General features: G+C 41.9%; 51 protein-coding genes, 1 tRNA gene, 1 rRNA gene and 2 other annotated features (1 of these 55 cut by a window edge). Of the genes, 18 read left to right on the top strand and 35 right to left on the bottom strand.

All coding sequences use genetic code 11. The features are described from left to right. A 16S ribosomal RNA gene (locus tag ABD006_RS13795) occupies positions 1-97 on the bottom strand; the annotation flags it as partial. Positions 98-781: 684 nt separating this feature from the next. After that, on the bottom strand, positions 782-1,642 hold the full coding sequence (locus tag ABD006_RS13790) for a nucleotidyltransferase-like protein (RefSeq protein WP_343842187.1): 861 nt from the start codon (positions 1,640-1,642) through the stop codon (positions 782-784). Positions 1,643-1,768: 126 nt separating this feature from the next. Between ABD006_RS13790 and ABD006_RS13785 the strand changes: the two genes are divergently transcribed. Then, positions 1,769-2,152 carry a YgzB family protein gene (locus tag ABD006_RS13785; protein WP_343842184.1) on the top strand — a complete coding sequence of 128 codons (384 nt, stop codon included), beginning with the start codon at positions 1,769-1,771 and terminating at the stop codon, positions 2,150-2,152. Positions 2,153-2,349: 197 nt separating this feature from the next. Here ABD006_RS13785 and perR read toward each other — a convergent pair whose 3' ends face one another. The 3 genes from perR to ABD006_RS13770 form a co-directional block, all read right to left on the bottom strand. Continuing rightward, the gene (perR, locus tag ABD006_RS13780) at positions 2,350-2,796 is read right to left on the bottom strand and encodes a peroxide-responsive transcriptional repressor PerR (protein ID WP_044163788.1); all 447 of its coding nucleotides are present in this window, start codon (positions 2,794-2,796) and stop codon (positions 2,350-2,352) included. Between the two features lie 296 nt (positions 2,797-3,092). Further along, positions 3,093-3,647 carry a cob(I)yrinic acid a,c-diamide adenosyltransferase gene (locus ABD006_RS13775; RefSeq protein ID WP_343842180.1) on the bottom strand — a complete coding sequence of 185 codons (555 nt, stop codon included), beginning with the start codon at positions 3,645-3,647 and terminating at the stop codon, positions 3,093-3,095. A gap of 2 nt (positions 3,648-3,649) precedes the next feature. Then, positions 3,650-4,600 (bottom strand): D-2-hydroxyacid dehydrogenase, encoded by a 951-nt coding sequence (locus ABD006_RS13770; RefSeq protein ID WP_343842221.1) that lies wholly within the window; start codon positions 4,598-4,600, stop codon positions 3,650-3,652. 215 nt (positions 4,601-4,815) lie between these two features. Between ABD006_RS13770 and ABD006_RS13765 the strand changes: the two genes are divergently transcribed. Together ABD006_RS13765 and ABD006_RS13760 are read left to right on the top strand one after the other, a co-directional pair. Then, the gene (locus ABD006_RS13765; RefSeq protein ID WP_343842178.1) at positions 4,816-5,451 is read left to right on the top strand and encodes an ArsR/SmtB family transcription factor; all 636 of its coding nucleotides are present in this window, start codon (positions 4,816-4,818) and stop codon (positions 5,449-5,451) included. 81 nt (positions 5,452-5,532) lie between these two features. Further along, positions 5,533-6,819 carry an MFS transporter gene (locus ABD006_RS13760; RefSeq protein ID WP_343842175.1) on the top strand — a complete coding sequence of 429 codons (1,287 nt, stop codon included), beginning with the start codon at positions 5,533-5,535 and terminating at the stop codon, positions 6,817-6,819. Positions 6,820-6,838: 19 nt separating this feature from the next. Here ABD006_RS13760 and ABD006_RS13755 read toward each other — a convergent pair whose 3' ends face one another. After that, positions 6,839-7,330 carry a hypothetical protein gene (locus ABD006_RS13755; protein ID WP_343842172.1) on the bottom strand — a complete coding sequence of 164 codons (492 nt, stop codon included), beginning with the start codon at positions 7,328-7,330 and terminating at the stop codon, positions 6,839-6,841. A 190-nt stretch (positions 7,331-7,520) separates the two neighbouring features. Between ABD006_RS13755 and ABD006_RS13750 the strand changes: the two genes are divergently transcribed. After that, positions 7,521-8,486 (top strand): AEC family transporter, encoded by a 966-nt coding sequence (locus ABD006_RS13750; RefSeq protein WP_343842169.1) that lies wholly within the window; start codon positions 7,521-7,523, stop codon positions 8,484-8,486. A gap of 71 nt (positions 8,487-8,557) precedes the next feature. Here ABD006_RS13750 and bcp read toward each other — a convergent pair whose 3' ends face one another. Together bcp and ABD006_RS13740 are read right to left on the bottom strand one after the other, a co-directional pair. After that, entirely contained in the window at positions 8,558-9,025 is a 468-nt protein-coding gene (gene bcp, locus ABD006_RS13745; RefSeq protein ID WP_343842167.1) for a thioredoxin-dependent thiol peroxidase, read from the bottom strand. A 61-nt stretch (positions 9,026-9,086) separates the two neighbouring features. Beyond that, positions 9,087-9,488 carry an ion channel gene (locus ABD006_RS13740; protein ID WP_343842164.1) on the bottom strand — a complete coding sequence of 134 codons (402 nt, stop codon included), beginning with the start codon at positions 9,486-9,488 and terminating at the stop codon, positions 9,087-9,089. 303 nt (positions 9,489-9,791) lie between these two features. Between ABD006_RS13740 and ABD006_RS13735 the strand changes: the two genes are divergently transcribed. After that, positions 9,792-11,633, top strand: coding sequence for a monovalent cation:proton antiporter family protein (locus ABD006_RS13735; protein ID WP_343842161.1), 1,842 nt, complete (start codon positions 9,792-9,794; stop codon positions 11,631-11,633). 41 nt (positions 11,634-11,674) lie between these two features. On the opposite strand, the gene trpA is transcribed toward ABD006_RS13735, so the two are convergent. The 9 genes from trpA to ABD006_RS13690 form a co-directional block, all read right to left on the bottom strand. Further along, positions 11,675-12,463: a tryptophan synthase subunit alpha gene (gene trpA, locus ABD006_RS13730; protein WP_343842158.1), complete on the bottom strand. Its 789-nt coding sequence runs from the start codon at positions 12,461-12,463 to the stop codon at positions 11,675-11,677. After that, positions 12,456-13,661 carry a tryptophan synthase subunit beta gene (gene trpB / locus ABD006_RS13725; RefSeq protein WP_343842155.1) on the bottom strand — a complete coding sequence of 402 codons (1,206 nt, stop codon included), beginning with the start codon at positions 13,659-13,661 and terminating at the stop codon, positions 12,456-12,458. Before trpB ends, trpA begins: the two co-directional genes overlap by 8 nt. After that, positions 13,658-14,272: a phosphoribosylanthranilate isomerase gene (locus ABD006_RS13720; RefSeq protein WP_343842152.1), complete on the bottom strand. Its 615-nt coding sequence runs from the start codon at positions 14,270-14,272 to the stop codon at positions 13,658-13,660. Before ABD006_RS13720 ends, trpB begins: the two co-directional genes overlap by 4 nt. After that, positions 14,269-15,057 carry an indole-3-glycerol phosphate synthase TrpC gene (gene trpC, locus ABD006_RS13715; protein ID WP_343842149.1) on the bottom strand — a complete coding sequence of 263 codons (789 nt, stop codon included), beginning with the start codon at positions 15,055-15,057 and terminating at the stop codon, positions 14,269-14,271. The genes ABD006_RS13720 and trpC overlap by 4 nt, the downstream gene beginning before the upstream one ends. Continuing rightward, entirely contained in the window at positions 15,054-16,085 is a 1,032-nt protein-coding gene (gene trpD / locus ABD006_RS13710) for an anthranilate phosphoribosyltransferase (RefSeq protein ID WP_343842146.1), read from the bottom strand. The genes trpC and trpD overlap by 4 nt, the downstream gene beginning before the upstream one ends. Before the next feature lie 29 nt (positions 16,086-16,114). Continuing rightward, entirely contained in the window at positions 16,115-16,696 is a 582-nt protein-coding gene (locus ABD006_RS13705; RefSeq protein WP_343842143.1) for an anthranilate synthase component II, read from the bottom strand. Next, on the bottom strand, positions 16,693-18,114 hold the full coding sequence (gene trpE, locus ABD006_RS13700; RefSeq protein ID WP_343842141.1) for an anthranilate synthase component I: 1,422 nt from the start codon (positions 18,112-18,114) through the stop codon (positions 16,693-16,695). The genes ABD006_RS13705 and trpE overlap by 4 nt, the downstream gene beginning before the upstream one ends. 92 nt (positions 18,115-18,206) lie before the next feature. Beyond that, positions 18,207-18,466 (bottom strand) — a binding site (T-box leader). A gap of 62 nt (positions 18,467-18,528) precedes the next feature. After that, positions 18,529-18,786: a binding site (T-box leader), on the bottom strand. A 112-nt stretch (positions 18,787-18,898) separates the two neighbouring features. Then, complete coding sequence (locus tag ABD006_RS13695; protein ID WP_343842138.1) at positions 18,899-19,924, bottom strand: hypothetical protein; 1,026 nt, start codon at positions 19,922-19,924, stop codon at positions 18,899-18,901. Beyond that, complete coding sequence (locus ABD006_RS13690; protein ID WP_343842135.1) at positions 19,917-20,447, bottom strand: sigma-70 family RNA polymerase sigma factor; 531 nt, start codon at positions 20,445-20,447, stop codon at positions 19,917-19,919. The genes ABD006_RS13695 and ABD006_RS13690 overlap by 8 nt, the downstream gene beginning before the upstream one ends. Before the next feature lie 341 nt (positions 20,448-20,788). On the opposite strand from ABD006_RS13690, the gene ABD006_RS13685 reads away from it, so the two are divergent. Further along, complete coding sequence (locus ABD006_RS13685) at positions 20,789-22,081, top strand: glutamate-1-semialdehyde 2,1-aminomutase (protein WP_343842132.1); 1,293 nt, start codon at positions 20,789-20,791, stop codon at positions 22,079-22,081. A gap of 130 nt (positions 22,082-22,211) precedes the next feature. Here ABD006_RS13685 and ABD006_RS13680 read toward each other — a convergent pair whose 3' ends face one another. After that, positions 22,212-22,763, bottom strand: a complete 552-nt coding sequence (locus tag ABD006_RS13680; protein WP_343842218.1) for a DUF2711 family protein — start codon at positions 22,761-22,763, stop codon at positions 22,212-22,214. Positions 22,764-23,532: 769 nt separating this feature from the next. Here ABD006_RS13680 and ABD006_RS13675 point away from each other — a divergent pair. Continuing rightward, complete coding sequence (locus tag ABD006_RS13675) at positions 23,533-24,069, top strand: DUF5412 family protein (protein WP_343842129.1); 537 nt, start codon at positions 23,533-23,535, stop codon at positions 24,067-24,069. Between the two features lie 264 nt (positions 24,070-24,333). Here the strand turns inward: ABD006_RS13675 and ABD006_RS13670 are convergent, their stop codons facing one another. Both ABD006_RS13670 and ABD006_RS13665 read right to left on the bottom strand, forming a co-directional pair. Further along, entirely contained in the window at positions 24,334-24,861 is a 528-nt protein-coding gene (locus tag ABD006_RS13670) for a YceI family protein (protein WP_343842127.1), read from the bottom strand. A gap of 454 nt (positions 24,862-25,315) precedes the next feature. Next, positions 25,316-29,521, bottom strand: a complete 4,206-nt coding sequence (locus tag ABD006_RS13665; protein WP_343842124.1) for a 5'-nucleotidase C-terminal domain-containing protein — start codon at positions 29,519-29,521, stop codon at positions 25,316-25,318. Between the two features lie 283 nt (positions 29,522-29,804). Between ABD006_RS13665 and ABD006_RS13660 the strand changes: the two genes are divergently transcribed. Next, positions 29,805-30,872, top strand: a complete 1,068-nt coding sequence (locus ABD006_RS13660) for an FUSC family protein (RefSeq protein ID WP_343842122.1) — start codon at positions 29,805-29,807, stop codon at positions 30,870-30,872. 290 nt (positions 30,873-31,162) lie between these two features. Here ABD006_RS13660 and ABD006_RS13655 read toward each other — a convergent pair whose 3' ends face one another. The 4 genes from ABD006_RS13655 to mutY all read right to left on the bottom strand — a co-directional run bounded on the left by ABD006_RS13655 (position 31,163) and on the right by mutY (position 35,153). After that, entirely contained in the window at positions 31,163-32,929 is a 1,767-nt protein-coding gene (locus ABD006_RS13655) for an ABC transporter ATP-binding protein (protein ID WP_343842119.1), read from the bottom strand. A 142-nt stretch (positions 32,930-33,071) separates the two neighbouring features. Then, the gene (gene ntdP, locus ABD006_RS13650) at positions 33,072-33,602 is read right to left on the bottom strand and encodes a nucleoside tri-diphosphate phosphatase (RefSeq protein ID WP_343842118.1); all 531 of its coding nucleotides are present in this window, start codon (positions 33,600-33,602) and stop codon (positions 33,072-33,074) included. Positions 33,603-33,752: 150 nt separating this feature from the next. Continuing rightward, on the bottom strand, positions 33,753-33,935 hold the full coding sequence (locus ABD006_RS13645; protein ID WP_044163831.1) for a gamma-type small acid-soluble spore protein: 183 nt from the start codon (positions 33,933-33,935) through the stop codon (positions 33,753-33,755). A 144-nt stretch (positions 33,936-34,079) separates the two neighbouring features. After that, positions 34,080-35,153: an A/G-specific adenine glycosylase gene (gene mutY / locus ABD006_RS13640; protein ID WP_343842112.1), complete on the bottom strand. Its 1,074-nt coding sequence runs from the start codon at positions 35,151-35,153 to the stop codon at positions 34,080-34,082. A gap of 52 nt (positions 35,154-35,205) precedes the next feature. Between mutY and ABD006_RS13635 the strand changes: the two genes are divergently transcribed. The 3 genes from ABD006_RS13635 to ABD006_RS13625 all read left to right on the top strand — a co-directional run bounded on the left by ABD006_RS13635 (position 35,206) and on the right by ABD006_RS13625 (position 36,635). After that, positions 35,206-36,189 carry a metal-dependent hydrolase gene (locus ABD006_RS13635; protein ID WP_343842109.1) on the top strand — a complete coding sequence of 328 codons (984 nt, stop codon included), beginning with the start codon at positions 35,206-35,208 and terminating at the stop codon, positions 36,187-36,189. Positions 36,190-36,321: 132 nt separating this feature from the next. Further along, positions 36,322-36,483 (top strand): small, acid-soluble spore protein K, encoded by a 162-nt coding sequence (locus tag ABD006_RS13630; RefSeq protein ID WP_063826227.1) that lies wholly within the window; start codon positions 36,322-36,324, stop codon positions 36,481-36,483. A gap of 2 nt (positions 36,484-36,485) precedes the next feature. Beyond that, positions 36,486-36,635 (top strand): YpzG family protein, encoded by a 150-nt coding sequence (locus tag ABD006_RS13625; RefSeq protein WP_343842104.1) that lies wholly within the window; start codon positions 36,486-36,488, stop codon positions 36,633-36,635. Positions 36,636-36,754: 119 nt separating this feature from the next. Here ABD006_RS13625 and ABD006_RS13620 read toward each other — a convergent pair whose 3' ends face one another. Both ABD006_RS13620 and recX read right to left on the bottom strand, forming a co-directional pair. Next, on the bottom strand, positions 36,755-37,105 hold the full coding sequence (locus tag ABD006_RS13620) for a YfhH family protein (RefSeq protein WP_044163837.1): 351 nt from the start codon (positions 37,103-37,105) through the stop codon (positions 36,755-36,757). 20 nt (positions 37,106-37,125) lie between these two features. Continuing rightward, on the bottom strand, positions 37,126-37,947 hold the full coding sequence (gene recX, locus ABD006_RS13615) for a recombination regulator RecX (protein ID WP_343842101.1): 822 nt from the start codon (positions 37,945-37,947) through the stop codon (positions 37,126-37,128). Between the two features lie 152 nt (positions 37,948-38,099). Between recX and ABD006_RS13610 the strand changes: the two genes are divergently transcribed. Together ABD006_RS13610 and ABD006_RS13605 are read left to right on the top strand one after the other, a co-directional pair. Beyond that, positions 38,100-38,225: a YfhE family protein gene (locus tag ABD006_RS13610; protein WP_162038925.1), complete on the top strand. Its 126-nt coding sequence runs from the start codon at positions 38,100-38,102 to the stop codon at positions 38,223-38,225. Positions 38,226-38,600: 375 nt separating this feature from the next. Beyond that, a tRNA-Ala gene (locus tag ABD006_RS13605) sits at positions 38,601-38,673 on the top strand. Between the two features lies 1 nt (position 38,674). Here the strand turns inward: ABD006_RS13605 and ABD006_RS13600 are convergent. Then, entirely contained in the window at positions 38,675-38,920 is a 246-nt protein-coding gene (locus ABD006_RS13600) for a hypothetical protein (RefSeq protein WP_343842097.1), read from the bottom strand. Positions 38,921-38,943: 23 nt separating this feature from the next. Between ABD006_RS13600 and ABD006_RS13595 the strand changes: the two genes are divergently transcribed. From ABD006_RS13595 to ABD006_RS13580, 4 genes are all read left to right on the top strand, one after another. Beyond that, on the top strand, positions 38,944-40,884 hold the full coding sequence (locus ABD006_RS13595) for a LysM peptidoglycan-binding domain-containing protein (protein ID WP_343842094.1): 1,941 nt from the start codon (positions 38,944-38,946) through the stop codon (positions 40,882-40,884). Between the two features lie 105 nt (positions 40,885-40,989). Continuing rightward, on the top strand, positions 40,990-41,178 hold the full coding sequence (locus tag ABD006_RS13590; protein WP_343842092.1) for a PLD nuclease N-terminal domain-containing protein: 189 nt from the start codon (positions 40,990-40,992) through the stop codon (positions 41,176-41,178). Positions 41,179-41,180: 2 nt separating this feature from the next. Continuing rightward, complete coding sequence (locus ABD006_RS13585) at positions 41,181-42,089, top strand: ABC transporter ATP-binding protein (protein WP_343842090.1); 909 nt, start codon at positions 41,181-41,183, stop codon at positions 42,087-42,089. After that, positions 42,089-42,859 (top strand): ABC transporter permease, encoded by a 771-nt coding sequence (locus ABD006_RS13580; RefSeq protein ID WP_343842088.1) that lies wholly within the window; start codon positions 42,089-42,091, stop codon positions 42,857-42,859. Before ABD006_RS13585 ends, ABD006_RS13580 begins: the two co-directional genes overlap by 1 nt. A gap of 152 nt (positions 42,860-43,011) precedes the next feature. On the opposite strand, the gene ABD006_RS13575 is transcribed toward ABD006_RS13580, so the two are convergent. The 6 genes from ABD006_RS13575 to ABD006_RS13550 form a co-directional block, all read right to left on the bottom strand. After that, positions 43,012-43,596 carry a class D sortase gene (locus ABD006_RS13575; protein ID WP_343842086.1) on the bottom strand — a complete coding sequence of 195 codons (585 nt, stop codon included), beginning with the start codon at positions 43,594-43,596 and terminating at the stop codon, positions 43,012-43,014. Positions 43,597-43,613: 17 nt separating this feature from the next. After that, positions 43,614-45,278, bottom strand: coding sequence for a hypothetical protein (locus ABD006_RS13570; RefSeq protein ID WP_343842083.1), 1,665 nt, complete (start codon positions 45,276-45,278; stop codon positions 43,614-43,616). A gap of 63 nt (positions 45,279-45,341) precedes the next feature. Next, entirely contained in the window at positions 45,342-46,832 is a 1,491-nt protein-coding gene (locus tag ABD006_RS13565; protein ID WP_343842080.1) for an adhesive domain-containing protein, read from the bottom strand. A 413-nt stretch (positions 46,833-47,245) separates the two neighbouring features. Continuing rightward, positions 47,246-47,431, bottom strand: a complete 186-nt coding sequence (locus ABD006_RS13560; RefSeq protein ID WP_343842077.1) for a hypothetical protein — start codon at positions 47,429-47,431, stop codon at positions 47,246-47,248. A gap of 56 nt (positions 47,432-47,487) precedes the next feature. Continuing rightward, on the bottom strand, positions 47,488-48,471 hold the full coding sequence (locus tag ABD006_RS13555) for an aldo/keto reductase (protein WP_343842074.1): 984 nt from the start codon (positions 48,469-48,471) through the stop codon (positions 47,488-47,490). A 29-nt stretch (positions 48,472-48,500) separates the two neighbouring features. Next, the gene (locus ABD006_RS13550) at positions 48,501-49,475 is read right to left on the bottom strand and encodes a Gfo/Idh/MocA family protein (protein ID WP_343842071.1); all 975 of its coding nucleotides are present in this window, start codon (positions 49,473-49,475) and stop codon (positions 48,501-48,503) included. Positions 49,476-49,620: 145 nt separating this feature from the next. Between ABD006_RS13550 and ABD006_RS13545 the strand changes: the two genes are divergently transcribed. Beyond that, positions 49,621-50,010, top strand: a complete 390-nt coding sequence (locus ABD006_RS13545; RefSeq protein WP_343842069.1) for a YhfM domain-containing protein — start codon at positions 49,621-49,623, stop codon at positions 50,008-50,010. Between the two features lie 41 nt (positions 50,011-50,051). On the opposite strand, the gene mbcS is transcribed toward ABD006_RS13545, so the two are convergent. Both mbcS and ABD006_RS13535 read right to left on the bottom strand, forming a co-directional pair. After that, positions 50,052-51,626, bottom strand: coding sequence for an acyl-CoA synthetase MbcS (mbcS, locus tag ABD006_RS13540; protein ID WP_343842067.1), 1,575 nt, complete (start codon positions 51,624-51,626; stop codon positions 50,052-50,054). A 130-nt stretch (positions 51,627-51,756) separates the two neighbouring features. Further along, positions 51,757-51,796 carry the final stretch of an ABC transporter permease gene (locus ABD006_RS13535; RefSeq protein WP_343842065.1) on the bottom strand. Its footprint extends 1,040 nt past the window's final position, so 40 of the gene's 1,080 nt are visible here — the last part of the coding sequence; its start codon lies off the right edge, out of view; its stop codon occupies positions 51,757-51,759.

The following is a 51,796-nucleotide window of genomic DNA, read 5'->3' as shown; positions in this document are numbered from 1 at the left end:
TCATCCCGAAGGAATCAACTTGTTTCACGCGCTCGACTTGCATGTATTAGGCACGCCGCCAGCGTTCGTCCTGAGCCAGGATCAAACTCTCCAATAAATGTTGTCATCGCACATAAAGTGCTCAACTATTACTGAGAAACAAGTTTTCCTGTCACTCATAAATCAATGCTATTTAAATAGCGAATTGACGTACTGGTTGTTTTGTTCAGTTTTCAAGGTTCGAAGTCCGTCGCCTTAAAGCGACTTACTTATTATATCAAGTCACCAACTGAATGTCAATAACTTTTTATTTGTTATGTGCGCTGTTCAAAGCGACAATTAATAATATAACATGGTGATTAATCAATTTCAACAATGAATTTATTTAGTAAATGTTGAAATGTTCTGTTGCCTGTGAGCAACGATATATAATGTAACATGAACAGCTACATCATTTCAAGAACAAATTATTGGCAAATCATTCACGTTTTTTATTGTCGCCTCAAGCGACGAATAATAATATACCATGGCACGAAAACATGGTCAATATGTTTTCGTGATTTTTTCGTTGAAATTTCATTCTAATTTAGATTACCTCCATCACTCCCCCTTTATCTGTAACAAGAATAACAAATAGATGGAAGTAATCATCTTGTGGCAGTCATATCATTTATATGTTCTGCTTTTTTTCAGTATAGGCAACGGTATTTAAAAAAACATTCTATTAATGGTATTTCCCGCAACAGTTATAATCTATGCATTTGTGTAGAAAAAGTGACTCCCTTTTAAAAGTCATTTACATTTATACTCGGTATTTACGATGGTAGATATTTTTCCCCTTGGTTTCTGTTTTGACAACCTGCACAATATCTCTTTCCACCAGGTAAGCCAGCAAGGCACTTAAATCCAGAGCATACGGTTTTACATCAGGATGATTTTTCAGCTCTCCTATGGACCAGGTATCCTGAGTAACCATGACATCCAATAAGTACTTGGAACAATTTTTCGCTCTGGAGTTAATCATAAACTCACTTGCCAGCAGCATAAGCTCCACCCGTTTTTCCATCGGTTCATTACTTTCTATTAACTCCTCATACAGTTTATAGATTTCCGGTTCAATCTGCTTCACCTGTTTCCAGACAGTTACCTCAGGATGAAGTCCCTTTTCAATGACAGCCAATCTCGCTAAATAATGAAGGGATCGAACCATTTGACTGAATGAATCAAGGTATTGCTTTGTTTCATATAAAGAGCGGCATTCACGATAAGAGCGGATTAACTTTGCAAACTCAATCACTTTTCTAAGATTGCGCTTTTCATCAGGAAATTCACGGAGGATTTCCTTTAAATTAGCGATATACTCATTTCGGTCATAGACAATTTTTCCAGCTAAGAGCCATTCAAGAACCTTTCGATAACCACTTGTGTCAATCCAGTCCTGTAACTGGTTTTCTTCTACAATATGCATCGCAGCGCGCCGATCCTCAAATTCATAATGTTTGACGAACCAGGATGTTTCCGATTCCCGCACTACAATAAGTAATATGATATCAAAATTATCGGTTATTGGACTGACCGGTTTTTCCTTCTCAACCATAACAATTCCCAATGTATTCGGCTGACTTGCCCTTTCCTGATATATAGGTCTCAAAAAATCTTCCATAGACGAACTCCTCCAAAATAAATGTACATAAAATATTTCGATAAAATAAAGGAAAATCCTTTTTTCAATTTCATGACTTCACGTATAATTATGCTATAGTGGAATGTGAGAAAAGGAGGAAGCTTAATGGCAGAACTTAAATATAAAAGTAAAATTAATAAAATCCGCGGATTCGCCCTTGGATTAATTTTTGCCGGAATGATTTTAATGTACATAGGTCTTTATTTTAAGGAGACCGAGTGGGTTATGGTTACCTTTATGATCCTGGGTGTCATCGGCATTGTTTTAAGTACAGTTGTTTACTTCTGGATAGGCATGCTGTCAACAAGAGCCGTCCCTGTTACCTGTCCATCCTGTGAGAAACAGACGAAAATGCTCGGGCGGGTTGATGCCTGTATGTTCTGTAAGCAGCCTTTAACATTGGACAAGAATCTTGAAGGAAAAGAATTTGATGAGCGCTACAACTCAAAAAAATACCAAAAGGAAGTCACACATAGCGAAGGCGAATGATGGGTCATAAGGAAATGCGCTGAAACTGAAGGAAAAACTTAATGATGAACACAGAAGCCATTCCGTACTGAGGAATGGCTTTATTTTGTGGATAAAGAGCAGAATTCTTTCATATATGTAAAGAAGGCGGTTTTCTTACGGTAATTCTTAAATAAAAAAAGCCGGAACCTCTGCTCAGGCCCAGCTTATTGAACACCTTAGTTACTGGCTTTGGCGACATGCTTACATTCATCGCAGGTTCCGTACACTTCCATCCGATGATGACTAATATCAAAACCCGTAATTTGTTCAGCAATGGATTCTACTTCATCTAAACGCGGATAATGAAAATCCACAATTTTTCCACACTGGTCACAAATAATGTGATAGTGATCTGAGGTGTTACAATCAAAACGACTCGAGGAATCCCCGTACGTCAGCTCACGGACCAGACCGATTTCACGGAACACACGCAGGTTGTTATAAACCGTAGCCACGCTCATATTCGGAAATTTACTTTCCAGTGCCTTATAAATGTCATCAGCTGTCGGATGTATCTCCGCTTGAATCAGGAATTCCAACACTGCATGACGTTGTGGGGTAATCCGAACGCCAGAATCTCTTAAAATATCCAGTGCCTCTTGGAGTTGATCTGACACCGTCATGCACCTCGCTTTCAACCTTAAATTTAATAGAGCCGTTATCTTTAAACATTTTATAAAGTGAAATTTCCATCAGTGGGGTTTTTCTCCATCCCCCACTGATGGTTAGTTGAACTTATCAGGTATTTACTGGCCGTTTATCCCCCATTTACTCTTGTTAGGTTACCCTCAAAACTTGAAGTGGAGGTATTATGGCCAGTTAATACGTGATAAATCGATTTATTATTACCTTATAATTCTTATAATTAGTGTACAGCCTGAAATTCAGGTTTGTCAATAAATCCGGCCCGAACAATCCATCATACGTCGGTTTTTAATGGGATTTCGGTTCCTCCGCACTTCTCATTTACATATCGGGCTGCCACAAACAGAAAATCAGATAGACGATTTAAGTAGGATATAGCCAGTCTGTGCTGATCTGAATCAATGGCTACTGCCTTTCGTTCTGCTCTTCTGGTTACAGTTCTTGCTACATGTAAGGTCGCTGATGCCTGGTGTCCGGACGGCAGAATGAAATTTTTAAGAGGCGCTAAATGCTGATCGAGTATATCGATTTCCTTTTCCAATTCATCTATATGCTCCTGCTTTAATTTCCAGGTTACTTCTTTCCCTTCCGGAGTCGCCAATTCAGCGCCTACATGAAACAGAATCGTTTGCACCCGCTGCATGAAGGACATAAATTCCTCCTGTCCTTCCCAGTTTTCCCCGTTCAAATAGCTTAATGCAAGACCAATCATGGAATTGGCTTCATCACAAGTACCATAGGCCTCCACCCGGGCGTGATTTTTTTCGACTCTTTTACCATATATGAGTGATGTGGTTCCTTTATCCCCAGATCTTGTATAAATTCTCAATGTTAATACCCCCGTTCAGGATCAATGACGTTTATATAGTCGTTTTGATCATTTAAGTATTTTTCAAGGTTTGCTTCAAAAATTTCAAAGGATCTTGGCTGATAATACCGGGAAAGCCCTGAAATGTGCGGTGTAATCGTTACATTTTCCATATACCAAAATGGATGATTCTCCGGCAGCGGTTCCTGCTCAAACACATCCAGTACGGCGTGACGAAGCTCATTCTGATTTAATGCCTCCACTAAATCATCTTCTTTAACCGCATCCCCGCGCCCCATATTTAAAAAAATCGCTTCCTTTTTCATCGCCTGAAAGTGAGGGGTCTGATAAATATGCTTCGTTCCTTCTGTGCTTGGAAGAACGGAAACAATGTAGTCAGCTGCAGACACCTTATCCAGGAGCTGATCCATAGTTCCGGTTTCATCAAAATACTCTGATGACCGGCCGCTTTTGGACAGGCCAATGGTTTTCATTCGAAAGGCTTTTGCCAGGCGTGCTACCTCCTGGCCGATCGCTCCTGTTCCAGCCACAAGCATGGTCTTCCCATACATTTCTGTCATATGTACCGTACGATCCCATTGATGTTTCTGTTCATTCTCATACAGAACCTTCGCCTGCCTTGAGACCTGCAGAAGCATGGAAAAAGCATATTCAGACATCGGAATACCATGAATCCCTTTGACATTGGTTACGAGAATAGACTTTTCTTTAATGGCATTAAACGGCATTTTATCAACGCCGGCGGATATAACCATAATCCATTTCAAATTTTTCGCCTTATAAATATGGTCATCGGTTAAGTCCTCACCATATGTAATTAAAATTTCTGCCTGGGGCAAATAGCTCTCTGCTTCTTTTATATCATCACAAAACCGAAATGTAAGAGATGGGTATGAATGCAATAACCTGTCTTGTATGCTGCGTTTTATCCGACATGTTGTCAGGATCTCCATCACGTTTTCCCCTCCTTATACTGTCTATTTTCTTCTATATATAAGCATACCCGATTTTAACTTGTATTGCATTCCCTCTACTATATATAAACGAAAAATGACCAAATTATTAAATTTTTTAATTAAAGGGCCTTGTTTTTTAAGCCATTCAAGTCTATAATTCAGTTAAGTTAATTTTACCGAGTAAAAAAATAATACGATCAAGGTGATGACCCATGGAGCAATTTAAAATCATCAACGAATACGAACAACTGAAAATCTTAGGAGATCCGTTTCGCTCGAAATTAATTATGCGTCTTATTGAAAAGCCCTACACCGGACAGCAGTTATCTGAGATCTTTGATTTGAGCCGGGCAAGAGTCCACTACCATTTGCGGGAATTGGAGAAAAACGGTTTTATTAAAATCATTAAAAAAGAAGAAAAGAACGGCATCATCCAGAAGTTTTACCAATCTGTTGCTAAAGGATTTGTATTAAGCAATGAGCTCCTCCCTCATTCCAAGGAAATCAGTGATGCTACCCGCCAGATTATGTTTGAAACGCTGGATCGTACGAAAACACGAATCTTAGCTGCGCCGGATGATGCCTTTAAGAATGAGACGGGGGAAACCAATCCTGCCAATTGGAAGTTTATGTCCACTCAATGGGAATTAAAAACAACCGAGGAGAAGTTTAAAAAGTGGGCTAAAAAGTATCGGGAAATCATGTATGAATTAGATGAAATGTCTAAGGAAGATGAAAATAATCCTGACGCCAAGCCCTATTACTTTTTGAGCATGGCCTTTCAGCTGGAGGAAGGATTTTTCAAACAATCGGGCCACCAGCAGGAACAGGATGAGGATGAAAAATAGGCCTGTTATGGCAGGTCTTCTTTTTCACCCATACGGTAAAATTATTTTTACTGAATAAATATATTTTAAGGAGTGAGAGCTATGATGTCGGTTTTACAGAATAAAAATTTTTTCAAGCTGTTCAGCGGACGAATGGCAACCAATGCCGGTGATAGTATTTATTATGTGGCAGCGATGTGGCTTGTATATGAATTAGGAGGATCTGCTTTTTATACTGGGCTTGCTGGATTTCTGACACTCATCCCACAGGTACTGCAGTTTTTGACCGGTCCTGTTATTGATCGAATCTCCATTCGGAAAGTGCTGACATTTTCACAGGGACTGCAGGCCTTTATGATTCTTTCCATTCCCATTGCCCATAGCCTTGGGGTTTTAAATGTAACGATTGTATTAATCGTTATGCCTGTCATTTCCTTATTAAATCAAATCGCTTATCCAGCCACCTCAGCATTAATTCCTGTGATTCTGCCAAAAGAACAGCTGACAAAGGGAAATTCTCTAATGTCCTTTGCTTATCAGGGGGTTGATATGGTTTTTAACGCTGTCACAGGCCTGCTGATTACCTTTTTTGGTGCGATCACCCTCTTTTGGACGGATTCTGTTATCTTTTTCATAGCGGCGCTTCTCTATTGGAGGATGACAATCGGGAAGGAGGCAACCGAAGCGAAGGAACCGGCAAAAGAGTTCTCGCTCAAACGCGAAACCCGTCAATATATGAAAGATTTAAAAGCAGGATTTCAGCTGGTTCTGGGTTCAGCCATTGTAAAATTATTCGGGGAAAATATTGTAGCCAATTTTGCACTGGGAGCAATGATGGCCATCCTTCCAGCCTATGCTGATTTTCGTGGAGGTTCCGAAGTATACGGAGCTCTGTTAGCAGCATTTTCCGCGGGAGTTCTTATCGGGTCGCTATGTGCCCCTTTATTTGAAAAAATACCCGTCGGAAAAATTACGATGATCAGCTTTCTCATTGGAGCAGGATTCTGGATCAGCTCGGTTTTCATGCCGATAAATTGGATAAGTATTGTCCTCTTTGGTATATGTTCCATTCCTATAGGGTTAACGAACGTCCTGTTTTATACCATTTTACAGGGCTGTGTTCCCCGAAAGTTTCTGGCACGTGTGTTTTCCGTTATCGCCAGCATCAGCACGTCCGCAATGCCCCTTGGTTCATTAGCAGGCGGTGCACTGGGAAGTATTTTCCCGAGCTCAGTGGTATTTTTAGGAGCTGGATTCAGTTTTCTTTTTATCTCCCTGTATATTGCAATGGTTCCTGTGCTGAGAAACCTGCCGTCGGTTAAAAAAGCCACGATAGAGGATTTTAAATTTAATCAGGAGATTCTTAATGGGGAAACGGTCTCTTCATAGAGGAGGCCGTATCGTATCACTAAGATTCTGATTGTTTCCCCTGTCCTTTTAACGAATAATTTTTATCAAACAAATACTGAAGTCCATATAGTATAAAGGCCTTATAAAAATAGTAGAAGAAAAATTGAACATGATTGATTCGTTCTAATTTGTAATACCTTAATCTCTTCGCAAAGGATGCTATCGGGAATGCAAAGATAAAATTAAAAAGGGCATTAAGAGATACAAACCATTTTAAGTTGCCATACGTCCATTTTAACACCCAGATTGAGCAAGCCAGAAATGGTCCTGCATAAAAAGGATATTCCCCGAACAAATCTGATTTCGGTTTGTTATAAAAGCGCCACCAGCCTAGTTTTTTACCATACATCCCATTGATCGTTTCAAAAAGTACAATAAGGATGGTTGCAGGAAGAAATCTTTTCAGTTGACGCTTTTCCATAAAGAGAAGCGTCATCCATGCAACGATTATCATGGCTGCATTTACAATCCGCTGCACTTTTACAGTCATCATTATTCATCCTCTACTAAAAACTTTTTTCTCTCATTAAATTTCCCCTTCCTTCTTATATATATGTAAATGTATTTTAACAATCAGGCTATAACTATTGACGTATGAAATAATGAAAACACTAGAAAATTCTGATAATATAAAACCATTGCGTATCTATCCGAACATCGATAGAAAGTGAGGTTATACTGTGAATATTATCATTAATGCAGTGATTCCGATTTTTGCTATTATCTTTTGCGGTTATCTTGCCGGTCGTTTTCGCTTAGTGTCTGTTTCAGGGGCTCAGGCCTTAAATGATTTTGTCTATTATTTTGCCTTACCCGCCCTTTTATTTTATTCTCTATCAACCACTCCCATTGAGCAGATCACCAATTGGCCGTTTATTAGTCTGAACGTCATGGTAGCGATTATTTGCTTTTTTACGGCAGCGATTTTGGCCCGGGTGTTTTTTCAGCGAAAGCTTCCCGATATATCCATATACGGAATGGCAGCATCTTACGGCAATACCGGCTTCATGGGGATCCCATTTGTAGTAGCTGCTTTTGGTCAGGAAGCAGCTGTGCCGGCCGCAATCGCAACATTTACATTCGATATCATCATTATTACCTTTGTCGTTATGTCCTTTGAAATCAGTGCTTCGATGAGAAATAGAAAGAATTCGTATATATCCTTGCCCTTTAACATTGCTAAGGCAGTTTTCCAAAATCCAATTAACGCATCCTTGTTATTAGGGATTGCTGCCTCTCTTCTACAGCTCCCGATTCCGGCTTTCATCCATGTATTCACAGATACGTTAGGGGCTGCAGCAGGGCCAACCGCACTATTTGCATTAGGTTTAGGGTTATTAAGTGAGAGGCAGGATGTCAAAGTGGAGCCGTCCACCAAAAAGGAAATGGGCGTTCTTATAGGTCTAAAATTACTATATATGCCACTCGTAATGGGTATCCTCGTTCTGTTTGTTTTCTCCATTGAAAATGAACTCTGGGCTACAGTAGCAATTCTTTTATCCGCCTTACCGATTGGAGCCCTGTTGAATGTTTTTGCGGATAAATACCGGGTCATGTCAGATTGGGCACCGATTATGATTCTTCTTTCTACCTTAATTTCTATACTTACGTTGTCAGGGGTACTCATTGTTATGGAAAATGTATAGCCCACCATGAAATATGGAATTCCGAATAAATCCAAATGAAAGGGCTGGTCCCTTTAAGACCAGCCCTTTTCTTACATTTCTTCTCTAATAAACTTCAGTGCTTCTTCCACATGGCCATCTACTTTAACTTTTCGCCATTCCTTCGCCAGATTCCCTTCTTTATCAATGACGAAGGTTGAGCGTTCAATACCCATGGATTCTTTTCCGAATGCTTTTTTCAATTTCCAAACCCCGTACTCTTCAGCAACTTTATGGTCTTCATCCGCAAGTAGCTGGAATGGGAGATCATGCTTGTCAATAAACTTTTCGTGACGGTCAACCGGATCAGGACTGATACCGAGGATCACTGCGTCCAACTCGGCAAAGCTTTCATGGTGATCACGGAAATCACACGCTTCCGTCGTACACCCGGGTGTCATGTCTTTTGGATAAAAATAAAGAACGACATTTTTTCCTCGATAGTCTGAGAGCTTTACTGTTTCCCCATTACTTGACGGCAATGCAAAATCTGGTGCTTTTTCGCCTGTATGTACAGTCATGGAAATTCCCTCCTTTTTGATTAAGGGTAACGAAAATAACGGGCGAATTCAACTTACAGGCTTATTTACGATAATCCTGAAGAACCTGGACAAAAAATGCAGCCGGCAGAACATAGCCAATCATAGATTCAAAGAGGGCTATAAACTTCCCTATCCCAATAGGGGTAATATCTCCGTATCCAATCGTCATTAACGTAACCCCACTGAAGTAGATGGCATGTCCCAGACGATCCCATTGAGAGGTCCCTCTTAAATGTCCTTCATCCAATAAAGGGATTCCCTGCTGTGACAATAAAAAATAAAAGATTCCAAACCCTGTCATGACGGTTAAATAAATCGTCACAAGGATATAAAACTGATCAAAGGAGAATCTACCCCTGATTTCATCCTTCCGTTTAAAGAAAGTATAGATGCTCGTGAACATAATATAAAAGATTAAAAATGTCGACAACCAAAATACCATAGGCATCACCTAATAAAATTTATGCATGCATATTGGGAAACATACAGCATATTTTATATCCATCTGACCCTGTTTTTTTATTGTCAGGTGGAATCCCATCTTCAGCCGCACATAATTTCGTAAAAGAAACAAAATCTAAGAGGGAAACCTACATAAAATGCCTTTAGCGCTTTAAAGGATGTGGGGACAGTCCCGGCATCCTTTTTGCTTTATTTTTCATTCGTTATATTGTATATTTAACCTTTGAAATCATAGGGAGGCTGTGCTTAACACCCTAAATTCCAATATAGAAAGGAAGGTCGTATGGAAGGACACACTTCAGTTACATCATTAATTATTGTATTAATTGCTGCATTTATAACGCCTATAATCCTGAAAAGGTTAAAATTAAATATAATCCCGGTAGTTGTTGCCGAAATTATTGTTGGTTTAATTATCGGGAAAAGTGGTTTCGACATTGTTGAACCTGACCCCTGGATTACGATTTTATCCACGTTAGGCTTTATTTTCCTAATGTTTTTAAGTGGTGTCGAAATCGACTTTTCTGTTTTTAAATCCAATAATAAGAAGAAACAGATGAACGGACAAAAACAGCCGAATTCATTTTTTGTAGCTTCTATCGTTTTCGGACTCATTTTACTGGTTTCCTACCTTATCTCTTTTGGACTGGAACTGGCAGGATTAGTGGATAATGTATTCTTTATGACACTGGTGATTTCGACCATATCTCTCGGTGTCGTTGTCCCCACTCTGAAAGAAGCCGAAATCATGAAAACCGGCATTGGCCAGATCATCCTTATCGTAGCCGTACTCGCTGACTTAGTAACGATGATTCTGTTAGCAGTATTTGTTTCCTTCCACGAAGAAGGAGGAAATACGTGGCTGCTCCTCTTATTATTTGCTGCGGGTGTACTGCTTTACTTTGGCGGAAAGTTCTTCAGAAATCGTCCATTCTTTGAATCATTATCAACTGGAACTGTCCAGATTGAGACAAGGGCCATTTTCGCATTACTAATGGTGCTGGTCGGTTTATCTGAATCACTTGGCGCAGAAAATATTTTAGGAGCGTTCCTGGCAGGTGTGCTGGTCTCCTTACTTTCTCCAAAGAAGGAAATCGTTGAGCAGCTGGATTCCTTTGGATATGGATTCCTCATTCCGATTTTCTTTGTAATGGTTGGGGTTGACCTTGATATATGGGCCTTATTCCAGGATAAAACTGTCATATTACTCATTCCGCTATTGTTAATCGGGTTATTAGCGTCCAAATTACTGCCGGCTTTAGTCCTGAAACGCTGGTATGACTGGAAAACGGTTCTTGGTTCCGGCTTTATTTTAACGTCAACTTTATCCCTGGTTGTAGCGGCAGCTGAAATCGGTCAGCGTATTGGTGTGATTAACAATACGATGGCATCTGCGCTAATTCTGCTTGCAGTCATTGCCTGCATCATTACACCGATCTTGTTTAAAAAGGTCTTTCCATTCAAAGAGGTCAAAAGTACCAGAAAAACGGTCAAAGTTGTTGGAGCCAATCAACTGACACTGCCATTAACGAATGAATTGGACAAAAATGAATTTGAAGTATGCCTGTTCCATACAAAGAAAAGTGAAAACATAGATTCAGAAGTGGATCGATCCAGATTCAGAGTTATTGGTATAAATGATTTTTCCCTTGAAGAGATGGAAAAGAACGACATTTTCAATACGGACGTTTTAGTTATTTCAACAAATAATGATGAGCGAAACTATGAAATAGCCAAGCACGCTCAGGAGCTGGGAAATGATCATATTGTTACCCGAATTGAATCCCCGGCGCTGAGTAAGCAACTGAAAGAATATAATATAAACGTCTTTTCATCCTTCTTCTCTACTAAAGCAATGATGAAGGCGATGGTCCAATCCCCTCACGTAGCCGATATCTTTACAACGGCAGAGGAAGGACTCATCGAAATCGAAATGCATAACCGGGACTATCATCAGGTGGAATTACGCCGCTTCCCATTCTTGGGTGATGCGATTATTGTACGAATTTATCGTGATAATGAATCCATCATCCCGCATGGGGATACCGAGGTTAAGTTTGGTGACCGCTTAATCGTAACCGGAAGTGACGAAAGCATACAAGAACTCCGGGATATGCTCGGGTAAATATAAAGGATGTGGGGACTGTCCCCACATCCTTTAAAGCATTAAAGGGCCGTTTTTGATTTTCCTGATTCCACCAGCTCTTGAATTTCCTCGTATTTTCCTTCTTCCCATAATGAGATGATTTTACTTCCCACAACGACTCCATCACATTTTCCTCCAATATCCCTGACCTGTTCAGGTGTGGAAATGCCAAAGCCTGCTAATACAGGGGTGTCGCTGTATTTTTTAATTCGATTCAGATAGCTTTCCAAATAATCACTCACATTGGACCTGGCGCCCGTTATGCCATTAACCGTAACTGCATAAACAAATCCCTCGGATGCTTCCACAATTTTTTGCATACGTTCCGCTGGACTAGTAAGGGTCACTAACTGAATGAGGGCAAGATTCTCCTGTTTCAGATAAGGTTTGATCACACCAGCCTGCTCGATCGGTAAATCAGGAATTATCAACCCGCTTACCCCTGCTTCTTTTGCATCCTTACTGAACGTTTCCACACCATATTTATAGACTGGATTTAAATAAGTCATCAAAATGAGAGGAACATGTACCTGATTCCGAATCCCCGATAAATGGTCCAAAATAGCGCGGAGAGAGGTTCCTTCTTTTAATGCCCGTGAACCAGCCTGCTGAATGGTGGGACCATCAGCCACAGGATCCGAAAAGGGAATCCCAATTTCAATAGCCGTAACCCCGGCCTTTTCCAAAAAAGCAATTTTTTCTCCCAGAGAATGTAATCCGCCATCTCCGGCCATAATATAGGGAACAAAGGCCTTATCGCCACGCTTGTGCACCACCTGAAAAGCCTCGTTTAAATCGGTTTTAGTCATGCTCTCCACCTCCTAATGCAGCTTTTACGGTTTCCACATCTTTATCTCCACGTCCGGATAAACAAATGACCAGCGATTCTTCCGGCGTCATATCGGAAGCAAGCTTTTTTGCGCAGGCAATCGCATGGGAGCTTTCCAGCGCGGGAATGATTCCTTCTGTACTGCAGAGCAACTGAAAGCCTTCCAGCGCTTCTTCATCGGTAACAGATGTATACGTGACTCTCTTCTCATCCCTTAGAAAACTGTGTTCAGGACCGACACCCGGATAATCCAGTCCGGCCGAAATCGAATGGGCCTCCTGAATTTGCCCGTTTTCATCCTGGAGCAAATACATCATGGCCCCATGCAGAGAACCAACAGATCCTTTCGTAAGGGTTGCCGCATGCTTATCTGTTTCAAGACCACTGCCGGCTGCTTCTACTCCATACAGCTTCACCTTTTCATCCTCAACAAAGGGATAAAACATCCCCATTGCATTGCTTCCTCCGCCTACACAAGCAACAATCGCCTCTGGAAGACGATTTTCCAGCTCATAAAACTGCTCCTTCGTTTCCTTCCCAATCACACTTTGAAAATCCCGTACCATTTTCGGAAATGGATGAGGCCCCAATACGGACCCGATAATATAGTGGGTATCCTCTACGTTAGTGACCCAGTACCGAAGCGCCTCATTAACCGCATCCTTCAAGGTAGCACTGCCTTGATCCACGCCGACGACTTTTGCACCAAGTAATTCCATCCGAAAAACATTAAGCTTCTGCCTGCGAATGTCTTCCTGTCCCATAAAAATGACACAATCTAAATTTAATAACGCACAGACCGTAGCTGTAGCCACACCATGCTGGCCGGCACCTGTTTCAGCTACAATTTTTTCCTTCCCCATGCGGACCGCTAAAAGCGCCTGGCCAATCGTGTTGTTTATTTTATGGGCACCCGTATGATTGAGATCTTCTCTTTTTAGGTAAATCTTCGGCCCTCTTAGCTCTTTGGTAAGATTTTCCGCAAAATAGAGCGGATTTTTCCGGCCAATATATTGTTCTAAGTAAAAGGTTAGCTGACGATGAAATTCCGGATCCTTCTGCGCTTCATCATAAGCCTCCTCAAGTTCAATCACTGCCTGCATTAATGTTTCCGGGATATATCGTCCGCCGTAAGGACCAAATTGGCCCAGCTGATCAGGCTGCTGATAGGTAGTCATACAAGCTCCTCCTTTTTTGCCTTTTCTATAAACCTCTGAATTTTTTCCGCATCCTTTTCACCGTTCGTCTCGACACCACTGGAGACATCCACCATTGCCGGTTTCACTTCATGAATGGCTTCCTGAATATTATCTGGTCGTAGTCCTCCAGCAAGAATAACCTTTTCTCTGGGGATATCCACATCCTGAAGCAGCTCCCAGTCAAAGGTCATGCCGCTTCCTCCCCGGTACCTGCCCCCTGGACTATCGAATAAATAATAGTCGGTTCGGTAATGTCCAGCCTTTTCGATATCTTCTTTTCCGTTCATGTGAAAGGCTTTAATGACAGGAATCGGGATTTCGCTGCAAAAAGCGGGGGATTCATCGCCATGTAATTGGACAGCATCTATGCCTACTGTGTGAACGGCCTCTAAAACATCACGCAAATTCGGATTGACAAACACACCGACTTTTTTGACATGTGGCGGTATATAGGTGGCTAACTTTTTTGCCTGATCAATGGAAATCCTGCGCTTACTCTCCGCAAACATCAGACCGATAAAATCTGCACCTGCATCCACTGCGCCCTTTACAGCGTGGATATTCTTCACACCACAGATTTTCACCTTCATCCCTGATCACTCCCTAATGGAACGACCAGCTCCTCAAGAGTTTCTTTGATATTATCAGATTTCATTAAAGTCTCTCCTACAAGGATGCCCTTTGCACCGGCTCTTGTTACCCGTTTTGCATCCCCTTTTGATTTAATTCCGCTTTCGCTGATGACCAGCGTCTCCTCAGCCCTTATTTTTTCAGCTAAGGTCTCTGTCACATCAAGACTCACGTCAAAGGTTTTGAGGTTCCGGTTGTTAATCCCTATAATATCCACATCCATATCAAGCGCAATCGTTAACTCATCTTCATTATGCACCTCAAACAGCACCTCTAAATGGTTTCGCCTGGCTTCGTTATATAATGACACAAGCTCATTCTTTGGCAGTGCACTGGCAATGAGTAAAATGACATCCGCCCCATGTGCCTTTGCCCGCCTTATCTGTATTGGATCGATAATAAAATCCTTACACAAAATCGGGACGTCCACCGCTTTTCTAATTTGAGCCAGGTCATCCATGGTCCCTTTAAAAAACGGGGTATCTGTTAAGACCGATATCGCTTTTGCTCCTGCCTCCACATAAGCCTTGGCCTGCTCAACAGGATTGACCTGGTTATCGATATCACCCTTGGATGGGGAAGCCCGTTTCACTTCCCCAATCACACTTAAAAGATCACTGTTCATAAAGGAATCGTATAGCGAATGGACAGTGGTATCTGACGCCGGCTCAACGGCTCCACTGTCTTTTAATTTTTGAACCTCTTTTGCTTTTTCTTTTAAAATATCATCCAGTATAGTTGTCATGCCTCTTTTACTCCCTTCTTACGCTTCTGACTGAATTCAATAAGGTAGTTTAGTTTGGAAAGAGCTGCACCTGACTGAATACTTTCCTCTGCCAGTGCGATACCCTCTTTCAGATCAGCTGCCGTTCCATGGGCTAAGAGCGCAAGACTGCTGTTTAACAGCACTGTTTGATAGGGCGCTCCTTTTTCCCCTTTTAGGACACGAAGTAAAATCTCTGCATTGTCATGAGCATTTCCGCCTTTAATGGCTTCCAGCGGGTACGTGTTTAACCCGAGCTCTTCCGGATGAAAGGTAAACCGCTCGAGCTTTCCATCCGCCAACAGGATGGCATGATTTTCTCCGGCCAGAGAGGCTTCATCCATATATCCTGCTCCATTTAAAACCACTGCACGTTTACGTCCTAAGTGATGAAGCGCCTGGGCCATCATCTCCAGTCCTTCCCGCTGATAGATTCCGAGCAGCTGGGTATCAAGCTCAACAGGATTAATGAGTGGTCCTAACAGATTAAAGACAGTAGGCACTTTCAGATCCTTTCTGACTTTCATAATGCGTTTAATTTTTGGATGAACATGCGGAGCAAATAAGAAGGAGATTCCATTATCCTCCAAAAGCTCATCAACCTCTTCCACGGTAAAATCAAGCGCAACTCCCAGTGCATCGAGGACATCCGCGCTTCCGGTTTTACTGGAGACACTGCGATTTCCATGTTTCGCAACTTTAAGACCTGCTCCTGCCAGGACAAATGCAGAGGTGGTACTGATATTAAAGCTGTGTGAGCCATCCCCGCCGGTCCCGCAGTTATCAATAATGCCCGGGTAGGTTTTTGAAAACGTAAGCGCATGGCGGCGGAGGGCTTCCACGAATCCAGCGATCTCCTCAGAGGTTTCTCCCTTCATTTTCAGCCCCATAAGAAGAGCAGCGATTTCACTGTCTGAAACAGAGTCCTCAAAGAGAAGACCTGCAGCTTCACTCATTTCGGATACACCTAAATTTTCACCGTTGGCTAACGCTTCAAGATAGCTTTTCACTTTCGATTTCCCCTTTCAAAAATGAATTTCTAAACACCTGTTTTTACTTCCCTTAGAAAATTACGAAGCATCTGTTTTCCAGCTTCCGTCCCAATCGATTCAGGATGAAATTGCAGCGCATAAAGTGGGTATTCCGGATGCTGAAAAGCCATAATCTCTTCATCATCCATGGCTGTTGCCATCACCTCAAACGGTTCCGGTAACGTCTGTTTTTCAATGACCAAAGAGTGGTAGCGCATCACTTCGATGGGCACTGTAATCGATTGAAACAGGCCTTTTCCCTCATGCTTAAGAGATGAAGTTTTCCCGTGTTTCATTTGCTGAGCCGGAGTGATTATGGCCCCGAAAGCTGAGCCAATCGCCTGGTGGCCCAGACAGATCCCAAGCATCGGAATTTGCTGATAAAAGGTCTGAATGATTTCGATACAATTTCCTGCATCCTCCGGGTAACCGGGCCCTGGCGAAAGAACGATAGCTTCCGGCTGTAGTTGGTGAATGTCGTCGGTGGTAATCTGGTCATTTCGCCGCACGATGACCTCCTTTTTGTGCTCACCCAAGTACTGATACAGGTTATACGTAAAGGAATCATAGTTATCGATTAACAGAATCATCGCTCCACCTCCAACAGCGCCTTCGCTTTCTGCAGTGTCTCTTCATATTCATTTTTGGGAACAGAGTCCATAACAACACCGGCTCCGGCCTGTACGTACGCCGTTTGATTTTTGATGATCATCGTCCGAATGGCCAGCCCCAGGTCAAGGTCGCCATTTACATTGATGTAGCCAACGGCACCTGAGTATGGGCCGCGTTTGGTCGGTTCCAGGTCATTTAAAATCTGCATGGCCCTGATTTTGGGTGCCCCGGATACCGTTCCGGCTGGCAGGCATGCCGTTAATGCATCCAGACTGCTGACATCCGGTCTTAGCTGCCCCTTGACCTCTGAGACGATGTGCATCACATGCTGGTAGCGCTCAATCTCCATATACCTTGAAACTTCTACAGAACCTATTTCAGATACTCTGCCGATGTCATTGCGTCCGAGATCCACCAGCATTCGGTGCTCTGCCAGCTCTTTCTCATCGGCGAGAAGGTCTTTTTCTAAATTTAAATCTTCTTCTTCGGTCCGGCCCCGTTTTCTCGTGCCGGCAATTGGATTGGTGATGGCCTGCTGATGTTGAACTTTGATCAGGCTTTCCGGTGACGCTCCAAGGATCAGGTAATCTTCAAAATCAATGTAAAACATATAGGGCGATGGATTTTCCGTTCGGAGTTTGCGGTAGAAGGAAAAAGCATCTCCATAAAATTCAGCCTGCAGCCGCTGGGATAAAACAGCCTGAAAAATGTCTCCCTGCCTGATATGCTGCTGAATCCTTTTCACCTTTTCTTCGTATTCCTGTTTCGTTACATTGCTTGTGAAATCACCTGTTTTTATGGATTTTGTCTGAAATTCATTTTGTGAAGGAGTCTTCAGCTGTTCTTCCATTGCGTTAAGTTCCGCTTCCATTCCCTCTTCTTTCTGTGCGCCTGATAAATTCAGGACGACTAAGTAAACCTTCTGCAGCTTGTGATCCATGACTACTGCCTTTTCATAAAACTGAAAATGAATGTCCGGCATCTTCAGGCTGTCAGGTGGAACCTTACCTATTTGTTCAAATTGACGAACGGTATCATAACCTGCGTAGCCAACTGCCCCACCGTGGAAGGGAATCGGCGCATCAGTTTCAATGTCGCCCAGCTGCTCCTGGATCAGGCGCAGGGCTGATTCGTTATATTCCTGTGTAGTGTGAAGCTCCTGATGAAAATGCTGCATCGTGCTTTTTTCACCTGTGCCTTTAATTGATAAATAAGGGTCAGAGCCAATCATGGAAAAACGCCCTGCATCTTCATGCTTAAGGGAGCTTTCCAGTAAAAATTTCTTCGGACCCTTCAGCCGGTGAAATATGGAAATAGGCGTAAGTGTATCACCTTTAATTTCCCTTATCTTTACCTGAATCTTCCGGCCTGAACTGGCCCCTGCCTGTGTACTCATCTCTGCTAACCTCCTCTTCTCAGCTTAAGACTCTGTGCTCAAATGACTTTTGACTATAAAAAAACCTCCAACTGCACATATAACCTGTGCAATTGGAGGACGATTCACCGCGGTGCCACCTCGCATTGGACCTTAAGTGATGTCTTAAGGATCCCGCTCATTTCGGGCACAGGATTGCCTATACCCTATCCGGATAACGGTGAAGGCCGTTCTTCCCTACTTTATTGACGGTTTCCGTTCGGGAAGACTCTCGTAAGTCCATTCAGCAAATCCTATCATACCGGGCTCTCACCGTGCCCCGGTTCTCTGGGATGAATCGGATAGGCCTACTCCTCTTACTCAATGATTTCAGGTATTTACTTTTTAGAAACGTGGTATAGAAAAACCCTTAACATACAAAAAGGGTTCCCCATCCAAAAGGACGAGGAACCCGTGGTACCACCTTTATTAATTGCCAAATCAGCAATTCACTCTATCAGCATCTACGCAAAATACTGCTTCAATGCCTATCTCCTGTAACGATGAGATCTTCGCCAAAGCCTACTATCCACACGTCGGAGTTCGGTTTGGAGGCTCAGAAGTCCATTCACTTATGTCTCCGCACTGGTTCGCAGCGGCCACCAGCTCTCTGAAGCTTCAACAAAAGCTACTCCTCTTCATCAACGCCGAATATTTCCGTTGTTCGAATTGATTGATTATTATGATAGTGTCCAAACAAGAAAATGTCAATAAGAAATTTTATCGCTTTAGCGCTTTAAAAGAGTTGGGGACAGTCCCGACGCAGTTAGTTTTCCTTTAAAAATTTTATTAGATCATTTCGGTTATGGGTTTTATATACCATTTCTTTGTCATCAAAGACGACATAGACCGGGGCTTTTTCTGAATTCAGAAAGGTAAATCTGTCATTTGCAGATTTCAGGGAATTCATGACGGAATAATTGCTCACATTCCGAATCCCGTGTTTATCCAGAAACTCTGAAATTACTACTTGATCATTTCCTACAACCAACAATCCATATTGTCCTTCTACTTGGGCAATTAAAGGATACTGCTCATCAAAGTTAAAGGTTTCTAACGTCCTGATAACTGTTCCCTCAGAGGTTAAGAACTCTACTTTTTCCGGTTTTTCTGCACTTACATACATATAGTTTTTATTATGAATATTACTGATAAACTTATGATTCTCTGTTTTTATTCTTACCTTTTCAATGAACCGGTTTAAGCTGTTTATCGACCCGAACCCTACATAATGGTCTTCATTATACCAGTGGGCATCAACTTTGTTATTTACTGTCAAAAAATTAACGTCGGTATCTTGCTGAGAACGCTTGACTTCAAATAAAGCAGTTACTTCTGTTAAAAGTGCTTCTTCTGTAAAATTTGTCATGACAAGCCATCGATTCTGTACAGGAAAGGCAAAGGTAATTTCAAGATTTGTCACATCAATTGGATATTGTTTTGCTAATAGATCTTCCATTTGTTCGGTCAGTTCTTCATGTTCAAAAGGAGGCTCCTCATGACTAAACGTCTTATCAAATTTTTGAGAGGATTCATCAGGATTGGCTGTCTTATCAACTGGTGTATTTGATATTTGATAATAAGACAAGGCTATTACCACAAAAATCACGCTTGCAATCCCCGTTAATACATACCTCATCCACGCTGACCAAAACCCCCGTTGTTTGTCTGGCACTGAATCAGGGAGGTCTTCCAGAGTCTGATCGATTCTTTTCTCAACACTATAAGGTAATTCCTCCTCTACTCTTTCAGCGTGTTCTCTAAGCAACTGATCCAGCTTTTTGTCATCCACTTTCATTCCCCCTTTCCAGTTCGTTCAGGTTTATGATTTCTGTAAGCTTTCGACGCCCGCGGTTTAAACGGGATTTCACCGTGCCTTTCCTGATTCGTAAAATCTTAGAAATTTCTTCAATAGAATACTGCTCATAATAATAAAGCATAATCACAATTCTATAATTGCTTTTTAACTGTTGTAGCTCATCATATAAATCATAGGCTGGACCTGCTTCTTGATGATGATGGACGGATTCAACGGATTCCATAGGTACGACCCGTTTTTGCTTTTTTATCATGTCATAGCACTGGTTCACGACAATGCGCATCAGCCAGGATTTAAAAGATTTTGCGTTTTTGACCTGACGTATAGATTGATAGCTTTTTATAATCGATTCCTGAATGGCATCTGCACAATCGGCATCTGCTTTTAAAATCCCTTTTGCAACCCGATACATGGAATGCCGATGTCGTTTAATCAGACGGCTAAAGGCCTCTTTATCCCCATCCTGAGCCAGGGCCACATCTTTCTCATCAGACACATTTCCCCCTCCTTCTTTATCTCTAAGACTCCATTTTATACGAAAAGGTTCCCATTATATATAGTTTACTATAAAGTTCAACTAACCATCAGTGGGGGTTTTCTCCATCCCCCACTGATGGTTAGTTGAACTTATCAGGAATTTACTGGCCGTTTATCCCCCACTTAGTCTTGTTGGGGATAAACGGCCAGTTAATACGTGATATTTCCTCCAGGTACAAATACTTTTGTGCTTTAAAGCGGAGCGGGACAGTCCCCACATGCTTTAAAGCATGTGGGGACAGTCCCAAAATTCTGTTTGTGCTACAATAATAGAGGATTTTCGAAATGGGAGGTATTTGTATGGATATAACAAATTCCGAGAAGTTATATAAAGAAGCGAAAGAACATATTGTTGGGGGAGTGAATTCTCCTTCCCGTGCGTATAAAGGGGTTGGTGGTGGTACACCAATCTTTATGGAGAAAGCAAAGGGGGCACATTTCTGGGATGTGGATGGCAATAAGTATATTGATTACTTAGGTGCCTATGGTCCGATCATCACTGGTCACGGACATCCGCATATTGCTGAAGCCATTACGGACGCAGCGCACAACGGCGTTTTATATGGTACTCCAACCGCCTTGGAAAATAAATTTGCCAAAATGCTGAAAGAGGCTATTCCATCAATGGAGAAGGTGCGATTTGTAAACTCAGGAACAGAGGCTGTTATGACAACCATCCGTGTCGCCCGTGCCTATACAAACCGTAATAAGATCATTAAGTTTGCCGGCTCCTATCACGGCCATTCTGATTTAGTGCTGGTTGCGGCAGGCTCCGGACCGTCAACTTTGGGTACACCGGATTCAGCCGGGATTCCTGCTTCCATCGCTGAAGACGTAATCACGGTTCCATTTAATGATATTGAGCCCTTCAAAGAGGCCTTGGAAAAATGGGGCGATCAGGTAGCGGCTGTCCTGGCAGAGCCGATTGTCGGTAACTTCGGAATCGTTGAGCCAAAAGAAGGCTTCCTGGAAGAAGTGAAAGAATTAACCCATAATGCTGGCGCCCTGCTTATTTTTGATGAGGTCATTACAGGATTCCGCTTTACATACGGAAGCGCTCAGCAGTTGTTAAACGTTGAACCGGACATGACCGCTTTAGGAAAAATCATTGGCGGCGGTCTTCCTATTGGAGCCTATGGTGGCCGTGTAGATATTATGGAACAAGTGGCACCTCTGGGACCCGCATATCAGGCCGGTACGATGGCCGGAAACCCGGCATCTATGGCTTCCGGAATTGCCTGCCTTGAGGTTCTTCAAGAAGAAGGTGTTTATGAAAAATTAGATCGATTAGGAGAAAAACTTGAACATGGGCTGCTTGAACAGGCAGAAAAACATGGCATACAGATTACCATTAATCGATTAAAAGGTGCTCTTACCGTTTTCTTCACGGATGAAAAGGTTGAGAATTACGATCAAGCAGAAGCAACAAACCAGGATCAGTTCGGAACATTCTTCAAGCTGATGCTGGAGCAGGGCATTAACTTAGCTCCATCCAAATTTGAGGCCTGGTTCCTCACCATTGCCCATACAGATGAAGATATTGAAGAGACGTTGGAAGCTGCTGACCATGCATTTGAAAAAATGGCTGTCTGAGAATATATACCTTTTAAAGGCTGGGGACTGTCCCGGCCTTTTCAATTTTTATTTGAAAAACTCAATGAGACCCTAGCAAATTTATAACGCATGAACTGGCCGTAATACCCCCACTGATGGAAGTTTCCCTTTATTGCATACTCCAATTTATTTGTGTACTTTTGTTACAATAAAAACCTTCTAAGCTACATGACTCTACTAAATACTCTACAGTTTTTTTATCCGAACATAATAGTGATAAATGACGATCCCAATGGGTAGTAATCAAGATATTATGATTATGTGTAAATAAATTTTTTCCTTTGTTTAACATATCGCTATGGCTAACAAAATCGTCAATATATTCTAATTTTCTTTCTGTCCCAAATTCATCACCTATCCACATCCAGTTATATCCTAGTCTTTTTATACTTTTAAGTAATTTGTTCATAACCAGAGGAGGAAATAGGCCTTCAACAGGCTCTATAATTCCTTCCTTGATACAAGTATTTTCAATTAATTGTACTGTTTTTTTATCCTGATATTCTTCTTTTAATCGCAAAATCCCAGTTTGTAATCCTATATCTAACTGCTTAAAACTTCTTATTCCCGACAATTTCAAGAATTTCTCCCAGGAAATTATTTCACAATCCTCTATAATTTCATTATTACTTGGATATGAACTTGGTTTAAATAAATCTATATCAATTGTTTTGGGTTTAAAAAAGGGTGAAAAATGAGGAAAACTTCATCAAATACTCCTTGATAAAATTCCTTATACTGTCACTTACTTTTTTAACCATAGCTCTTATCCAAAGTTACGCATGAACCAGTTTTTAATAGAATCGGGTTCCCTCTGAAATAACTGTTAGATTTTAATAATTTCTTTTAAAATGGCGTATCTTTTATGCATTCCCTTTTCTAAAATGGTTGAGATGAATTTATGAAACCCCTGGAAAATAGCATTGTTAGAGGGTAAGGAAAGAGTTTTTGCGAATTTTCATACATTTACTTGAATATTTATTTGCCTTCGCATAATGTTTATGTTAACATTATAAACAATTCAGAAAATTTGTCTTCAGTAAAGGTGGAAGTAACCAGTTAAGCGTAATAGCTTATACTTATGTGGGTTTGAACTGGGAGCTGAAGCCGGACAAATTCTTTCGTTCATTTCTTACCCTTTTTAGACTTGAGCAGTTGATTTGCTCAGGACTCCCTTCCTTTCTAGTTTTCACTATTTGGCTTTCGCAGACATTGCGAAAGCTCTTTTTTTGACCTCAGAAATGATTTGTCTGTCATTCAGTAAAACATTAGAAATGATATACCCAATTACTCAAAGATACTTTTCGGTTAAAATTGTTATTGAAAAGGATATTATATTTTATGTTAATTTTATAATATACTTGAGGACAGACATGCTCATACAACTAACTGACAGGAGAATGCAAGAAGAAAGACAGGGGGAGAACTTTGTGAAAAAGGGATACAGCTTAGGCTCTTTTTATTTAATCCTTGTTTGTTTAGGATTGGCTGTCTACTCATTATATTCTAATCTTAGTCATACTTGGTTGATTGCCCCTCCAAATTATATTTTGTTTATGTTTAGTTTGTTAGCTTTGATTTTAGGAATTACTGGTTTTAAAGATAAAAGAAATTGGCGAACGAAAACCAGAAGCTGGTTAACTGTAATTAACTCAATTTTATTGTCTATCATTCTTTTTCTGGCGATTATGTTATCGTTATTCGCTTCTTCATTTGGAGCGAATGAACACATTAAAACAGTACAATCTCCTGATGGCAATTACTCCATTGATTTTTATCGTTATGATGCGGGGGCGGCTGGTTCATTTGGAATAAGAGGAGAATTAAATGGACCACTTTGGTTTAAAAAACGAATTTATTATCGTGATACAGAAGAGCATGTTGAAGTGGAATGGAAGAATGATAGCACTATAGAAATTAACAATCGCACCTTAAATTTAAAAGAAGGAGAAACATACGGATATTAGCTTCGTTCTCCTATTAGAGAAATGATTAGTAAGTGAAAGTATCTGCTTAAAATAGCACACGCGAATTCGTACCCTGCATTAAAATTCATTCCTGTAAATACACCTGCATTTCAGGCATCATTTCGATATGTATTTTCATGTTAACTGTTCGTATAACGTAAAAAATGAGCATCAATTATATTGTCATTAGATGCTCATTTTTATTACTGCCTCAATATTTGTACTCCAAAACTGAACTGCTTAGAATTTATATTTGAACCTTTATTATTCTGCCGGGTTTAACTCTAATTCCAGTTTGATTTTAATCTCTTTACCAACGAGAACGCCGCCGGTTTCCAGTGGTGCATTCCATGTCAGGTCAAAATCTTCACGGTCAATTTTTCCTTCTGCTTCAAAACCGTAAACTGTTCCGCCCCATGGATCTGTTCCCTGTCCACCAAATTCAACATCAAAGGTTACAGGCTTTGTAACACCAGTAATGGTTAAGTCTCCAGCCACTTTGTAATCATCGCCGTCTTTCGTGATGTTTGTTGACGTAAATTCAATCGTTGGGTGTTTTTCCACATCAAAGAAGTCTTGAGATTTCAAGTGGTTATCACGGTCCTCATTACGGGTGTTAATGCTTGCCACATCAAATTTGAATGAAATATCAGCGGTTGTTAGATCTGATAAATCGTCAGCTTCCACCTCTGCCGTGTAAGATTCAAAAACTCCCTTTACTTTTGAAACCATCATGTGTTTGACTTCAAAGCCAATTTCAGAATGTGCCTGATCAACTGCGTACTTTGCCATTTTAAATTCCTCCCATTTTCATTATTATTAATTCGAGATACTTATGCAAAAAATATTAAAATATAATATCTCGAATTCGTTTAATTTTAACTTGAGATAACTATAACAGATTGGTAATTAAATTGTCAATAAATTTTTTATAAAGTTCAACTAACCATCAGTGGGGGGGTTCTCCATCCCCCACTGATGGTTAGTTGAACTTATCAGGATTTTACTGGCCGTTTATCCCCCACTTTGTCTTGCTGGGGTAACCTCAGAACTTGAAGTGGGGGGTATTACGGCCAGTTAATGCGTGATAAATGATTGCTTTGGCCGTTTCACTGAAATATGGGGCAGAGCTTAATCTTTAATTAATTCCAGATAAATCTTGCGACAAAACACCAAATGATTCCTGGATCTGATTTACAATCCAGTAAAAACTCCATACGGGCTCCCCACCCGCATGGAGTTCATTTTAAAACCATTTATTCAACTCACGCTCAATCTTCTTCAGCTCAACAGCACGATTTCCTTTGCCCTGTTCAATTTTGCTTAGAGACTTGGAAACATGATGGACCACTGATTTAATGTGCTGTTTTGTATTTCCTTTTGTTTCTACGACTTCTGTCAGCTGTTCCTTTAGTAATTCTTTAACTCTGTCCAGCCCCAGTAGATTACTGGATTCAACCAGAGTTTCAGCAGCATCTTCTACAGCTCCATCTTCATGAACGAAGAAAAGTTTCGTAACATCTTCCGGTTTACGCGGAATAACTTTGTACCCCCCGAAACTGTAAGTGACAACTCCTATTAAACTCTTATAGTTCTGGCCTTCTGCTAATAGATTCTCTTCATCTGCCAGTACAACTTCGCCTGAAACATCTTCAGCCTGATATTCATTGAATTCATTTACCGATTGGGTTGTCACGTATTCGAGTTCTACCAGCTGTCCTTCAACAGCTTCACCAACATCAGCTGCCTGAACGGTTACAGCTTCAGGTTCACCAGCATTGGTTTCTGTTACTTCCGCATCCTCTGTCACAACCTGAAGAAGTCCGTAATACTCACTGGTTACCCCTTTAGCCTGAATTTTATCGCCCGCTTCTGCTTCTAAATTAGCTGAACGAACGACCATTCCACCGGTTTCATCCTGAACGTAAAAGTTATTTCCGTCCACATAGGTCACGATTCCTTCCAGAATGACCCCACTGCCAACAGCTGCATCACGGGCTTCAGCCATTGTAACATCCTGATAATCAATGGCGCTTCCTTCTGTAATTCTGCCTTCCCCATCAGGATGATAATTCAGAGGATCTTCCTCTGTTGTATTTAAGTGATTCATGAAGTCTACCGTAGCTTCAATATCTTCAGGGCCCATGACCGGATTTTGTCCGAGCTCGCCAATAGGACGGTATTTCTCTCCCTGGGAGGTGCCCATATAATTATTTACTGTTAATGTATAGGTTTTGTTTTCATCAATTGGTGTTCCATCTGGCAGTGTAATGTCCACGACCTCAGTGGTTTCAGGGTCCCATGTATAGTGGAATCCGCTGATACTGTAATCCGGACCGTACTGGGAAGACAGCTGTGCATTCAGAATCGGATAGAGATCCTCACCCTTAATGTCAAATTTCATTAAGACATTTCCAAACGGCTGAATGTTAAACAGATCTCCCCAGGTCACTTCGCCGGCTAATAAATCATCACGGATTCCGCCACCGTTCATCATTGCAAAGTCACTGTCCATGGCCCATTTCATGCCGTCAGCAAGAAAATTTCCTAAACCATGATCTCCATCGTTGGAGTAATCACCCGTTAGATCATAGGCATTATAACCAAGGACCTCATTCATTTTTTCTTCAATAAGAGTAGAATACTTATCTAAAATCGAGGCAACTTCCGTATCAGGCTCCAGCTTGCTTTGATCGGTATATACAATTTCCGCCTGCTTGTCGACAATATCGCCGGTTTCCGTGTCAATTTCAAGGTCAATATCCGCAAATGCTTTTCCATACTCATACGCCTGTACGATAAGTTTGTCATCAACCACTCCATTTACGACCTGATGATTATGAGCAGCAAAAATCATATCGACTTCATCATCAATGGATCTCGCTAAATCTGCGACTGCACCGGTTGCTGATGCTTCACCAGACTGGCTGCCGGGAACGTGGGATAGTACGACAATCGATTCAATCCCCTGAGAGGTTAACTCATCAACTGCCTGATCAATCGCCTCCTGCTCGTCCGTAAAGTCCATATTCTGAATCCCATCCGGCATCACCATTTCCGGTGTTTCCTGAGTGGTTACACCGATAAAGCCAATTTGCTGTCCGGCTACTTCTTTCACGGCATATGGCGGAAGGATGGTTTCACCGGTATTTTTATCGACACAGTTGGCACAAAGGACATCAAAGTTCATACCATCATAGTTTTCTGTTCCTTCAGGATGATCTCCACCATTCACCATTCGCATGAGCTCTTCTGTACCTTCGTCAAATTCGTGGTTGCCGACCGTACCAACATCAAAGCCCATTTCCTCCATAATTTCCACGGTTGGCTCATCCTGATAAAGCGCAGACACAGGGGAGCTTGCTCCGATCATATCACCGGCATGTACTTTTAACGTATTCGGATTTTCCTGCTCTCGCTCTTCTAAATAGCTGGCAACATAATCCATCCGGCCAAACATTCCATCCATTTGGCCATCACCATCTATGTCCAGTTCATATTCCTGATCAATTTTTCCGTGCAAATCATTTAAGCCTAAGAACTGTACAGAAACGGTCTCTCCTGGATTTACCGGCTCTCCTCCACTATCATCTGCCGCAGTATAACCGGCTTCAATCGCATCACTTTCGCTCCAGAAAAAGATCCGCTTATGCACCGGAACCTGCTCAAATTCAGTAGGTTCCACATATTCTCTGGTATCTGAATTTCCAACAAATTTATCAAAGTCGCCACCTTCTAAAATCGCCCGGTATTCAAAAGGAAGCTCAATTAATGGGTTATCCGGATTCCAGATACCTTTTCCTGCATCCTTTGCTGCTTTCACGGCTGACTGATACGTGTCATATTGAGCATTTTCTCCAAATGGCCATAGAAAGTATGTGGCAGCATAGCCTTCCCGAACCATCTCAAGATTGGTATTGATACCATCCTTATTGATCACCTGAGCCAAAAGACGGCCATAATTATCGGTAGGCTCATCCCCAATTTTTAAGGTCACTTCATCTCCTGGTTGCAGTAGTGATTGCAGGTAGGTTTTAGCGGCCTCGCCATGCTCATCCTGATTTTCACCATGCGCACCGTTTGCTGATCCCATATCGGTTTCCGGCGTATCGATGTTGACAAAGCGCACCCGGTCCGAACCTAATACAGGGGTTTCAAGACGAATGGTATCTCCATCTGTCACATATTCCACGGTTGAGGTATATTCCCCGGCGGCAGATGGCGGCTCCGGCTGCTCATCAGCTACTTTAATATCTGCGGCCTCTGTCGGAATGAGCTGGTAGGAATTATACTGACTCAAAATCGCCGTAATGTCATACCATGTTCCTTCTTCAAGCTGGGATACATCAAGGGCCCCTTCCATGACTCTTAAAGTGGTTCCATTAAATTCTTCATCAATTAAGGAAATATTGTATCCCCCGCCTGCAGGGCTTTCAGGAATGGAGGAAATATAGCCATTCACCTGAACACGGGATCCTTCCAAAGGTTCGGCGATTGAACTATCCTGCATATCTGCCAGTGTAATTTCCTGTGGTGCAGGCAATGGTTGATTTTCGCTTAATACTTCTACAGAATCACTGTTGTTTGGCACAACTTCAAGCAGTCCCTGATATTCATCGATCGTCCCTGTCAGCTGCACACGGTCCCCTTTTTCCAATACGGGGTAACCGGTAGCATCAAAATTAAAGACATTGATTCCAGCGGTTTCATCCTGTATGTATGTCGATAGTTGCCCACCGCCAATGGCTGCATTATCGGCTGTAACGACGCCTTCTACAGTTACTTCAGTGCCAACTGCTAAGCTTCGCGCTTCTTCAATACTTACAGACTCACCTGGATCAACAGGATCACCAGGGTCTCCAGGATCTGATGGTTCCCCGTCCATAGAGTGGCTGCCTAAATATTCAAATGTGTCTTTTCCGTGGGAATTCCATTCTGTTTCTGTGTATGTGGTGTTTCCTGATGTAATGGAGGCTTTTCGTACAAGGGTGACATCTTTGGCATAATCACCATCCTGTCCAACGGTACCTAAGATGTCAATTGGAGTATCATTTTTCGTCAGGGTAAACGCATCGTTGCCATTAAAATTAATCACACCTGCTGTTACATCTGCTACGTTTAAAATCTCGGCTGATGCACTGGAGTGAGCAACGACATAAACATCTCCAGCAGACAGGCTTCCTGATAAATTCAAGGTTTGATTCGGTGTCTCATTGCCATTGCTGTAAAGCTCCAGTGTATACTGAGAGAGATCTACTGCCTGTCCTGTCCCATTATAAATTTCAACGGCTTTGTTGTAGGACGACCCTTCAACATACTCTGAAATAAATAAGTCGTCACCTTGTTCACTTTCCGCACTCACTGGATTTCCGAACAATGTGAAAAAGTTGGCGAACACAATGGTCCATACAATGAGCACATTTAAAAGTTTGTTCGACACAAATTTCTTCATGATTCCCCTCCTATTTTTCAATTAAAAACCCTTCTCTTTTATAGTAGACAACGTATCCTTCCTGGTCAATACATCATTCGTTAATTAGGTGTAAATATTCAGTAAAATCTCTGTAAAACAGACAAATTCCGACTATATTCGCACTTTATGACTACACATAAATAAATTGTTCGTATTTTGTCGAAAAATCGTTCATAAAGTTTTCAATGATATTCTTCTGTTTTCCCTTAAATGCGTTATAATACATCAGTGATAAAGGTTTATTTCAGGAAGGAATGGAACAATGAAATTTGGTGCCAGAGTGTTGAAAACCGGATTGGCCGTGTCCATCGCAATGTATGCGGCTTTACTTTTTGACTTTACAGCTGCTGTTTTTGCCGGTATTGCTGCTGTTTTTTCCATACAGCCCTCCATATACCGGTCCTATCAGAAGGTTTTGCAGCAAATCGAGGCGAATTTGCTCGGAGCCGTTATTGCCATTGTTATGGTGTCAATGCTGGGAAATGATCCGGTCATTATTGGCTTTACGATTATTTTAGTTATGGCCATCTGTATTGGCTTCGGTATGAAACAGGAAATCGTCATGCTTGCAGTTGTAACAGTTATTGCGATTATGGAAACCACCGATATGCCCTTTGTAGAATTTGCTGTTACCAGAGTGTCATCCGTTTTTATCGGAATTTTTTCGGCTCTGCTTGTTAACCTTGTCTTTCTGCCGCCAAAATATGAAACAAGATTATTTAAACAAATCGAGCAGACCTCCAATGAAATTTTACAGTGGATTCGCCTTTCATCCAGACACTTATCCGATCAGCCCGCTTTAAAAGAAGAAATTGAAAAACTAATTGAAGATATCACAAAGCTTGATCATACGTACTTATTATTTTCCGAGGAACGTACGTATTCCCGCAAACGCCGGTACACAAAGGCAAGAAAACAAGTCTTATTTCGACAGTTGATTCATACAGCTAAAAAATCCCTGGAAGTTTTACGTACGCTGCAGCGCTATGATCAGACACTTGGTCATTTATCCCATGACCTCAAGACACGGATTGTAAAGCAAATTGATGAAGTCGTTCATATCCACGAAAAACTTATTATGATGTGCATGGGGAAAATAAGGGAAGATGATGAACAGGTTGTCCATCCTGATGAGGGAGAGGATATCACAGCCCTTCTGGAAGATATCATTGCGTTTACACAAAATAAAAGCGATGCATGGCAGTTTCTCCCTCTTGCCGGAAAATTGATGGATTATGAAAATCAGCTGGAACATTTAAAAAAACTCCTGGGAAGCTACCAGCAGTATCATAAGCAGGAGAGTATTAAAACGGAAAGTAATGAATTGTGATGGAGGTTGAGCATTGAATGAATTCTGGTTGTTTTGTTTATTAGGGATCCCTATCAAGCCAATTTGGCAAGACAATCAGTGACCTATAAAGTGAAACCTCAATCAGTGGGAGTTCTATTCACCTCATACTGATTGTTAGTTGAATGAATCGGGGTATTAGCGTTCTTTATCTCCCACCTATACATCCCTGCTCCTTTAAGTATTGAGGGGGAATCTAAGGAAGATTACGCCGCAATAAAAAAATCCATGCTGCATTTTCGGCAACATGGATGACCTTTTTGTAATAGTATTTAAATGGTACTAGTCTCTATTTGGTCTAAATGCTGAACCTGGAACAACTCGTAATAATGACCTTTTTTCGCCATTAATTGCTCATGGCTGCCGATTTCTTTAATCTCCCCATCCTCAATCAGAACAATGCGATCGGCGTGAGTGATGGTCGCCAGTCGATGGGCAACAATAAAGGTTGTTCGGTCATGGGCCAATTTTTCCAGTGCTTCCTGAATTAAATGTTCACTTTCCAGATCAAGTGCAGACGTTGCTTCATCAAGGATAAGAAGCCGCGGGTTTTTCAGAAACACTCTGGCAATCGCCACACGCTGCTTTTGTCCCCCGGATAATTTTACGCCCCTCTCACCAACCAGGGTGTCATAGCCATCAGACAGATCCATGATAAAGTCATGGGCATTCGCTGCCTTGGCTGCTGCAATTACCTCTTCATCGGTCGCATCCGGGTTCCCCATACGGATATTCATGGCAACAGAATCACTAAATAAAATGTTATCCTGAAGCACCATTCCAATATTATCACGTACGGATCGCACCTTATATTTCCGGATATCCTTGCCATCCAATAAAATTTTTCCATCCGAAACGTCATAAAAACGCGGAATCAGACTGACGAGCGTCGACTTTCCGCCCCCGCTCATTCCGACAAATGCAATCGTCTCTCCTTCTTTCACATCCAGGGAAATATCTTTCAGGACGTTTTCCTCTTCCTTTTCATACTTGAAGGAAACATGATCAAATTGAATGTTTCCATTTACGTTCGTTAATTTTTTGGCATCCTTTTTATCGACAATATCATATTCTTCGTCAAGAAACTCAAAAACACGATCCATCGATGCAAGAGCTTGGGTAAGGATGGTCGCTGAATTAACTAAGCGTCGCAGCGGATTATACACCCGGTCCATATACCCAACGAAAGCAACCATCGTCCCAATGGAAAGGCCCCAGCTGATTACCAGATACCCACCAAGGCCTACCACTAATAATGGGGCCAAGTCGGTGATGGTGTGAGTTGCGGTATAGGCCTTTGCGTTCCACGCTGTATGCTCCAGGGATTTTTGCAAATGTTTATGGTTCTGTTGATCAAATTGCTTTTGTTCATGGTCTTCAAGGGCAAAGCTGCGAATGACAGGCATTCCCTGAACCCGTTCATGCAAATAACCCTGAACCTCTGCCAGTGCCTGGGATCTTTCCCGTGTAAGTCGGCGTAAACGGGAATAAAAATACTTTACGGAAAAACCGAATAGCGGGAACAGAACGATGGATATCAACGTTAACCAGACATCGAGCGTAAACATGATGGAAACCGCAATGGCGATCGTCATCATATCCAGCCAGATGTTCATTAGTCCTGTAATTACAAACTGTTTGGTCTGCTCTACGTCATGAATGACCCTGGAAATGACCTCACCGGTTTTCGTCTGGGAATAGAAGCGCAGACTTAATTTCTGAATATGGTCAAACAGTTTATCCCGAATATCATATAAAATCTTGCTTCCGATCCATTGTGCTAAATACTGGCGGAAGTATTCAATCGGCGGGCGAATGATTAGGAAGACGAAGAACGCAATACCCATAATCATTAATAACTGATCAATTTTTTCAGCCTGTGATAATTGCTCAGCACCGATAACGTCATCGATGACATATTTTATAATTAAAGGTAATAATAGCGGTATTCCAAATTTTAATATCCCTATAAAAATGGTTAGAATTAATCGCCATTTATAGGGTTTTACGAACTGTAAATAACGTTTAATAACTCCCAAAACTGCTCACTCCCATGTGCATATCCTGTGTTTGTTTAAAAAAATTATGAAGTCTTGCAGCATGCACCCCCAAAACATGAACGAAAGCCTGCTGAAGACTCAGGCAGGCCTTAAACGTGTCATTACTATAATTTATTTCTTCTTATGTTAAATATGTTAAATAGCGCTCGTACCACTGATCCACAAACTCCGGAGCAAACGGCCCTTTACGCTGTCGAATCCACCGCTGCAGAATCGTAAGCTGGTTTTGCAAAATCGAGTCAATGACCTGGGGGTAATTCATCTCTTGTTTATGTTGCTCATATTCATCCTCATCCAGCAGCGTGAATGTCATATCCGGGAAAACTTTAATATCCAGATCATAATCAATATATTTTAACGCTTCTTCGTCAAAAGCAAACGGAGATCCTAAATTACAATAATAATAAAGTCCATCTGTACGAATCATGCCAATGACATTAAACCAATACTTTGCATGGAAATAACAAATCGCGGGTTCCCTGGTGATCCATGTCCGCCCATCACTTTCGGTCACCTGGGTCCGATCATTTCCGCCAATTAATACATTGTGGTTCGCTTTTAAAACCGTTGTTTTGTCCCAAACTCGATGCAACTGTCCATTATGCTTATAGCTTTGAATTTCTATTTTCTGACCCGGCTCGGGAATTATCATAAAATCTCCCTTTCTCCGCTCAAACGCATGTCCTGTATATATTATACCCATACATCGAGCCAAATGAAAACAGAATACACTCCACGAAAAAGAGCACTCCAGCATCATCTGGAGTGCTCTGCTCTTCATGGTCTCAACGAGGATTGGGGGTTATTTTTTGTTTTGTTGAGACTTTTGGTTTTGTTGTTTTACGCGTTGCACATCCGTTTCAGAAGCGAATTCAGCACCAAACTGCTGTTGACCTTGCTGTTGGCTTTGGCCTTGTGCAGCTTGTTGGTTTTGTTGTTTTACATGCTGCACATTAGTGCCAGATTGGGTTTTCTTGTTAGCCATCCTTATCACCTCCGCACTACTTAATGTAACCATAACCCAGACCAATATCCTGATTCCTGGTTACCAAATAATTCCTCACGTGAATGGAATTTCTTATTGGAGGCAAAATAAGAAATGGCTACTGTAAAGGATCCGTTTATCTCTTTATATAAACGGGATCATTTTCTGATGGGACACTGGAAAAGGAAGCTGTATTAAGTCGCTATAATCCAGAAAAACACCCTTATCTTGCGCAAGTGTCCCATCCTTGACCGTAGCTGCATATACATCCAGCTGCCATACAAGATGGGAAAACACATGTTTAATATTCGTTACCTGTTGATCAAGCTCAAGTTGAAGACCGTACTCATTCCGGAACCATTGGATGATGCTGGAGAAATCAACCTCTTCCAATGAAATCATCGGAAATTGCCAGAGGTTGGCCAGAAGCCCTTTTTCAGGCCTTTTTTGCACAAGGATTTCTCCTTTTTCATTTCTAATTATCAGGACAGCATATGGTTTTCTTTTTTGTTTCTTTTTGGATGACTTAATCGGCAGGGTTTCCTGCAAATCATGCTTATACGCCTGACAATGATCTTGAAGAGGACATTCGTAACAAACAGGATTTTTCGGTTTACAGACTAATGCACCTAATTCCATCAGACCCTGGTTAAACGACGACGGATCTTCCCGGGAAATGATATCGCTAATGATACCTTCAACCAATTTTCTTGTTTTCTGCTTGGCAATGTCTTCTTCTACTCTTAAAATACGGGATATAACACGCATAACATTTCCATCAACAGCCGGTTCTGGCTGCTGATAGGCGATACTCAAAATGGCCCCTTTTGTGTAAGGGCCAACTCCTTTTAAATTACCGAGCTCTTTAGGATTATCAGGAACTTTACCATTGTATTCTTCAACTACCTCTTGTACAGCGGTTTGAAGATTACGGGCACGGGAATAATATCCTAAGCCCTCCCACACCTTAAGAACGTCCTGTTCATCAGCTTTTGCCAGCGCATCAGGTGTAGGGAACTTTTCCATAAAGCGCTGATAATACGGAATCACCGTGTCCACTCGGGTCTGCTGAAGCATAATTTCAGATACCCAGACGTGATAGGGAGTCGGATCCTGCCTCCAGGGAAGATCACGGTGTTTTTCCGAAAACCATTGTATTAGATTCGTTTGAAAAGCTTCTATATCCAATTCTTCAACGCGGGATTGATAATCGTACATAATGAATGACTCCTTCCTTACTGCAAAACAAAATCTTTGAAGGGATGATACGATGGATACAGCCACACACATCACGATGGGAGTCGCTCTGGGCGGCCTCTCAACACTCGATCCTGTGGTTCAGCAGGATTCCATAGTATTTCAATCCATAATAGTCGGGACACTTTTAGGTTCCAATGCTCCTGACTTTGATACCATCCTGAAATTTAAAAATAATGCATTGTATATTCGAAACCATCGGGGAATTACCCATTCCGTGCCAGCAGTTTTAGCCTGGGGAGCTGCCATTTCAACGACCATCCATACATTCGTACCTGAGACCGCTTTTTGGCACTTGTTTTTCTGGACGCTCCTGGCTGTGATTTTACATGTATTTGTCGATATTTTTAATGCTTATGGGACTCAGGCAGCCCGGCCGTTTAACCAGAATTGGATAGCACTCGGCTGGATCAATACGTTTGATCCATATATATTTGCCCTCCATATCATTGGAATTATTGCCTGGCTGATTTTCGATGCTGATCCCGGATTTACTTTTCTCATTCTCTATTTTGTCCTGTTTTTGTACTATTTGAAAAGGTACTATGACAAGCAGGACATCATAACCAAAATTAATCAGCAATTTGATGATGTGGAGCAGATTGTTACTTCGCCAACCATTAGGCATAATTTTTGGAAGCTGGCGATAACCACCGATGACCATTTTTATGTCGCCCAGGCTGAAAATGGGGAAATTAAAGTTGTGGATACCTTTATTCGCAAAAAACTCCCGGACCACCCAGCTATGAAAAAGGCGCTGCAGGACCGGAATGTCAAAGCATTTATCTCCTTTTCACCTGTCTACCGTTGGGAAATTGAAGAATTAGACCGCTATACGGAAGTACGCTTCATTGATTTACGCTATCGTTCCAAGGGGCATTATCCATTTGTGGCGGTTGTCAAGCTGGACCATGATTATAACATTAAGAATTCCTATACCGGTTGGATTTATTCGGAGGAAAAGCTGCAGAAGAAACTGCACCCCGTTCCGAACTAGTCATTTGAGTTACGGAATAAGGGCTTCCTCTTATTACCTAAGAGTCGTTCCGTATACAACAGCCTTCCTGACAAACACTATAAAAGCACGGTTTTTGACACCGTGCAATTCGATTATAAAGGAGTAACGCAAATGGTCCGGAATAAAGCTAAGAATTTTCCTATCCAGCGTTACGAGGAAAAACCACATGCAAAAGCAAAATTCTCTTCCAAGCGGGCTGATGGGACCATCAATACCCATCCACAGGAGAGAATGGCGAAATCATCTCAACAAAATGAAAATGAGGTGGAATAAGCATGGGTTTTAAAAAGCAAAAATATCTGAAAAACACACCCTTCCAGGCACCGCATGCCAAAGTCAAGCATGCCAGCAACCAGGTAGGCGGCGAAACCAGACGAACACAAACCGAAATCATCAACGCCATTCAGGTGAGCAAACGGACGTAGAGGTAGTGGTGCCTGTCACCACCCGAAATTTGTCGAATGACCTCTGGCTCTCAAGCAGATGCCAGAGGTTGTTTTTTCGACAATTTTCGAGCTTATCCGGGTGGTGACAGGCACCAGCCCTATTTTTCCGGTGGCATATAATTCCCCAGCATCGAGATAGGTAATGCTTCCTGTTCGGTATCTATGGCAATGGGGTTCCCTTCACGGTCGGTTCGCTTTCCCCAGACAAAAACTCCATTCCTGTAATCAATTTTGAAGTAATGATTAGGTGTATTTTCAATTTCATAAATATCGCCGGCTTCATAGGCTGCAGGATCCATCATATATGCTTTTGCCATCATCATTTTACGCTCATAGACTGCATACTCATTAACCATGCCTAATTGCTCGGCCTTTTGCGCTTTTTCCGTAAGTCTTGCAATTTCCTCGCGCAGCTGCTCCACGGTCATATCACTGTATCTCATTTCCATTCTGTCATCTCTCCCCTTTGTTATGCCTTTGACTCCACATGCTCATCGATAAAAGCTTCAATCTTGTCCATTTCAAAGCCCTTTCGATACAGGCCTGCCTTTATTTTCTGTTTAAGCTCATAGCCCTCTGCCTTGTGCTGATATTTCCCTAAAAGCTTCAGCCCCTGATGCATCACAGCCTCCTTCTCAGCATCCTGATCGCGATACGTAGCACTGGCTTCCTGTAAGCTATCACGGATCACGTCAGTCGAGAACCCTTTTTGAACAAGTGTGGCCTGTACAGACTGAATTTGCTGCTGGAAGGATTTTTTCGAACGCGAACTAAGCTTTTTTTCAATCAGCTTTAGCACTTTTTCTCTTTGCGTTTCCGGTGAATAGACGGCAATGGCTTCTTCGGCTATAGCGGCGGTAATTCCTTTTTCAAGCAATTCCTTTTTTAAAAGTAAAGGTCCCTTACTCGACGTATTCATCCTCGACCTTACAAACGTATAGGCAAATTCACGATCGTCAACATAGCCTTCCTGCTTCAGTTTGTTAAGGACTTGTTGTATCTGTTCCTCCTCAGCCTCCTTCTTGCGCAAATAATCGGTCAGCTCCTTTTCAGAGCGTATCCGGTAGCTGAGCAGGTTTACAGCCATCCCGTAAAACTTATGTATTTCATCCTGTGCTTTCAAGGACTCCATTGTTGCCTGATCAACTTCCATACCTTTTCGCAAGGCATATTTCACAAGGATATCCTCATCCACACTGAAGGCATAGGATTCACCCTTACCTTCCTCTATAAAAATGTTAAAGCGATTTTTCCTTTTCTTTTGAGTGGTAATTTTGGAGATTTTAGCCAAAGCATCTTCCCCCTCTCCGGCCATTATAACACATCTTGGGGACTGTCCCCACATGCTTTAAAGCATTAAACCGGAAAGCTGTACATATTTTATTTAACCCTTGGAAAGATTACTAATGGAAGGCAAATTCTTCTATAAGGCTGGTGGTATTCATGGGTAAACAGCAAAGAACAAACGAAGAAAAGCGTTTCAACCTTTCGAAAACGCAACAGGTATTATATCAGAGGGAATTTAAACAGGCAGACAAAGTATTTAAACAAAACAGGACTAAATCCTGATACCCTGTGAACAAAAGTTTTCCACAGCATTGTGCACAATGTGTATAAACGTTGTGAATGCGTTTATAACAATATCCTTCCTGTGAACAAAAATATGTGCATAACTCACGATTTATCTGTGGATAATGTGTATAACTTTTAAAAATTGTATGTATAAAGCAGTGAATATGTGGACAATAATGTTAATAAGTGATTGTCAATGATCTATGTTTGTCGATTTAGATCGGCAAGAGATTCCTCCCCTTTAACCATATAGTCCCCATTGACAATCATTGACTCGATTTTGCGGCTGATCAATATCAGCCGCTATTTTTTATGATTAAATCCTTTACAAACTCCAAAAATCAAGTTAAAATAATAATCGCTGAAAAACACGGGGCATTAGCTCAGTTGGGAGAGCGCTACACTGGCAGTGTAGAGGTCAGCGGTTCGAGCCCGCTATGCTCCATCTATAAACTTGAAAGAAACCCTGATTTCAGGGTTTCTTTTTTATTTAAGATCGTGCAAACACCATCCGTAATCAAAACAAAATTATTTAAACAATCCGCCTCTGCTTTATTTATGATTCCTCTTTTAATAATAGCCTGAACATCCAGAATAATTTCTTGCATTTTTCCCATTTTCAGCCACTGCATTTCCAATATTTTAGCCCTTTCAACCCCTTCATTAGTGGTAACAATAAAAGTACCATCCACTTAAGAAGGGGAGAATGAACATCATGTTTCAACACCATAGATTAGAACAGACAAAAGATGGTTATAACGTCATTTTATATCTTGAACCAAATCAGACAGAATTTGCAAAAGAATTAGGAACCAAGGATGATTCGAATTTGGAAACAGATTTAAAAAAAGGGGCTATTCACTATCTACGGACAAAGGTTCCTAATCTGAGAGTAAATGTTGTTAAGGTAATGCTCGGTTCCATGATTATTGCCTCCATTCCTCTGACACAAGGGATGTTTGCAAACCCTGTTGAAGCAAGCAGCATTACCAAGGTGGAAAATCAAAACTTAACTTATACCATCGAAAGCGGGGATACCCTTTTTTCCATCGCTCAAAAATACGATATTGATGTTGATGATATAAAAGCTGCAAACAATCTTCCGGGCGATACGATTAAAGCCGGCCAGTCCTTAACGATTCCGGCAGCATCCTACACCGTTAAAGCCGGTGATACCCTTTATCGTATTGCCAGGGACCATCAAACGAACGTTGATGTGATTATGAAGGCCAATCATTTACATGAGCCAACCATTTTTGCAGGTCAGACCCTGCTGATTCCGACTTCGATCCAGGCGGAAGAGGAAGCAGCTCCCCGACCAGTTTTGGTTGATACCTCCCACACCGTTGAGGCCGGAGAAACGCTCTACGGGATCGCGAATCAATACGGAGTTTCAGTGGATCAGCTCCAACATGCAAATGGTCTGAGTTCATATACAATAGTGATTGGACAAACACTGGCGATTCCAAAAGCTCAGGATACGGAAAGTCCTACTCAGTCCGCTCAAACTGTCAACTATACTGTGCAGGCTGGAGATTCCCTTTCACTCATTGCGAAAAAGTTTGGAACGACAGTCGATCAAATTAAACAAACAAACGGATTATCATCTGACCTCATTCGTGTTGGACAGGAGCTCACCATCCCTGGTGCTGAAACACAAATTAAGCAGCCAGTCTTAACCGATGACGAACTGGATACCTACACGGTAAAATCCGGAGACACACTCATCGGGATTGCTTCCTTTCACAACACAACAGTAGACGCTATTAAGGAAGCAAACGGGCTAACTTCTGATACGATTCGGGCAGGACAGATTTTAACTATACCAGATAACGCCCCTGTAACAGAAAGTGATATGCAGAATACGCAAACAGAAGCTGAGCAGGCTGCCAACCGACCGGTCATTTATACAGTACAGTCCGGGGATTCTTTATCCTCTATAGGAAATCGTTTTGGTTTAAGTGTGAGTGAGCTTAAGTCCATTAACCATTTAACAAGTGACACCCTGTACATTGGCCAGACGTTAAGACTTAATGAAACGGCAGCAACTACGCAAAATCGAATTGTCTATAAAACACACACTGTAGAAGCAGGAGATAACATTTGGGCTTTAAGTAAAGAATACGGCATTCCCCAAGCAGAGCTGTTAAGAGCCAACAACCTGACCACCCAGTCAGCTTTATCCATTGGACAGGAGCTCCGTATACCTGTGCATGAAATCGCCGTACAGCCAACGGTCAGCGAAAAACATGGTGAATTTTTAGATTGGTGGACAGAAGCACAATACGTCTTTACGATTGATTCAACAGCAAAGGTTACCGACTTTGCTACAGGAAAATCCTTTTATGTCACCCGCACGATAGGGGCCAACCACGCCGACGTTGAGCCCGCAACTGCTAAAGATACAGCCATTATTAAAGAAGTATGGGGAGGATCTTTCAGTTGGAAGGAGCGTGCTGTGCTGGTAGAAGTGAACGGTCATAAAATCGCCGGGTCCATGACATCCATGCCCCATGATGTTCAATATATAAAAGATAATCATTTCAACGGGCATACCGACATTCATTTTAAAAACAGCACTCGCCACAAGGATGGACAAATAAACCCCCGCCATCAGGAACAAGTCCAAATCGCTGCCGGTTTAATCCAATCATAAATTGGATTAGACTGGGAGCTTTTTTGGGTTGAACTGCTAACTGCATAACTTTATGAAACCTATCCAAATGGGAAAACGTAAATGTAAAGAAAGGAGATGAGTGACATGCCGGACATAAACTGGGCATTAATCGCTCCCCTGCTCATTGTGGAATTGATTTTGATGATTGTCGCACTTATTGATTTAATACGAATTGATGAGACCAATGGCCCGAAATGGGTATGGGCAGTTGTTTGTATTTTTATAAGTATCTTGGGACCTGTACTTTACTTTGTTTTTGGAAGGAGGCAATAGACATGTCGTTAATGGATGTTCAGGGATTAACGAAAGCATTTGATGGAAAAACAGTGGTCAGCGATGTGTCCTTTGAATTACAGCCTGGAACATGTGTAGCACTCCTCGGTCCTAATGGCGCCGGGAAGACGACGACGCTTCGTATGCTCGCTGGATTTAGCCGTCCGACTGATGGGCAAATCAGTTTTGATCAGCAGTCCCTATCTGAAGACATTCGTCAATACACAGGCTACCTGCCGCAGTTTCCTTCCTTTCATAATTGGATGAGTGGATTAGAATTTCTCGTTTACGTTGGACAGCTTTCCTACTTAACCAAAGCAGAAGCCACGGAGCGTGCCAATGAATTACTTAAGAGAGTTGGTTTGGAGGATGCGAAAAAGCAGAGAATCAAAAAATATTCAGGGGGAATGAAGCAGCGTCTGGGAATCGCTCAGGCTCTCATAAATGATCCTAAGCTGATTATCCTTGATGAACCTGTTTCAGCCCTTGATCCGATCGGAAGGCGTGAAGTTTTGGACCTTATGCGGGAACTGAAAAAGGAATCGACCATTTTGTTCTCGACTCACATTTTAAATGACGCAGAGGAAGTCAGTGATGAACTGCTGATGCTTCACAACGGAGAGCTTGTGGAACACGGATCACTGGAAAAACTGAATCATCTGGATCAAACCGGAAAAATACAATTAAATTTTGCTGTCTATCCGGAGAATCTGGAATCAGAACTGGAAAACCTATCGTCCATTCAGCATGTACGCCCGGTTGGACAAGGAGTAGAAGTTGTCGTACGTGACATGGATGAAGCGAGGAAAGAGATATTACAGCTCGTTACTGTAAATGAGTGGCCGCTTACCAAATTTGAGCAGGCGAAAACAACATTGGAAGATGTGTTTATGAAGGTGGTGAATTCCTGATGAAATGGTCGGTTATTTATAAACGTGAAATGATGGAATACGCCCGTAATATAAAATGGATCTGGGTTCCGATTGTCTTTTTCATCTTTGGGATTATGGATCAGATCACGATGTATTATTTACCAAAGATTATTGATGCGACAGGTGGTATGCCAGAAGGAGCCGAAATCAATATCCCTACTCCTCCTCCAGCTGAAGCCTTCTTTTTAAGTATAAACGAAATGAATTCTCTTGGAATCCTGATTATCGGCTTAATCTCAATGGGACTGATTGCAGGCGAGCTTAAAAACGGCGTATATGAGTTGGTTTTGTCCAAACCCGTTAAGTTTGCCAACTATGTCACGGCAAAATGGGCGGCCCTTTCAACATTAGTCCTGGTATCTCTGTTCACAGGACTGCTGGCCGGGTGGTATTATACAAATATTTTATTCGGGGATTTGGGCTTTGATAAATTTCTGACTGCATTTCTCATCTATGGGATTTATCTGATATTTTTTATAACGATTGCGGTCCTTGTAAATACCTGGTTTAAGAGCCCGGGTATGGTTCTATTCTTGTCCATTTTACTGATTGTTCTTGTCAATCTTTTAACGAGTGCATTCGGTCACATCCTAACCTGGAGCCCCGGTCATATTTCTTCCTACATCAGTACCTATCTTTTTACAGGCACTTTAACCGGAGAAATGTGGGGGGCTATTGGCACAACCATCGTTCTGATCATCGGAATGCTGTTTGCTGCAGTTGAAATATTAAAACGTAAAGAATTATAAAGGGAAACTTCCATCAGTGGGGGTATTACAGCCAGTTAATGCGTGATAAATTTTTAAGGGCTGATTTCGATCTAAGGTTTTCTGTGTACGAAACACTGCAGCAGGCCTTAAATTCGCCCTGCCCCCATCAGACGATTCCAAACCGCATGTTATCACTTTTTACTATTTTCAACCGGATAGGCATAGGCAACGAAACGTTCCGGGGCATTTCCGACATAATGAAACGGATAGCACGTAGAAACAACGAGCTCCTCCTTACCTGCTTTTCCTACAACCGATGTATCATCTTCCGGGACAATTTCTGTTTTACGAATTTCATAAGTGTAGTCACCATAAGGCATATGGACAACAAACTGATCACCGATATTCAGTTCCCCAAAATCGCGAAAAACGGTGTCCCTGTGTCCGGATAATACAATTTGTTCATTCTGTCCGGGAAAAGAAGTTTGTGACATATGCCCCACACCTTTTGCCAGCGCCTCTTCATCTGCCCCTTCTACAATACCGATCGTTTTTTTCAGACGCGGAATTTCTAGTGTACCAAACGCATCCATGTGGTCTGCTTGAAAGTTTGCCTCTCCACCGGATTTGCCATTCATTTGCTGATAACGGTCGATGAGCACCTGCGCCTCTGCCAGCGTCTGATTTTGTCCGATTTCGAATGACAGAAATTGATAGCCGAAATAGCCGATGAATAAGATTCCTGTAATAATCAGCACATTACTAAGGAACTTCAATAGGAATCCCCCCTTATTCAACCCATAAAGGTTTGATAGTAAGCAATATAACCTGATAAATAATGTTCAATATCATCTATGCGGGTACGAAAAGAATGATGTCTGATAAAAAAGCTTCCCGTAATTCTGGCTGGATTTTTATAATAGATGGCCAGTTCAGGATAAAAAAACCCATTGCGCTGGTATTCGGCACGTTTATGGATCACAGACTCCAGATATTCCTCATCAAAAGAGTCCAGTAAATGATCATACCCCTGTTCTTTCATACGTTTAATCATTTGGTATGCAGCTATGGTCAGTTCTAAAAACGTGGGATATGTGGTTTCCCGCTTTTCGATAAAACTCAATTTGTCTTTTGTATTTTTCAGCCCAAACTCAAAGTACCTTTCCTCAGGGCGATAGATGGTTAAATCATTTGTGCAGTAGCTTAGCCAATGGTCATGGTGCTTCCAATATTGATTATGTATAAAATAATCAAAGGCTTTTTCTACAGCCGCCAGCCACTGAGGGTCCTTATCAAGTTTGTACAGCCGCATGAAAGCAAGAGCAGCTTCCCCATCATAATAGACAATACGGAATTTCTCTTTTATGGTCAGAGACGGGTATTGCAGTACATGTACAAAGCTTCCATCCTCGTTTTGCAGGGACCGCATTCCTTTGGCAAGGGATTGGGCCAGTTCCATATATCGATCGTCACCAAACACCTCTGTATACTTTGTAAGGGCTAAAATGGCAGCAGCGTTTGCACCTAATTTAATTTCTTTGTTTTTTGAATTCGGGCCATCCACGACATAGGCCCTTTGTTTGTCAGCAAAATATATCCCCTCTGTTTTCAGAAATTGCAGCGCACGTTTTATGGCGTTTTCAGCCTCCGCTGTTGAGTTAAATTCATAAGCTTCAATCATGGAATATACCGTACTGGCATGACGTAACATATTATAAAAATGAATTTCTTTATCAAAGCATGCAAAATAACCGTAAATAAATTTGCCATTATCCTGATTTAAAGACGTTAAATACGTTTGTCCGGACGTAACCAGCTCATGAATTTCGTCACCATCCAGTCCAGTATCTCTGCGCCCATTGTCAAGCCAGGTATCCTTTAACTCATAACAGCGTTTGTCATCCATAAAAAAACCTTTTGTTGAAAATAAATAAAGGTTCGTCACCTTCCTGAAATCAACAGGCTTCATGTCAGGCCGGTGTTTTTTGATGTAGTTCTGTATGTTTACCTCTTTTAAATATCCACGCTTCTTCCTGGAATCAAACTGAATCATGGCATTTCCGTTTACTTCCTGTTCAAGGAAGGCCTGTCGGAAACTCCTGTCCAAACTAACGCCAAAACGGAAATAATTCTTTTTGGTTTTCGTTATTAAATCAATGAATGAAAGGATGTCGATAGGTTTCTTATGCGTAACAATATCGGCCTTCAAGTAATCAGGCGTTTGATGAATAGAGCCTTCCGCTTGTTTAACGAGTGCTTTCCATGTTTCTTCAAATCCTGTTTTATTGACATGTAAAACTGTAGCACGACGGTGTTGAAAGCCCACGGTGAGAAATACATGCACGGACGGATAATGAACAAGCTCATGATAAAAATCGGATGTTCGAATATACATATATAAACGGTCAGCCTGATCACGAAAGGATTGTTTCTTTTCACTAGGCTTTACAGATTCCATATCCATAACCCCCGGTACGATTTAAAGGTAAGAAGCAAATACCCGGAAGGCATTTGCTTCTCATCATGAACTCTTACGTCTGGCAAAAAGTCGGGCAAGAATACCAGCAAGAACAGCACCCGCACCTATTAAACCTGTCGTCCACATGCCTGTTGCTGTATCCGGAAGCTCTGTATCTCCTGTAACATCTTGGCTAATATCCGTGCCGGTGTCTGCATCGGCGTCCGCATCCGCATCCGCGTCAGCATCCGCATCGGCATCCGCATCCGCGTCAGCATCCGCATCGGCATCTGCATCGGCGTCCGCATCTGCATCGGCGTCCGCATCTGCATCGGCGTCCGCATCTGCATCGGCGTCCGCATCCGCATCCGCATCCGCGTCAGCATCGGCATCCGCGTCAGCGTCCGCATCCGCGTCAGCATCGGCATCCGCGTCAGCGTCCGCATCGGCGTCGGCGTCCGTATCATCATCTTCATTAAATGTAACTTCTGTACTATCAGACAAACTACTAAGTAATGGGACATCAATAGTCGAGTCGGTTAAGCCTGCTGCAAATACTTTTGTACTTCCATCAACTCCTGCTGGTTTTTCCACACTTACATCAACATTTACAGTGGTGTTTCCAATCACTTGTGCTCCTGCCAATTCGTTTGTAATAACTGTGGTATTACTTAATAATTGATCAACAACGTCGTTTGCGCTTTTCGTTACAGCTCCAATTAAAGGTTCAACAATTGGATCGATAACAAATCCATTTAATGAACCACTCAACATTCCTGTTGGGTCTCCGCTTAGCAATTCAACGTCTATATTATCCACTGCTTTCAGAACATCCTGAACAGCTGATTTTACGACATCCTGTATTAATGGCGCCAGATGGTTTCCTAATCCATCAGAGAATTCAACAACAACTGTTCCATCAGGGTTTACAGTAGCAGACACTGAATCCTGGTATTTTGACAAACCATTTAAAGATTCATCTAAATGATTAAAATTATCAATAGCTTTATTCAGCTCTTTTAAACCATTAACTTTAACCAGATTAGCTATAGGCGTGTCATTAACCGCTCCATCAATCCCGGATTCCAGACCCTTAGTTAACTTATTTAAATTCGCGGTTAGATCACTGATAGCAGAATCTAAAGCTGGTAAGTCTTCCATCGCAATTGGTAAAATCTCTACAGATACATCGGCAGTACCATCTGCTGTCAGTTTCCCTGCCAATTCAGGTGCATAAAATACAACCGTTCGATTTGGAGTTAAAATTTCAGCATCCGCCGCTCCTGTTCCCGTCATTCCTAAAGAAAGAGTGTAGGATGACGATTGCTCCGTTAACTTAGCATCAACAGAAACATCGTTTAATAATTTCACATCGGACAGGCTTGCTGCTTCAACCGTGTAGCTGGGATCAATTAACAGATTCCCTAATGGGGCTCCCGGGGTCCCCACAACCAAATATGTAGCAACGGCTGATGAAGCAATCATCTTTTTGGTTCTCTGCATTTTTACGTCATTTAACCTCTTAAGCTTCCGTTTGTAATTATAATTTTTCATCAAGGTTCCTCCCTTTTTAATGGTTACACTATTTTCTAATCGTTTTAAAAAACAATGTGTTCCATGATTCTTCATAACTTTTACTATCAATTGAATTTGTGTCTGAAGTATTTTCATAGAGGAATATTTCAGTGGTTCCCTGCAGAATATGATTATTGAAAATGTAGTAAAATTCGTGGGTGTATTGTTAAATTTTGTAATTATAAGTCAATCTTATTAACTACAATAATAAGCTAAAATTAAAAAATCAAGCTTATTGACAAAAATTGTCAAAACATTCTAAATACTAACAAGCTATCGACAAATGATACGCGGAACAAAGGCGGAAGCTCCGTTTGTTCAGCTGTGGCTCCAGGCAAAAAAAGGAGCATCCCCTGAATGGGAATGCTCCTTTCTGGTCTAAAAAAACGTCCCTACCAATGACTGTGATCCTGAAACGTCTTATTCATCGTCTGTCGTTCTGTCTCAGCCAGTGCACGATCACGACTCTGATCCTGTTCCTTCATTTTCTGTGGATCCTTCACCTTATGCTTCCGGTCAAAAAGAAAACCAATAGAAACAATCAAGGCAAAGAAAAGAAGCAAATATACAAGAAACAACGTGGTCACTCCTTTTTATAGAAAAATAAGAAGGAAAGCGTTAAGCTCCCCTTCCATCAATAAGCCCCGCGTATATGGGGATGAACCTCATTCCGATAAAATTCCTTCAACTGATTCGCCTCATCCGTACTAAAAGATGGAACAGATAAAGCTCCGAGGTTATCCTCCACCTGTTTTATGTTTTTGAACCCCGGGATGACGCAGGAAATTTCATTCTGATCCAATATCCACCGTAAAGCTGCTCTGGTCATATTTTCCCGGTTATTCGCAATCCAGCTGAGCTTCTCACTCAGTTCCACACCTTTTGCAAATTCCAGACCGGCAAAGGTTTCCCCGACATTAAACTCTTCTCCGTTCTGATTAAATCGGCGGTGATCATCCGATTCAAATTGATGATTTTTGGTAAATTTACCCGTCAGCAGACCACTGGCCAGGGGAACTCGTGCCAGAATCCCGACACCCTGCTTCTTGGCTTTAGGCAGCAGTTCTTCTAAAGGCTTTTGCCGGAAAATATTAAAAATTACCTGAAGCGTACGCACATTTGGATTTTCCAGACAGAGCAGTCCTTCTTCTACGGTTTCCACACTGACACCGTAGTACCTGATTTTCCCTTTCTCCTGCAGCTTATCAAGCACCTCAAATACTTTACCATCCTTTAATATCTCCATTGGCGGGCAATGAATCTGATAAAGATCCAGGCGTTCACGGTTCAGTCGCTTCAACGTATTTTCCAAATAGGTACGCACCTGCTCTTCCGAATAGTTGTCCGGGTCATGAATATCGCCTGCTCTGCAAAATTTGGAAGCAATGTGGATACGGTCTTCCTTCCCTTTTGTTGCCTTAGCCAGTAATTCTTCACTGTGGCCATCGCCATAAACATCCGCTGTATCAAAAAAGTTGACTCCAGCATCCATTGCAACATCCAGTGCCTGCAGGGCTTCCTTATCTGACGTTTTTCCCCATGCTCCACCTATCGCCCAGGTTCCGAAGCTTAATTCACTAACCTTTAAATCTGTATTTCCCAATTGACGATAGTTCATTTTTTCGCCTCCTTAGTCTTCGCGAAACCTTAATTTACAAAGGAATAACACCTGTCAATAGCCTCCATATTACGAATGGTATCCCTCCCTGTATAGAACGGCTCCCCGTCCTCCAGAACCGCCTGTGAAAAATGCTCTACTTCTGCCTTATACTGATCCTTAATAAGTGTCTCTTCCCGAACTTCTCCTTCTTTTTCAACTCTGACAATTCCCTTATGATTATAATTATCTGGTCGATAAGCACGAGGTACCGTAATGATTCCCTCTGTACCTACTACCTCATATTTGGAACGAAAAGGCATTTTAAAGCTGCAATCAAATACCGCCTTTATCCCGCTTTTCATATGAAAAATTCCGTATGCCGACGTATCCACCCCAAACTCAGGGTCAACATCCGCCTCCACGTGGACACTTTCAGGCTCATCTTCTAAGATGTGGCGAATGGAATGAATACAGTAGCAGCCGATATCATAAATACTGCCGCCCCCTTTGGTTGGATCCATACGAATATTTCCTTCTGGCTTATCCAGCAAAAAAGAAAAGCTCGCCTTCATCAGCTGCACCTCTCCAATTTCCCCTGAAGCGATGATTTCCTTCACCCGATCATGTTGACTATGAAACTGATACATGAAGCCTTCCATATATTTGACCCCGTTTTTTTCGCAGGCCTCCACTAATTCTTTTGTTTCAACAGCATTAATGGCAGCTGGCTTTTCAGATAGGACATGCTTTCCTTTTTCCGCCGCCTTGATTACCCACTCCTTATGTAAATGGTTAGGTACAGGAATATATACCGCATCAATTTCCGGATCATCTAATAAAGCCTCATAGCTTTCATGGACTTTAGGAATGTGAAGCTGAGAAGCCACATCCATGGCCTTTCCCGAATCACTGCCGCTTGCTATGGCCCGGACTTCCGCATTCTCTGCTCGACTGATGGCAGGAATGAGTTGTTTTTGTGCAATTCCTGCTGTACTTAAAATCCCAAAACGAACGATTGCCATGTTCGAATCCCCCTAACAGGAAAAATTTTGTGTCTATTTATATATTACATACGAGAGGTCTGTAATCCTTCCATTAAATTTTTATACAAAAATTTGAAACATTTTCCACCTTAAAATCGTCTATTTATACAGGGAGGGAAACGTCATGAGAAAGGTTCTGGGTGGAATTGGCATCTTTTTTCTTCTAATATCCGGCTGCAGCTCTTCAAACTTATTGCCTCATCATCCCATTGAAAAAGTAGTGGTGAAGAAGACGGACGATCAAAAGACTTATACAACGACTGATGAGGAAGAAATTCAAATGCTGAAGCAGGCGTTTCAGGAAGCGGAAAAATTAAATGGTGTAATGGATATCCGAACGCACGATTATGAGGTCACCTTTTATTTTGATGATGAAGAGTCAAAAACGTTATGGATGTGGCTGACAAAAAAATCAGGGATGGCTATGGATCCGGCTAACACACATATCGGCTATGATTTAAAATCAAGTCATGTTAAGGATTTACATACCATTAACTACTTTAAGAACTCATAAACCAAAAGAAACCCCCAGGTATCCTGGAGGTTTACTTATGTTTAGACAGTTTGTTCCCGTTTGCGCAGCTCTATGCGGCGAATTTTCCCTGAAGTGGTTTTAGGCAGTTCCTCAATAAACTCAATTTTGCGTGGATATTTATAAGGCGCCGTCTGCTTTTTCACATGATCCTGCAGTTGTTTTATGAGTGCTTCTTCATCAGCAGGAACCTCTCCTTTTAAAACCACAAACGCTTTGACAACAGCCCCACGATCAGGATCAGGGCTTGCTACAACTGCACACTCCTGTACTGATGGATGCTTCACCAGGGCATCCTCAACCTCGAAAGGCCCAATTGTATAGCCCGAACTTATGATAATATCATCGCTGCGACCTTCAAACCAGAAGTAACCGTCCTCATCTTTGGATGCCTGATCACCTGTCAAATAGTAGTCTCCACGCCTTGATGCCTTTGTTTTTTCAGGCTCTTTATAGTAGTGCTTAAATAAAGCAGGTGTATCCAGATGGACGGCAATATCCCCTACCTGCCCCGGTTTGACCGGTTCGCCATTTTCATCAATGATTTCAACCAGATTGCCAGGTGTAGGCTTGCCCATCGAACCTGGTTTAACCTCCATACGCTTCGTAACACCGACCAAGAGAGTATTTTCCGTCTGGCCATAGCCGTCCCTGACAGTCACATCAAAATGGCTTCGGAAGGTATCAATGACTTCACGATTTAAGGGCTCACCTGCAGAGACTGCGCTGTGAAGGTGAGTTAAATGATAGTCTGAGAGATTATCAACTTTGGCCATAAGCCGGTATTCTGTTGGTGTGCAGCATAACACATTGACTTCATACTGATCGAGTAGCTGTAAATATTTTTGCGGGTCAAATTTCCCGGCATAAACAAAACCAGTCGCCCCTGATCCTAATACTGACAGGAATGGACTCCAGAGCCACTTGGCCCATCCAGGTCCTGCTGTCGCCCAAACTGTGTCGTTCTCTTCAATGCTAAGCCAGTTGCTCGCCGCTGTTTTCAAATGGGCATAGCCCCACCCATGGGTATGTACAACGCCTTTTGGATTGCCGGTTGTGCCTGATGTATAAGAGAGAAAGGACATGTCATCCCGTGAAGTGTTCGCGATTTCCAGCTGATCACTCTCAGCATCCATTAATGAATCCAGCAATACCCAGCCTTCCTTCTCCTGTCCAACAACGAGCTTCTTCACATTGTTAATGCTGCTTACTTGATCAAATTCATCGGTAAATGGATAATAGCTGATGACAGCCTTTGCTTCCCCGTGACTCAGCCGATACTCAATGTCTTTCGCCCGGAGCATTTCCGAACTGGGGATCACCACAACCCCAATTTTTAAAGCAGCAATATAAATCTGGTAAGCTTCAATTCTCTTAGGGACCATAACAAGAATTTTGTCCCCCTTCTGAAGCCCCAGATTCAAGAAAGCGTTTCCAATTTTATTGGCATTTTGAATCAGTTTCTTATATGTAATCTCAGCTGTCTGTCCCTGATCATCCTCCCACTTGATCGCCAATCGGGCTGGATCATCAGCAAAACACTCAAATTCCGACACAATATTATATTTCTGCGGAGCAATTAACTCATCCTGATACAAACACTCATCCCCTTTCCGTTTTTCTCCATTTTACCAATTTTTTAGAATTTTTCAATAAGAGGGCGGGACTGTCCCCACATCCTTTAAAGCGTTAACGCGTTAGTGAATGTGGGGACTGTCCCTAGCTTAATTATTTTCTTTCCATCAGATTTAGGCCGATTCCCATTATG

The organism is Salinibacillus aidingensis (assembly GCF_039522525.1).
Taxonomy (GTDB): Bacteria; Bacillota; Bacilli; order Bacillales; family Alkalibacillaceae; genus Salinibacillus; species Salinibacillus aidingensis.
Note: the sequence above shows the minus strand (reverse complement) of the source record. Positions and strands in the feature narration are given on the sequence as shown.

Coding starts and splice junctions, on each gene's coding strand:
- trpC (WP_343842149.1), bottom strand. CDS start 15,057: ATGACAACTATACTGGATGATATTTTAAAAGAAAAAGCAAAAGAGGTT.
- ABD006_RS13630 (WP_063826227.1), top strand. CDS start 36,322: ATGGTCCGGAATAAAGCTAAGAATTTTCCTATCCAGCGTTACGAGGAA.
- ABD006_RS13565 (WP_343842080.1), bottom strand. CDS start 46,832: ATGAAAAATTATAATTACAAACGGAAGCTTAAGAGGTTAAATGACGTA.
- ABD006_RS13755 (WP_343842172.1), bottom strand. CDS start 7,330: ATGACTGTAAAAGTGCAGCGGATTGTAAATGCAGCCATGATAATCGTT.
- ABD006_RS13555 (WP_343842074.1), bottom strand. CDS start 48,471: ATGAACTATCGTCAATTGGGAAATACAGATTTAAAGGTTAGTGAATTA.
- trpE (WP_343842141.1), bottom strand. CDS start 18,114: ATGAGTACACAGGCAGGGGCCAGTTCAGGCCGGAAGATTCAGGTAAAG.
- ABD006_RS13590 (WP_343842092.1), top strand. CDS start 40,990: ATGCCGGACATAAACTGGGCATTAATCGCTCCCCTGCTCATTGTGGAA.
- perR (WP_044163788.1), bottom strand. CDS start 2,796: ATGACGGTGTCAGATCAACTCCAAGAGGCACTGGATATTTTAAGAGAT.
- ABD006_RS13645 (WP_044163831.1), bottom strand. CDS start 33,935: ATGGCTAACAAGAAAACCCAATCTGGCACTAATGTGCAGCATGTAAAA.
- ABD006_RS13765 (WP_343842178.1), top strand. CDS start 4,816: ATGGAGCAATTTAAAATCATCAACGAATACGAACAACTGAAAATCTTA.
- ABD006_RS13790 (WP_343842187.1), bottom strand. CDS start 1,642: ATGGAAGATTTTTTGAGACCTATATATCAGGAAAGGGCAAGTCAGCCG.
- ABD006_RS13785 (WP_343842184.1), top strand. CDS start 1,769: ATGGCAGAACTTAAATATAAAAGTAAAATTAATAAAATCCGCGGATTC.
- ABD006_RS13635 (WP_343842109.1), top strand. CDS start 35,206: ATGGATACAGCCACACACATCACGATGGGAGTCGCTCTGGGCGGCCTC.
- ABD006_RS13665 (WP_343842124.1), bottom strand. CDS start 29,521: ATGAAGAAATTTGTGTCGAACAAACTTTTAAATGTGCTCATTGTATGG.
- ABD006_RS13685 (WP_343842132.1), top strand. CDS start 20,789: ATGGATATAACAAATTCCGAGAAGTTATATAAAGAAGCGAAAGAACAT.
- ABD006_RS13660 (WP_343842122.1), top strand. CDS start 29,805: ATGAAATTTGGTGCCAGAGTGTTGAAAACCGGATTGGCCGTGTCCATC.
- ABD006_RS13740 (WP_343842164.1), bottom strand. CDS start 9,488: ATGGTATTTTGGTTGTCGACATTTTTAATCTTTTATATTATGTTCACG.
- ABD006_RS13550 (WP_343842071.1), bottom strand. CDS start 49,475: ATGGCAATCGTTCGTTTTGGGATTTTAAGTACAGCAGGAATTGCACAA.
- mutY (WP_343842112.1), bottom strand. CDS start 35,153: ATGTACGATTATCAATCCCGCGTTGAAGAATTGGATATAGAAGCTTTT.
- ABD006_RS13670 (WP_343842127.1), bottom strand. CDS start 24,861: ATGGCAAAGTACGCAGTTGATCAGGCACATTCTGAAATTGGCTTTGAA.
- ABD006_RS13610 (WP_162038925.1), top strand. CDS start 38,100: ATGGGTAAACAGCAAAGAACAAACGAAGAAAAGCGTTTCAACCTTTCG.
- ABD006_RS13720 (WP_343842152.1), bottom strand. CDS start 14,272: ATGAAGGTGAAAATCTGTGGTGTGAAGAATATCCACGCTGTAAAGGGC.
- ABD006_RS13770 (WP_343842221.1), bottom strand. CDS start 4,600: ATGGAGATCCTGACAACATGTCGGATAAAACGCAGCATACAAGACAGG.
- ABD006_RS13705 (WP_343842143.1), bottom strand. CDS start 16,696: ATGATTCTGTTAATCGATAACTATGATTCCTTTACGTATAACCTGTAT.
- ABD006_RS13585 (WP_343842090.1), top strand. CDS start 41,181: ATGTCGTTAATGGATGTTCAGGGATTAACGAAAGCATTTGATGGAAAA.
- bcp (WP_343842167.1), bottom strand. CDS start 9,025: ATGACTGTACATACAGGCGAAAAAGCACCAGATTTTGCATTGCCGTCA.
- ABD006_RS13620 (WP_044163837.1), bottom strand. CDS start 37,105: ATGGAAATGAGATACAGTGATATGACCGTGGAGCAGCTGCGCGAGGAA.
- ABD006_RS13760 (WP_343842175.1), top strand. CDS start 5,533: ATGATGTCGGTTTTACAGAATAAAAATTTTTTCAAGCTGTTCAGCGGA.
- ABD006_RS13545 (WP_343842069.1), top strand. CDS start 49,621: ATGAGAAAGGTTCTGGGTGGAATTGGCATCTTTTTTCTTCTAATATCC.
- ABD006_RS13580 (WP_343842088.1), top strand. CDS start 42,089: ATGAAATGGTCGGTTATTTATAAACGTGAAATGATGGAATACGCCCGT.
- trpA (WP_343842158.1), bottom strand. CDS start 12,463: ATGACTAAAACCGATTTAAACGAGGCTTTTCAGGTGGTGCACAAGCGT.
- ABD006_RS13595 (WP_343842094.1), top strand. CDS start 38,944: ATGTTTCAACACCATAGATTAGAACAGACAAAAGATGGTTATAACGTC.
- ABD006_RS13570 (WP_343842083.1), bottom strand. CDS start 45,278: ATGGAATCTGTAAAGCCTAGTGAAAAGAAACAATCCTTTCGTGATCAG.
- ntdP (WP_343842118.1), bottom strand. CDS start 33,602: ATGATAATTCCCGAGCCGGGTCAGAAAATAGAAATTCAAAGCTATAAG.
- trpB (WP_343842155.1), bottom strand. CDS start 13,661: ATGACTACCTATCAGCAGCCTGATCAGCTGGGCCAATTTGGTCCTTAC.
- ABD006_RS13625 (WP_343842104.1), top strand. CDS start 36,486: ATGGGTTTTAAAAAGCAAAAATATCTGAAAAACACACCCTTCCAGGCA.
- ABD006_RS13735 (WP_343842161.1), top strand. CDS start 9,792: ATGGAAGGACACACTTCAGTTACATCATTAATTATTGTATTAATTGCT.